Genomic DNA, 50,167 nt, shown 5'->3' with positions numbered 1-50,167 from the left:
TGGCTACCTGTCGCCCAACGACTATGCCAGGAAGATGAAGCAGGCCGCTTGACCCCGTGCTTCTTGGCGTCCGTTCTCAGGGGACAGGTTCAGTTACAACCTAGTCCTGGTCGCCTTCTCTCTGATCGTCGCCATTCTTGCTTCCTACACGGCTCTCGACATGAGCGGTCGAGTCTTCACTGCCACGGGTCGTTCGGTGAAATGGTGGTTCATCGGTGGTGCCTTCGCCATGGGCCTAGGCATCTGGTCGATGCACTTCATCGGCATGCTCGCTTTCAGCCTCCCGATCCCGCTTGGCTACGCGATCGAACCTACCCTGCTGTCCCTGCTGATCGCCATCGGTGCTTCGGCGTTCGCCCTCTGGCTGGCGTGCCAACAGGAACTCCCCTGGGTGCGCCTGGCCCTGGGTGCGCTCCTGATGGGCCTGGGCATCACCGCCATGCACTATACGGGCATGCAGGCACTGCACATGACGCCCTCCATCGTCTATGACCCGGGCTGGCTTGCCCTGTCGATCCTCATTGCCGTGCTGGCTTCGGGCACAGCCCTGTGGATCGCCTTCCACCTGCGCCAGCATTCGCGCTGGATGATCTACAGCCGCCTCGGTGCCGCCGTGGTGATGGGTTGTGCCATCGCTGGTATGCATTACACCGGCATGGCCGCCGCGCAATTTCCGCTGGGCAGCTTTTGCGGTGCGGCAAACAATGGCATCGATAGCAACTGGCTGGCCTTGCTGGTCATCATCGTAACCCTGGCAGTGATGGCCATTGCGCTGATCATCTCGGTCCTGGATCACCGCCTGGAACAACGTACCGCACACCTGGCCACCTCACTGGAGCAAGCCAACAGCGAGCTCATGCAAATGGCTCTTTACGATCCGCTGACCCATCTGCCCAACCGTATGTTGCTCGGCGACCGACTGGGTCAGGCGATTCAGACTGCGCATCGTGAGCAGCGCACATTCGCTACCCTGTTCCTCGATCTGGACGGCTTCAAAGCCGTCAATGATGCCTACGGTCATCATCATGGCGATCTGCTGCTGGTCGAAGTGGCCAAACGCATCCGCAACACCGTGCGCAGCCAAGACACCATCGCCCGGCTGGGTGGCGACGAATTCGTCCTGCTGGCGGAAGTTGGCGAGCCGACCGATGCGGCGAAGATTGCCGAGAAGCTCATCCACGCCCTGGCCCAGCCCTACAGCATCGCCCGCCATGAAGTAGAGGTGTCGGCCAGTATCGGGATCGCCATCTACCCCGATAACGGCAAGGATGGGCACGAGTTGCTGATCAATGCGGATGCCGCCATGTACCACGCCAAGGATCTGGGGCGAAACGGCTTCTGTTTCTTCGAGCATTCGATGAATACCAACGCCCAGGAGCAACTGCAACTGCTTCAGGATCTGCGCCGCGCACTGGAGCGCAAGGAGTTCCTGCTTTATTACCAACCCAAACTGCATGCTCCCGATGGCCCGATCATCGGTACCGAAGCCTTGTTGCGCTGGCAGCATCAGACCCGTGGATTGATCCCGCCAAACGAGTTTCTGCCACTGGCGGAAAAGACCGGCTTGATCATCCCCATCGGTCAGTGGGTACTGGACGAGGCCTGTGCACAAATGCGCCGCTGGTACGACGACGGCCATACGGACTGGAGCGTCGCCGTGAATCTGTCGACGGTGCAATTCAATCATTCCGGATTGCTGGACTCGGTACGCAATGCCCTAGAAAAACATGCACTGGAACCACACCACCTGATTCTGGAAATCACCGAGTCCACGGCCATGCGCGATGCCGACGCAACCCTGGTAACCCTTGAACAGTTGGCCGGCATGGGCGTACACATTTCTATCGACGACTTCGGCACCGGCTATTCCAGCCTGCTCTATCTCAAGCGCTTGCCGGCCAGCGAACTGAAGATCGACCGTGGCTTCATCAACGATCTGGCCGACAACAACGAGGATGCAGCAATCATCTCAGCGATCATCGCCCTGGGCCGTACCCTGAATCTGAAGGTCGTCGCCGAAGGCGTGGAAACAGCCGAGCAGCAGGAATTCCTTACCCGGCTCGGCTGCAACTCCCTGCAAGGTTTCCGCTTCGGTCGGCCGATGTCGGCGCGGCAGCTGGGCGAGCAACTCTTGCAAGAAGAGCAACCTACGGTCAGTTCATAGAAAACGCCGCTCATCTGGCGGCGAATCGAGCGGACGTAACGGCTCAGGCACGCTGAGCATTGCGCAGGGAAACCTGGTCATTCAGCGTCCAGAAATCGTACAGCACGCCAACGAAGAACAACCCACCGGTACACAGGTAGAGAATTCCGGTCAACCACTTGCCCTGGTACATGCGGTGAATGCCAAATACCCCGAGAAAGGTCAGCAGAATCCAGGCAATGTTGTAGTCGACCGGGCCGGACTGAAAGCGCAGGTCCGCTTCCCGGTCCATCGACGGAATCAGAAACAGGTCGATGATCCAGCCGACGAACAACAGACCTAGCGTGAAGAACCAGATCGTTCCGCTCACCGGCCTGCCATAGTAGAAACGGTGCGCACCGAGAAAGCCGAAAATCCACAGCAGATAGCCGATTACCTTGCTATGGGTATCCTGTTGTTGCATGCGAACTCCTTTATGTACGTGCATACCCGCTGCGTCGAGGCTTTCTCGCCCACAACGGAACTGACCGGTTAGTTGGACTTGCGGATACCGGAATGGATCCTGATGCTGTCTTTAAATACAGCAAAGATCAACGCTCATGGAGTTCATCGACAAGCTCGTTCTCTCGTCCTGCCGGACAGCAAGCGGTTCCCGACGCAGGCCCGACACGGGGGCCAGACTGCGGAACAGGTAAAGAAGCGTCCGAGCGAGCAGCGATCACCCGGAGCGATGCCGAACCGCCTCGTCGTCAGGCTAGAGATCCAGCGTGGCCGACAGGGCCACATTGCGTGGAGATCCAAGCGACAGGGAGCCGCCCGAGGTGGTCCAGTAATCGTGGTCCCACAGGTTGGAGACAGTGAGGCGATAAGTAATGCCTTTGCCAGCCACGCTCATCTTGTAGCGAGCGCCGATATCGCCTGTGAACACTGAGGGGATCGATAGCTTGTTCAGGCTGTCGACGTAGATCTTGCCCGTGTAGGACAACCCTCCGGTCAAAGTCAGGCCGGGTAGCTGGTCCACTGCATATTCGCTATACAGCCGCGCGATCTTTTCCGGTACCCCCTGGGGCGTCTTGTCTTTCAAGGCGTGGTCAGTCGCCTTGTCGATGTAGGCTTTCATCAGCGTAAAGCCGCCAGTCATGGTCAGGTTGCGGGTCAGCTTGCCGGTGGCGACCACTTCCAGACCGTTATGGATTTCCTGACCGTCCATTTTGAAGATATTGGTGACCAGGTCTGTGTAGGCATTGCGTTTCTTGATTCGAAACGCTGCCACATTCAGGTCCATCTCGCCCCAGGTGCTTTTGATCCCCGCCTCCACCTGCCGACTCATATAGGGTGACAAGACTTCATCGGCATTGGCAGCGTTGCTCGGCGCCGTATCGCCCTTCTGCAGGGATTCGATATAGGAGGCGTAGAGACTGAGATTGGACAGGGGCTTGTAGGTCAGGGCCAGGCTGGGCGTCGTGCGCTCTTTGTCATTTTTTGGCCGCCGGGTGAAGGTACCGGTCTTCAGGTAGTTGCTGTAGCTCTTGTTGCGATCGACGATGGTGATGTGGCTGATACCGATGATCGCCGACCACTGCTCGTTGAAGGTGATCCGATCAGCCAGTGTGGTGGACGTCATGCGCAATTTTTCGGTATTCCGCTTAGCATGGCCACGGGTATCGTCAGGTACATCGACAGGATAAGGGTCTTGATGATACAGGTTGTTGATGCCTGGAAACGTGATGTTCTTGTTGGCGTAGGGATAGGCGTACTTGGTGTTGGTGTCTTCCCCCGAGAACCCCAGGGTAAACACATGGGCAATGAGTCCTGTGTCGATATTTGCGTCCAGGAAGATATTGCCCGCCCGATTGAACTTCATACTTTCATAATAATTGCGCGACATGGTGTAGTCGCCATCGTTAGAGATAATCCCGTTCTCGGCGCGATGCCGGTAGGTATTGATGCGGTTGTAGATCAGTTTGCTGCGGATGGAAAAGATGTCGTTGAGCCGGGAATCGAACGCCATGCCGTAGCGTCGATAGCCATCCCTGTTGACAGAATAGGACGGTACGTAATTCTTGCTGGCATCCGGAGCATGGGGGATGCTGGTCACTGTATTGCGTACGGCGAAGGTATCGTCGCCATGGTCGATATCGGCCTGGAAACGCGAATAATCAAACGACCAGCGTGTGTCGGGGGAGATATTCCAGTCCAGGGCGCCACTGAGCAGGTAGCGGCCATGATGCTGTTTATTGACAGCGGTTTCTCCGTTACTGACCTTGACGACGTTGAGGCGGTAGCCAAAGGTGTTTTCCGAATCGATGGGCCCACCGAAGTCGCCATGGACATAGGCCTGCCTGCCGCCATAAACGCCCGTGGTCAGGCTGGCGAGCGGTTGCGCGGTCGGCCGCTTGAGGGTGTAGTTGACGATCCCGGCAGGGTTGGCAAAGCCATACAGAAAGCTGCTGGAGCCATTCAGCACCTCGATCCGTTCCTTGTCCTCCAACGGCGCGCGGGAGTACACGCGAACACCATCGATAAAGGACTCGTTGTTTTCGCTGATGAAGCCACGGATCTGAAAAGCGCCGCCGCCGCCGATGGTATTGCCGCCATAGCCCGAGTTCACCGTCGGGTTGTACTTCAGGGCCTCCGAAACGGACTGGGCCTGGATATTCTTCATCAGACTGCTGGAGGTGACGTTGACCGAATAAGGCGTATCCTTCAGCGGTAGCTTGCCCAGCACTCCCGCACTGGCACTGCCAGCGCGATAGCCCTGCTCTTCCGTTCCTGACAAGGTCTCCTGAAAGTCTTCTTCGATAGAAAGAGAAGGCAGTTCGATTTCCGTCTCATCGGCCAGGGCGGCCTGTTCGCACACTAGGAGCAAAGGGGCAAGCAATAAGTGCGACACCTTCCTGTTGATCATATATTCCAGCGCTCAATCGATTCGTTAGGGAAACCACTGGCGATTGAACAAAGACCTTGATCCAAGGAGGTGCTCGATTCATCTGCACAATGGCGATAGCGTCGTGATCCGTATCGATATGCATCACCGAGGAGCCAGGCGTCCGGTATCGGCTGAAGGCGTTTCCACACTCACCTTCTTCCGATTCCACCCAAACGCAACGACCCTGATATCACCGGCTATCCGATAATCGGTCTACACGTTTTGAAATGTTTAATTGCCACTTGCCACGCCCACATGGCTTGACACAATTGAGAGCAAGTGGTGATCGCTATTATTGAGAATAATAATCAAATGAAAATGAGGTATTCTCGTAATAGCCTTACGGAAATTCCGGATAATCCATGCACGACATCAGCACCATGGCTATCTTTGTCGAAGTCGCCAGATACGGAGGCCTTTCCGCCGCCTCCCGCCGTCTGGGCCTTGCGACCTCAGTGATCAGTGATCGCATTGCCGGCCTGGAACGTCGCCTGGGCGTCAAGTTGCTCAACCGCACCACGCGCAGCCAGACGCTGACCGAGGCCGGTGCGGTCTACCTGGAACGGGTGATCCAAATTCTCGACGACATCGCGGCCATGGAAGCCTGCGTGATGGAAGAAAGCGCAATACCGCGCGGCACCTTGCGGGTTACCGCCCCCACGCCACTCGGACGGCATCACATCGCGCCTTTCGTGGGCGATTTCAGCCAGCAGCATCCGCAGATTCGCATCCACCTGACGCTTGAGGATCGCTTCGCCAATGTGGTTGGCGAAGGATTCGACGTGGCCATTCGCGGTGGTCCGGTCATCGACAGCAACCTGGTCGGCTGCCGGTTGTTCGATATGCGCCGCGTGGTAGTTGCCAGCCCGGCATACCTGGACCGGCACGGCGTACCGGAGCGGCCTGAGAATCTTCGCGAGCATGCCTGTCTGATCTTCAACAACGAACCGCATCTGTATGCGCAATGGCACTTTGCCCATGCCGGCCGGGCCGACATGCTGCGGGTGGAAGGCGCGCTGGCTTCGACCAACTCGGAACTCCCCGTAGCGTGGGCGCTCAGGGGGCTGGGGCTGGCCCAGAAATCCTGGTGGGAAGTCGCCGAGCATCTCGAAGCCGGTCGCCTCGTCCGCGTGCTCGCAGCCTATGAGCCGGAGCCGGTATCCTTCTTTGCCATTCACCCGGTCCGCAGCGTGCAATCACGCAAGACCGCCCTGTTCATCGAAGCGCTGAGCGCCTATTTCAGAAAACCGCCATTCGGCCTTCACGGTTAACTTAGTCTAGAGATCCAGCGTAGCTGACAGGGCGACATTACGCGGGGTTCCCAGTGACATGGTGCCGCCCACGGTAGTCCAGTAGTCGTGGCCCCATAGATTGGAAACATTGAGGCGATAGGTGATTCCCTTGCCGAACACGTCCATCTTGTAGCGGGCGCCGATATCCCCGGTGAACACTGAGGGGATCGGTAGCTTGTTCAGGCTATCGACATAAATTTTACCGGTGTAGGAAAGCCCGCCAGTCAGAGTCAAACCCGGCACTTGATCCAGTGCATATTCGCCATACAGCCGGGCAATCTTTTCCGGGACGCCCTGGGGCGTCTTGTCCTTCAAGGCGTGGTCAGTCGCCTTGTCGATGTAGGCTTTCATCAGCGTAAAGCCGCCAGTCATGGTCAGGTTGCGGGTCACCTTGCCGGTGGCGACGACCTCCAGGCCGTTATGGATTTCCTGACCGTCCATTTTGAACATATTGGTGACCAGGTCTGTGTAGGCATTGCGTTTCTTGATTCGAAACGCTGCCACATTCAGGTCCATCTCGCCCCAAGTGCTTTTGATCCCCGCCTCCACCTGCCGACTCATATAGGGCGACATGACTTCATCGGCATTGGTGGCAGTGCTTGGTGCCGTATCGCCTTTTTGCAAGGATTCTATATAGGAGGCATAGAGGCTAAGGTTGGACAGCGGCTTGTAGGTCAAGGCAAAACTGGGAGTCGTGCGTTCTTTGTCATTTTTGGGCTGACGGCTGAAAGTGCCGGTCTTCAGGTAGTTGCTGTAGCTCTTGTTGCGATCGACGATGGTGATGTGACTGGCCCCGATGATCGCCGACCACTGCTCGTTGAAGGTGATCCGGTCAGCGAGAGTGGTGGAGGTCATGCGCAGCTTTTCAACGTTACGATTGGCGCGGCCACGGGTATCACCGACTACATCGTCAGGGTAGGGATCTTGATGGTAGAGGTTGTTGATGCCCGGAAAGGAAATTTTCTTGCTGGCATAGGGATAGGCGTTCTTGGTGTTGCCATCTTCTGCCGAGAAACCCAAGGTAACCACATGGGCAATAGGTCCCGTGTTGATATTGGCATCTAGAAAAATATTACCCGCCCGCCCGAACCTGATACTTTCCCGGTAACTGCGCGACATGGTGTAGTCGCCATCGTTGGTGATGATGTTGTTAGCCGCCCGCCGCCGGTAGGTTAGGATGCGGGTGTAGTTGAATTTGCTACGAATGGTAAAAATGTCATTCAGCCGTGAATCGAACTCTATACCGTAGCGCCGATAGCCATCTCTGGAAATGCTGTAGGCTGGTGAGTAGTTCTTGGTGGCATCCGGGGCATGGGGAATGCTGGTGACTTTGTTGCCGACGGTGAAGGTATCGTCACCATGTTCAACATCGGCGTAAAAGTGCGAGTAATCCAGCGCCAAACGGGTGTCTGGAGAGATATTCCAGTCCAACGCACCGCTGAGCAGGTAGCGACCATGATGCTGCTCATTAACCGCCGTTTCGCCCTTGCCAACTTTTACCACGTTAAGGCGATAGCCAAATCTATTTTGCGAGTCAATCGGCCCGCCTAAATCGACATGGCCATAAACCTGCTTGCCGCCATAAAGGCCGGTGGTGAAGGTGGCAAGCCGTTGTGCCGTTGGGCGCTTGAGAGTGTAGTTAACCAAGCCCGCCGGATTGGCAAAGCCATAGAGAAAACTGGCCGAGCCATTGAGCACTTCGATCCGCTCTTTGTCCTCCATCGGCGCGCGAGCATACATGCGCACACCGTCGATAAAGGATTCGTTGTTTTCACTGACAAAGCCACGAATCTGAAAGGCTCCGCCGCCGCCCACCGAATCGCCACCACTGGCTGAGTTCACCGTTGGGTTGTACTTCAGGGCATCGGCCACGGACTGCGCCTGAAGGTTTTTGATCAGCGCAGCAGAGGTCGCGTTGATCGAGTAAGGCGTATCCTTCAGCGGCAGCTTGCCCAGCACCCCCGCATTGGCGCTGCCGACGCGATAACCCTGCTCTTCCGTTCCCTCCAGGGTCTCCGCTTGAGGGTCCTGAAATTCCTCTTCGATAGAAAGAGAAGGCAGTTCGATTTCCGTCTCCTCGGCCAGGGCGGCCTGCTCGCACACAAGGAGCAAAGGGGCAAGCAATAAGCACGATACCTTCCTGGTGGTCATATCTATTCCAGCGCTCAATCGATTCGTTATGAAAACCACTGGCGATTGAACAAAAGGCCTCGATGGCAAGGAGGTACTCGATTCATCTGCGCAATGGAGATAGCGCCGTGATCCGTATTGCCATGCCCTCATGGCTTGACATAATCGGGGACAAGCGGCGCGCGCCAGTATCGAGAATAATAATCAAATGAAAAATTAGATATTTTCGTAATAACTTTGCGGAAATTCCGAATAATCCATGCACGATATCAGCGATCGCATGGCCGACCGGGAACGTCGCCTGGGCGTCAAGTTGCTCAACCGCACCACGCGCAGCCAGACGCTGACCGAGGCCGGTGCGGTCTACCTGGAACGGGTGATTCAAATTCTCGACGACCTCGCAGCCATGGAAACCTGCGTGATGGAAGAAAGCGCGATACCACGCAGCACCTTGCGGGTTACCATCCCCATGCCACTCGGACGGCATCACGAGGATCGCTTCGCCAACGTCGTTGGCGAAGGAAACGAGGGAGTGCACAGGATAGCCGTCGAGGTTCCCGGCAGCTTGAGCGAGCAGCCCGACAGCAGAATCCAGTCATCCACCGGTTCCACCCGCCTATCGAACGCCCGAGCCATCAGCGTTAACATGAACGCATGACTCAGAAAAATCATGCATTCTCGACAAACCACGAGCACCTGCTCGATTCTCTCGGCGCAACTGACAACCTGCTGGTTATCCAGGATCTGGATGGCGTTTGCATGGAGCTGGTGCGCGATCCACTCACCCGTACCATCGACCGTTGCTATGTCGAGGCAACGCAGCAGCTGGCTGGGCACTTCTATGTACTGACCAACGGCGAGCACATCGGCAGCCGCGGTGTGAACACCATCATCGAAAGCGTGTTCGACACACCGGCGCAAGTGCGCGAGCAAGGCTTCTACCTGCCTGGGCTGGGTGCCGGCGGCGTGCAATTGCAGGATCGCTACGGTGCCGTGTCGCATCCGGGCGTGACCGAGGCGGAGCTTGCCTTTCTCCAGTCCGTACCGGACAGGGCCAGGCGCTTTCTCCATACCTACCTCAGCCTACCGCCACAACACCTGGACCAGGCTGACCTCGACAGGCTGGTAGCCTCTGCGGTACTGGACAACCTGGCCTCGCCAACCATCAATATCAATGGTTTCTACCAGCACTTCCATGACCGGCCGGCGCAGTATCAACACCTGCAACAGGCACTCGAGCGTTTCATGCGCGCGTTGCAGCAGGAAGCAGCGCGTATCCAGCTGCAAGATTCCTTCTTCGTGCATTACGCACCGAACCTTGGGCATGATCCACAAGGCCATGAAAGACTCAAATACAGCGATGGCGACAATGCCGGCACCACCGATTTCCAGTTCATGCTCAAAGGCGCCATCAAGGAAGTTGGCGTACTGGTGATCCTCAATCACTACTACCATCAGCACACGGGTGAATACCCGCTGGGCGAACACTTCAATGCGCGCCAGGCGCCCCATAAACACAGCGCGCTGTTACAGCTGGCCCGGGATCGTTTCGACCCTGCCCACATGCCCCGCATCGTCGGCGTGGGCGACACGGTAACCTCCTATACACAAACGCAGGATGGCCAAACACAGCAACTACGCGGCGGCAGCGACCGCGGCTTCCTCACGCTGGTACAAGCGCTGGGCGCAACCTTCGGCATGGACAATACCGTGCTCTACATCGACAGCAGCGGTGGCGAAGTACGCCGCCCCGGTATCGATGCTGCGTACTTGGAGCAAACACCACAGGCTCCCTGGCCTGCGCTCGCAGGCATCAGCGACCCAGCCGATCCGCTGCGGCTGGACGTCATTTTCACCGGCGGCCACCGGCAATATGTGGCATTTTTCTGTGCACTGGCCGAACGCCGCGCGAGACGTGCCCTGTAGGTAGAGAGCAGCAGGCACAGACACTCAGTGCGCCGAGGCCTTGGAAAACAGGTTCAGCACCAGCACTCCCGAGACGATCAGAAACATCCCCAGGAGTGCCGGTGCATCGAGTCGCTGACCGAACAGCAGCCAGCCGGCAAGACTGATCAGCACCACGCCAGCACCGGACCAGATCGCATAGGCAATGCCGACAGGGATCGTGCGCAGCGTCAGGGACAGGAAGAAAAAGGCCGTTATGTAGCCGGCGATGACCAGCAATGATGGCCACAACCGGGTAAAACCATCACTGGACTTCAACGCCGAAGTCGCCATGACCTCGGCGACAATGGCGACGGCGAGATACAGCCAGTTCTTCATCGCTCCGGCACCTCGTTCGCGCCTGCCTCCTGCAGCGCCAGGCGCCTGGAGCGCTCGGTGCGGCGGGCGATGTACCAGGCGATAAACGTCGCCAGGGACACGGCCAGCAGGATCAGGCTGGCCACGGCGTTGATCTCGGGCTTCACGCCCAGGCGCACGGCGGAGAAGATTTCCATCGGCAGGGTGGTTGCGCCAGGGCCGGAGACGAAACTGGCCAGCACCAGATCATCCAGCGACAGAGCAAAGGACATCATGGCTCCCGCCACCAGGGAAGGCGCGATCATGGGGACGGTGATCAGGAAAAATACCTTCCAGGGCCGGGCGCCAAGATCCATCGCGGCCTCTTCGATGGACAGGTCCAGCTCGCGCAGACGCGCTGATACCACCACGGCGACATAAGCTGAGCAGAAGGTGGTGTGGGCGATCCAGATGGTGGTCAAGCCGCGCTCTGCGGGCCAGCCGAGCAATTGCCCCATGGCGACGAACAGCAGCAGCAGCGATAAGCCGGTGATGACTTCCGGCATGACCAGCGGCGCGGTGACCAGGCCACCGAACAGAGTCCGACCACGAAAGCGCGGGATGCGCGTCAGCACGAACGCCGCCAGGGTACCGAGCATGACGGCCGCAAGCGCCGTGAAGAAAGCAACCTGCAGCGAGCGCAGCACCGCGCTCATCAGTTGAGTATTGTCGGCCAGCCCGCCGTACCAGCGCAGCGACCAGCCGCCCCAGACCGTTACCAGTTGCGAGGCATTGAACGAGTAGATGACCAGAATCACCATCGGCAGGTAGATGAACAGCAGGCCGAGCACCAGCATCAGGTTGGAAAAGCCGAAGCGCTTCACAGCTTGCCCTCCAGCGCTTTCGCCTGATTACGGTTGAACAGGATGATCGGCACAATCAGTAATGCCAGCATCACCACCGCCAGTGCCGAAGCCACCGGCCAGTCGCGGTTGCTGAAGAATTCCTGCCACATCACCTTGCCGATCATCAGGGTTTCCGGCCCGCCAAGCAGTTCAGGAATGACGAACTCGCCGACGACCGGGATGAAGACCAGCATGCAGCCGGCGACGATGCCGTTTTTGGACAGCGGCACGGTGACTTTCCAGAAGCTGGTCAAGCCGTGCGCGCCGAGGTCGGCAGCCGCTTCCAACAGGCTGGGGTCATGCTTGACCAGGTTGGCATAGAGCGGCAGGACCATGAACGGCAGGTAGGAATAGACCACGCCGATATACACCGCCGTGTCGGTGTTGAGGATCTGCAGCGGGGTGTCGATCAAACCAATGCCCAGCAGGATATTGTTGAGAATGCCGTTATTGCCGAGGATGCCCATCCAGGCGTAGACGCGAATCAGGATCGCCGTCCAGGTGGGCATCATGATCAGCAGCAGCAGGACGGTCTGCAGATCCTTGCGCGCCCGGGCGATGGCATAGGCCATGGGGTAGCCGATCAGCAGACACAGCAGCGTGCTGATCAGGGCAATTTTCAGCGAGCCCAGGTAGGCGGCTAAATACAGCTCGTCTTCGGCCAGGAAGAGGTAATTACTCAGGTTGAACAGTATTTGTAGCTGTTCGTTGGCGTAGCTGAAAACTTCCGTGTAGGGCGGAATGGCCACGGCCGCCATGGAGAGGCTGATCTTCACCACAATGATGAACGGCAGCAGAAAGAACAGCGTCAGCCAGAGAAACGGCACGCCGATGACCAGCCGGCGTCCGGAATTCGTGCTCGAAACCTTCATGAATGCAGCACCACGCCACTGTCGGCCTGCCAGGAGAGATGGACCACATCGCCCAGGCCGGGGCGCTCCGTCTGACGCGAGGTGTTGGTAAAAAGTGCCTGCACGATCTGGCCGGAGGCGAGTTGAACGTGGTACAGCGAGTGGCCCCCCAAATAGGCGATATCGTGCACGGTGCCGCCGGTCCAGTTGTAAGTCGGATTTTCCATCTCGGGCGGCACCACATTCATGCGGATCTTTTCCGGGCGCAGCGCATAGGCCAGGCGTCGTTCGCCACTGTGCGCTTCGATGCCATGGCCGAAGTAGATAGGCCGTTCCAGGTGCGGACAGGCAATCACCGCATGATCGTCGGCATCCTCGATCAATTCGCCTTCGAACAGGTTGACGCTGCCGATGAACTCGCAGACCAGGCGATTGGCGGGCCGTTCATAGACATCCGCCGGGCTGCCAACCTGTTCGATAGCACCGTGGTGCATGACGGCGAGGCGCCCGGCCATGGTCATGGCCTCTTCCTGATCATGGGTCACCATCACGCAGGTCACACCCACGCGCTGGAGAATCTGCACCAGCTCCAGTTGCATCTGCGAACGCAGCTTCTTGTCCAGCGCGCCCATCGGTTCGTCCAGCAGCAGCAGCTTGGGCCGCTTGGCCAGCGAACGGGCCAGCGCCACACGTTGGCGTTGCCCACCGGAAAGTTGGTGCGGCTTGCGCCTGGCGTATTTTTCCATCTGCACCAGCCTGAGCATTTCCGCAACCCGTTCGGCGATCTCCGCCCTGGGCAAGTTGTCCTGTTTGAGGCCGAAGGCGATGTTCTGCTCCACCGTCATGTGCGGGAACAACGCGTAAGACTGGAACATCATATTGATCGGCCGCTCGTAGGGCGGCAATTCGGTAATGTCCTGGCCATCGAGGAGAATGCGCCCTGCTGTCGGTCGTTCGAATCCAGCGAGCATGCGCAGCAATGTCGACTTGCCGGAACCCGAGCCGCCGAGCAGCGCGAAAATTTCACCCTGGTTGATCGTGAGCGAGACACTGTCGACTGCCAGGGTCTCGTCGAACTTCTTGGTAACGCGGTCGATGGTAAGCAGCACCTGCCCGTTACCGCTCTCGCCGGTCGGGACCTGCTGGTAGGCGCTGGAAACGACGGCCATGCGCGAACTCCCAATGAAAATGAATGGATCTGGCCCGATGGCAGGACGGCTGGCTCATGCAAGCAGGCAACCGTCCTTGACCAGCGACGTTCAACGGCCGGACTTGATCCGGGTCCAGCTGTGGGTCATGGTCCGCAGGGTCACGGGGTCCAGATCCGGAAAGGTGTAGAGCTTCTGGCGCAATTCCGGGCCCGGATAGACGCCCGGATCGTTGCGGATCGCCTCGTCCACCATTGGCGTGGCAGCAGCGTTGCCATTGGGGAAATGTATCTGGTTGGTGATGGCCGCGATCACCTCGGGCTTCAGCAGAAAATCGATGAAGGCATGTGCCCCGGCGACATCCTTGGCATCGGTGGGCACGGCAAGCATATCGAAGAAGCTGCCCGCCCCTTCTTTGGGCAGGCTGTAGGCGAGCTTCACGCCGTTCCCGGCTTCCTCGGCACGCGCCTTGGCCTGGTAGATGTCGCCGGAATAACCGATGGCCACGCAGACATCGCCGTTGGCCAGGTCGGTGATGTATTTGGCGGATTGGAAATAGGCCACCGAGGGGCGGATCGACATCATCAGCGCTTCAGCCTTCTTCAGATCCTCGGGCTTGGTGGTATCGGTTGGCAGCTTCAGATAATGCAGGGCGGCCGGCAGAATTTCCGTGGCGGAATCAAGGAAAGCCACCCCACAGGATTTGAGTTTCGCCAGGTTTTCCGGTTTAAACACCAGATCCCAGGAATCCACCGGCGCCTGGTCGCCCAGGGCAGCCTTGATCTTGTCCGGGTTGTAACCGATCCCGACCGTGCCCCACATATAAGGCACCGCGTACTGATTACCGGGATCGCTCTGTTCCAGCGCCTTGAGCAAGTCTTTGTCGAGGTTACCCCAGTTCGGCAACTTGGCCTTGTCCAGTTTCTGGAACACACCGGCCTTGATTTGCCGGGCCAGAAAGGCATTCGACGGCACCACGATATCGTAGCCGGAAGCGCCAGCCAGCAACTTGGCTTCCAGCACCTCGTTGCTGTCGAACACGTCGTAGACGACCTGGATGCCACTGGCTCTAGTGAAATCAGCCAGGGTGCGCTCGCCGATATAGTCGGACCAGTTATAGACATGCAATGTCCGTTCTGCGGCAGGCGCTGGGGTGGCACTGCCGGCCTGTTCCGGCTTGCCGGTATTTTCTGCGGGCTTGTCGCAGGCAGCGAGCAGGCCCACGGACAAGGCTAGAAGGGTTCCACCGATTTTTTTCATGCGTATGGCTCGTTTCGTTCTGGAAGTTCTGCGCAGCGACCCAGTGCGGGCAGACGCCGCTTGCCGATCGGCAAGGAAAAGCTGACGGCGCGCAGTCTGGCAAGGCTTGGGGCCGCTTTACAAGCCTTGCGCGGGAGGAATCTCGACGGTGGATGCCCGCTCCGTTCAGGCTCGCGCATCCCTGGCGGTCAAATCCAGGCAGAGACGTGCCTTGGTGACCAGTTCATCGATCTCCTCTTCGTTGATCACCAGGGGCGGCGAGATGATCATGGTGTCACCCACGGCGCGCATTACCAGGCCGTTGTCCAGGCAATGTTCGCGGCAACGCATGCCGATGGCGCCGGGGAAACGTTCCCGGGTCTGTTTGTCCTTCACCAGTTCCAGCGCTCCGAGCATACCCAGGCCACGCACTTCGCCGACCAGCGGGTGGTCGGCCAGTTCGCGCCAGCGCTTTTGCAGGTAGGGTGAGGTCTTGGCCTTGACTCGTTCGAGAATGTTTTCTTCCTTGAGGATGCGCAGGTTCTCCAGCGCCACCGCTGCCGCCACGGGATGCCCGGAATAAGTGAAGCCGTGGTAGAACTCGCCGCCTTCGTTGAGTACCTGCACCACTTTGTCGCGCACGATTACTCCACCCATGGGCAGATAACCGGAAGTCAGGCCCTTGGCGATGGGCATCAAGTCCGGCGCGTTACCGTAGTAATCGCTGCCGAACCACTCGCCGGTACGCCCGAAACCGCAGATCACTTCGTCGGCAATGAACAGAATGTCGTAGCGGGCAAGGATTTCGCGGATCTTCGGCCAGTAGCTGTCCGGCGGGATGATCACGCCACCTGCACCCTGGATCGGTTCGGCGATGAAGGCGGCGACTTTGTCCTCGCCGACTTCGAGAATTTTCTGCTCCAACTGTTCGGCAACGCGGATGCCGAACTCGTCCGGGTCGAGATCGTCGCCTTCACCGTACCAGTAGGGCTGGTCGATGTGCTCGATGCCGGAAATCAACAGGCCCGCCTGCTCGTGCATCGCCTTCATCCCGCCCAGACTGGCACCGGCGACGGTGGAACCGTGGTAACCATTCCAGCGACCGATGATGACTTGCTTCTGTGGCTGGCCCTTGGTCATCCAGTAATGCCGGACCATGCGCAGCACAGTGTCGTTGGATTCGGAGCCAGAACCGGTAAAGAACACGTGATCCATGCCAATCGGCGCAATGCCGGCGATGGCATTGGCCAGCTCCAGCGCCGGGGTGTGCGCCGTCTGGAAGAACAGGTTGTAGTACGGCAGTTCGCGCATCTGCCGGGCCGCAGCTTCCACCAGTTCCTCGCGGCCATAGCCGATGTTGACGCACCAGAGCCCGGCCATACCATCGAGAATACGGTTGCCCTTGCTGTCCCATAGATACACGCCCGATGCGCGGGTGATGATGCGCGCACCCTTGGCGTTGAGTTCCCTGTAGTCGCTGAATGGCGGCAGCAGGTGTTCGCGGCTCAGGTTCTGCCAGTGCAGGGTGTTCGATTCGCTCATTGTTCCCTCCGAATCTCAAGACCGAAAAGCCGGCCAAAGTGCTGAAGGTTGGATGGCATCACTTGCTTCATCCAGCCTGCAGCGTGCTTATCGGCCTCTCGCCGTGTTCATACCGACAGCATCAGAAACTCCCGTTCCCAGGAGCTGATGATGCGATTGTAGTTTTCCTGCTCGGCACGCTTGACCGCGATGTAACCGGCAATGAATCGCGGGCTCAAGTAGGCTTCGAGATCGCGACAGCTTTCCATGCGCTCCAGCGCCGCATGCAACGACAGCGGCAGGCGTAGATTGCGCCGCTCATGACTGCGGCCCTTGACCGGCGGGCTCGGTTCCAGTCCCTCGACCATGCCGATGTAGCCACACAGCAGGCTCGCGGCGATGGCCAGATAAGGGTTAGCATCGGCACCCGGCAGACGGTTTTCGACGCGGCGGTTCTGCGGATCGGATTCCGGCACACGCAAGCCGACGGTGCGGTTCTCCTCGCCCCATTCGACGTTCACCGGTGCCGAGGTACCCGGCTGGAAACGCCGGAAGGAATTGACGTTGGGCGCGAACAGCGGCAACAGCTCGGGAATGTATTTCTGCAGGCCGCCGACATGCTGCAGAAACAGCTCGCTCATGGAGCCGTCGGGATTGGAGAAGATATTGCGCCCGTCCTGATCCATCACGCTCTGGTGCAAATGCATGGCGCTGCCCGGCTCACCGGTCATCGGCTTGGCCATGAAGGTGGCGGCAACGTTGTGCTTGAGCGCCGCCTCGCGCATGGTGCGCTTGAACACCAGGATCTGGTCGGCCAGGTGCAGAGCATCACCATGGCGGAAGTTGATCTCCATCTGCGCGGTGCCTTCCTCATGGATCAGAGTGTCCAGATCCAGACCCTGAGCCTCGCACCAGTCGTACATGTCCTCGAACAGCGGATCGAACTCGTTGGCCGCATCGATGGAAAAGGATTGCCGCCCGGTCTCCTGCCGCCCGGAGCGGCCAATCGGTGCCTGAAACGGCAGATCCGGGTCTTCGCAGCGCTTGGTCAGGTAAAACTCCATCTCCGGCGCAACAATCGGCTGCCAGCCGCGGTCAGCGTAGAGCTTGAGGACCTTCTTGAGAATGTTGCGCGGCGACAGTTCGATGGGGTTGCCCTGCTTGTCGTAGGTATCGTGGATTACCTGCGCGGTGGGTTCGATAGCCCAGGGCACCAGAAATACCGCGCTCGGGTCCGGGCGGCAGAACATGTCGATATCGGCTGGATCGAGCAGCCGATAATAGATGTCCGGCTCCACCGAATCACCGGTCACCGTCTGTAGCAGCACGCTTTCGGGCAGGCGCATGCCCTGCTCGACGATAAACTTGCTGGTTGGGGAAATCTTGCCGCGGGCGATGCCGGTCAGATCACAGATCAGGCATTCCACTTCAGTGATCTTGCGTTCCTTCAGCCAACTGGTGAGCTGGTCGAAACTGGTCGTCATAAAGGCCTCTGGAGGTCTGATCCGACTTGTTTAGCGCCGTTGGGCGCGTTCCCGACAAGCCCTGGCAAATTCCTGGAAAATCGCCAGGTAATGGGGGTTGCTTTGCACCTGCCACTCGGGATGCCACTGCACGCCGAGGGCAAAAGTATCGGCAGCTTCGACACTGAAGGCCTCGACCAGGCCGTCCGGGGCCGACGCTTCGATTCGCAGGCCGCTACCCAGGGTTTCCACACCCTGACCATGCAGGGAATTGACCTGGATTTTGGGTGGCAAACCCAGCATCTCCAGCAAGCCACCAGGCTGCACAGTCAAGGAATGGCGCTGCCCGTACTGCATGTCGAGCGGCTCGAGCGGGTCTTCACGGTGATCCTGGTAAGGCGACGTCTCATGCACCTTCTGGTGCAGGGTGCCACCAAAGGCCACGTTCATCTCCTGGAAGCCACGACAGATGCCGAGTATCGGAATGCCAGCACGCACAGCCGCGCGGATCAGCGGCAGTGTAGTGTCGTCGCGGGCCAGGTCATGCTGCGTACCGGCCGCACTCGCCGGGCCGTTGTAATGCTGTGGCGCGACATTTGAAGGCGAACCGGTAAACAGCAGACCGTCTACACTTTCCAGCAGAGCATCGCGGTCGATCAGATTGCCCAGGGCCGGAATCACCAGCGGCAGTCCGGCGATGGCCGCAGCGCAGATGTATTTGTCACCGGCAATATGGAAGACATGATGACCGATCAGGCTGGTACAGGCGGAAACGCCGATCAACGGCATGCGAGCCATGGCTGAATCCATTATCTGTGCGATTGATGGGAACGAGGTTAGCCTTGTTCATTTTTTCTTACAATAGAGCCGCATGGCCTGCCCATGGATAGCTCGGGTAAAGTACCCGACATGCGCGCAACTGCCCCGAAAACGGCCACAAGCGCGCCATTACAGGGCATTGGACAGTCCTATTGACACACTAATAGCTTTCAGATTGACTGCCCTTAAGACAAGGATTGATTGAAATTTTTAACAAAATTAAAATTAAATTATAGGTATGCACCATGTCGTCCCCGCCTCGTGTCGTTCAACTCAATGAAGCGAACGCCTTCCTCAAGGAACATCCGGAAGTCCAGTTCGTCGACCTTCTGATTGCCGATATGAACGGTGTGGTGCGTGGCAAACGCATCGAATGCGCCAGCCTGCACAAGGTGTATGAAAAAGGCATCAACCTGCCCGCCTCGCTGTTCGCCCTCGACATCAATGGCATCACCGTGGAACGCTCCGGCCTGGGCCTGGATATCGGCGATGCGGACCGCATCTGCCTGCCCATCCCCAATACCCTGAGCAAGGAGCCCTGGCAGAAACGCCCCACCGCGCAGTTGCTGATGACCATGCACGAGCGCGACGGCACGCCCTTTTTCGCCGATCCGCGCGAAGTCCTGCGGCAAGTGGTGGACAAGTTCGAGAAATTGGAACTGACAGTGTGCGCCGCGTTCGAGCTGGAGTTCTACCTGATCGACCAGGAGAACGTGAATGGTCGCCCACAACCGCCCCGCTCACCGATTTCCGGCAAGCGGCCGGTTTCGACGCAGGTCTATCTGATCGATGATCTCGATGAGTATGTCGATTGCCTGCAGGACATCCTCGAAGGTGCCAAGGAACAGGGCATTCCGGCCGATGCCATCGTCAAGGAAAGCGCACCGGCGCAATTCGAAGTCAACCTGCACCATGTCGCCGACCCGATCAAGGCCTGCGACTACGCCGTACTGCTCAAGCGACTGATCAAGAACATCGCCTACGACCACGAGATGGACACGACCTTCATGGCCAAGCCCTATCCGGGGCAGGCTGGCAATGGGCTGCACCTGCACATATCCATTCTCGACCGCGACGGCAATAACATCTTCGCCAGCGAAGACCCGTTGCAGAACGAGGCGTTGCGCCACGCCATCGGCGGCCTGCAAGAAACCATGGCCGCCTCGATGGCCTTCCTTTGCCCCAACGTCAATTCCTACCGCCGCTTCGGCGCACAGTTCTACGTGCCCAATGCCCCCTGCTGGGGCCTAGACAACCGTACCGTAGCCTTGCGCATCCCCACCGAAAGCGCCGACGCGCTACGCATCGAGCACCGGGTCGCCGGTGCCGATGCCAATCCGTACCTGATGATGGCGGCAGTGCTGGCCGGGATTCACCACGGCCTGACCAACCGGATCGAAGCGGACGAGCCGATCAAGGGCAATTCCTACGAGCAGGTGGAAGCCAGCCTGCCAACCAACCTGCGCGACGCGCTGCGAACACTGGACGACAGCCAGATCATGGCGCGCTATATCAACTCGGACTACATCGATATCTTCGTCGCCTGCAAGGAAAGCGAGCTGGCGGAATTCGAGCATTCGATCTCAGACCTTGAGTACAACTGGTATCTGCATACGGTCTGAATGCCAAAGGGCAGCAAGACAGTAATCCATTCCCCAGGAAAACGAATCAGCATCTCCCTACGACGTTCCAACCCCATGACATGAAAAGGACCATGGCATGCCCCCACAAAACAGTTCAGCGGATAGTGTCCCGATCGCCCCTGACCGCACCGAGCGGAAAACGTGGAAATGGGTGATTCTCGTGCTGGTGGGCATAGCATCCATTCCCGGTGGTTTACTGCTGGGAGCAGCCCTGCTGGGACTATTCCTGCGCAAGGGATTTGACCTTGAAAGACTGTTCTCCATATTCCTCGAGCCGATTGAGTTGAGGATTCTGTTGATCGGCTTCACCTTGTGCGCCTGCTGGATGGCCGCCATCCTGTATTTCTACTGCGTCTGGTGGCGAGAGTCGGCCGAGGGCTACAGTTACTGGAAGGCTGTGCTGTTCAGCGCGTTGAGCTATCTGATGTTCACCCTGACGCTGGCCACGACCGATATCCTGGGCGATGTCTACAGCGGCAATCCCAATGACTGGTCCTATCTGCACAACTTTCTCTGGACGCTGACCCTTTCGGTATTTTTCGGGGGTTTCAATTTGATCAATCTGCTTATCGTAATACCTCTGGTTTTCAGATTTTGCTGGCTGATCGACAAGGGACGAACCGCATGAAGGGAGCCAGCGTCGGCTCGCCACACCAACTGCTGAACCTCGTGCCGGCAAGGGCAAGGCATACCTGCCCACCGCTTCGAGGCTGGACAGCAGCGAGGCAGCCGCTATCTTGAACAGTCCCTGGTCCGTACCTTTTCCGTTACCCCAGCGATACACCAGCCGCCAGCGAGGTTTCCCATGTCCCGAGTCGTCACCGTCGCCGCCACTCAGATGAACTGCTCCTGGGATCGCCAGGCCAATATCGACAAAGCCGAGCGGCTGGTACGCCAGGCTGCCGGACAAGGCGCACAAATCATCCTGCTCCAGGAACTGTTCGAGACGCCGTACTTCTGCCAGAAGCCCAACCCGGACTATCTGCAACTGGCCACGCCGGTGGAGGAAAACCCGGCCGTGCGGCATTTCCAGGCGATCGCCGCCGAGCTGCAGGTGGTGCTGCCGATCAGCTTCTTCGAACGGCGCGGTCGTGCACGCTTCAACAGCGTGGCGATCCTCGACGCCGACGGGAAGAACCTCGGTATCTACCGCAAGAGCCATATCCCGGACGGCCCCGGCTACCACGAGAAGTACTATTTCAACCCCGGCGATACCGGCTTCAAGGTCTGGAACACTCGCTACGCGCGGATCGGCGTGGGCATCTGCTGGGATCAGTGGTTCCCCGAGACGGCCCGCAGCATGGCCCTGCTGGACGCCGAGTTGTTGTTCTACCCGACCGCCATCGGCAGCGAACCGCAGGACCCGAGTATTCAGTCGCGTGATCACTGGCAGCGGGTCCAGCAGGGCCACGCCGGCGCCAACCTGATGCCGCTGATCGCCAGCAACCGGGTCGGCCGTGAGGAGCAGGATGGCTACGCGATCACCTTCTACGGCTCTTCCTTCATCGCCGACCAGACCGGCGCCAAGCTGGTGGAGCTGGGCGAAACCGAGGAAGGCGTGCTGATCCAAGGCTTCGATCTGGACGAGCTGGAACGCATCCGCAGCGCCTGGGGTGTGTTCCGCGACCGCCGGCCGAACCTCTATACGCCGATCAAGACCCTGGACGGCTCGCTGGATTCCTGAATCTGTGCTGGCACATGCGTTAGTGCGTCTCGCCATGCAAACCGAATCTTGATGTCAGGTGCCAGAAAACATGAAGCGCCTATTGAAAAAGTTGTTGATCGGAGTCTTCACGTGCGTCACGGTTCTGCTGGCACTGCCCATTCTATTTCCAGCCTCGACGTCGCCCCTGGAAACCTCATGGGAATCGCCGCAGACGGGAGCGAAAATAACCATCCAGTTGACGCAGACCCATCCGTTCCTGGCGGAATACGAGAGAAAACTGGTGTTTCGTACTCCGGACGGAGTGAAGATCGAGCAGTTGCTGTTCCCGGACCCGGGTGGATATGTGCGAACCCAGTTATACCGCGCCTCAGACGAGGTTCTCTATCTGAAGGGCTATTTCGACCTCGCACGCCTTTCCGCCGTCGACAAGAACGTCTCAAGAGCCGGACAAAAGCTACCCGAAGATGCGGTATATCTCGGTGCCTTTGATTTTGACAAGAATGCATCCCGCCAATGGCGCTTCCTGCCATCCTCGGAAAGCCCTGAACAGCCACTCGTACCCCAAGGCGGTTGAGGATGATCCGAACACTGTCGGCTACCAGCCGGGCAAGATCCGCGCCTGCACCATCAGGGTACGGCTCCAACCCCGGACTCCGAGCATGGCGCGAGTAGTTTTCAACGGGTGATTCGATGCTCAATTTATCCAGTACGCACCATTTATCCGGGTCCCCCCGCCAGGACGGCTTCCACATGCCTGCCGAATGGGAATCCCATAGCCAGACCTGGATGCTCTGGCCGGAGCGGCCAGACAACTGGCGCCTCGGCGGTAAACCGGCACAGGCGGCATTCATCGAGGTGGCCAGGGCCATCGCCCGCTTCGAACCAGTGAGCGTCGGCGTTTGCGCCGGACAATACGAGAACGCCTGCGCCCGGCTCGAACATCCGGCCATTCGCGTGCTGGAAATCAGCAGCGATGATGCCTGGGCACGCGATACCGGCCCGACGTTCGTGATCGATGATAAAGGTGAGGTGCGCGGTGTGGACTGGACGTTCAATGCCTGGGGCGGCCTTGAGGGCGGGTTGTACTGGCCCTGGCAGCGCGATGACCAGGTTGCCCGCAAGATTCTGCAGATCGAGCGGTGCGTGCGCTATCGCACTGAAGGGTTCGTACTCGAAGGCGGCGCTATTCATGTGGATGGCGAAGGAAGTCTGCTCACCACAGAGGAATGCCTGCTCAACGCCAACCGCAACCCTCAGCTTTCCCGTGCGCAGATCGAAAATGTGTTGTACGAACAGCTGGCAGTAGAGCGGGTAATCTGGCTGCCGCTGGGGCTGTACAACGACGAGACTGATGGCCACGTCGATAATTTCTGCTGTTTCGTGCGGCCAGGTGAAGTGCTGTTGGCATGGACTGACGACCCGTACGATCTCAACCATGCACGCTGCCGGGCCGCGCTCGAAGTACTGAAACATACCCGCGATGCGCGAGGCCGTGCGCTCAAGGTACACAAGATGCCGATCCCCGGCCCCCTCTACGCGACAGCAGAAGAATGTGCCGGAGTCGACCGGGCGGTCGGCAGCCAGCCGCGCGATCCATCGATCCGTCTGGCCGGGTCCTACATCAACTTTCTCATCGTCAATGGCGGCATCATCGCGCCCGCATTCGATGTGCCACAGGATCGCGAGGCCCAGGCCATCCTCCAGCGGCTGTTCCCGGAGCGGGAAGTCGTCATGCTGCCGGGACGGGAAATCCTGCTGGGTGGCGGCAATATCCACTGCATCACCCAGCAGCAGCCGGCAGGCCAGCCGTGCTGACGCGTCGTCAGAAACCGCTCAATGGAATCTTCAGGTAGTGCCGGCCATTGTCTTCGGCCGGCGGCAGCTTGCCAGCACGCATATTGACCTGGATCGAAGGCAGCAGCAGGTTCGGCATGGAAAGCTTGGCGTCGCGCGCCGTGCGCATGGCAACGAAATCATCTTCGCTCACCCCATCGTGAACATGTACGTTGCCGGCGCGCTGCTCGGCGATAGTCGTCTGGTTGAGGAACTCCTCGCGCCCGGGCGCCTTGTAGTCATGACACATGAACAGGCGGGTCGCACCAGGCAGCTCGAACAGCTTGCGGATCGAGCGATACAGTGACCGGGCATCGCCGCCGGGAAAGTCGCAGCGCGCCGTACCATAGTCCGGCATGAACAGCGTATCGCCGACGAAGCCGGTATTGCTGATCAGGTAGGTCACACAAGCTGGCGTATGTCCGGGTGTGTGGATGACCTGCGCCGTCAACGAGCCAATCTGGAACTGCTCGCCATCGTGGAACAACCGGCCGAACTGGTGCCCATCCGTGGCAAAGCCGCTGCCGGCATTGAATAATTGGCCGAATATCTGCTGGACCTCGGTGATCCGCGCCCCGATAGCCAGCTCGCCGCCCAGTTCGCGCTTGATATAGACCGCGGCCGACAGGTGATCGGCATGCACATGGGTCTCCAGCAGCCACTGGAGCCGTAGGCCATGTTCGCGGACATGGGCAATCAAACGGTCGGCCCCGGCATGCGAGATACGCCCGGCGGCGGCATCGTAGTCGAGCACCGGATCGATGATCGCGCACTGACGCGTAGCCGGATCAGTAACGATATAGCTGTAGGTGTGGGTAACGGTATCGAAAAAACTGTCTACTTGGGGCTGCATGGCGATGTCGTCCTTTGCTTGCCTGAAGACTTTGCAGGGTCTGGTACCTGTAACAGGGCATATAAAGTGGACCGGCATGGCCCTCCAGAATTTCCCGGCGAATGCGGCGCAAGGCCCATAACACCGTACGCGCTGCATGCCGTATGGATAACGCGATCCAGCCAGGAGGGAAAGTCATCGGAGCCGCCATGGCGAAAGAAATTCACCGTCAGGTGGTGATGATCCGGTTATTGCCCGCCTGCCTGGCCTGCTGCATGGCCGAGTCGGCACGGGCAATAAGACTGCTCAGGCAGGAATCGTCGGCACAAAGGGCAGCTAGGCCGAGACTGATAGTGACCTCGCAGGACTGCTCACGAATCCTGAGCGGCAGCCGCTGGATTTCCACTTGCAAACGCATGGCGATCTGCGCGGCAAGCTCGGGTGAGCAGCCCGGAAGCATCAGCGCGAACTCCTCGTGACCAATACGACCGAAGTGATCGCCGCGACGCAGGACCGAGCGACAACACTGGGCAACCATCCGCAGGACTTCATCGCAGACGGCATGCCCGAAGGCATCGCTGATTCGCTTCAGGTCATCGACGTCCAGCAACAGAAAGGCTAGCGGTGTCGCGTATTGCCGAGCATGATCGAATTCCCGCTGAGCGCGCTCGAGAAAATGCCAGCGATTGCCGCCTTGAGTGAATTCGTCGATATGGGCAAGACGTTGCAGCTCGCTTTCATGCTGCTTTCTGTCGGTGATGTCTTCGACGATCCCAACGATAATCGAGCCCGGCTCCAGCTCCAGCCCCGCCGAACGGGCAATGAAGCATTTGTCGCTGATCCAGCGCAACTGACCATCGCCACGGATGATGCGGTATTCGCGGTTTTCCACGGCACCGCGCTCCAGCACCGCCAGAAGACTGCGCTGGGCATATTCGAGGTCGTCCGGGTAGATGCAATTGCGCCATTCGCTGTAGTTGGCCAGCAACAGGGCCACCGAACGGCCAAAAATACGCTCGTAGGCAGGGCTGATATAAATCATCCGCTGTCCTTTCCAATCGAGCGCCCAGAGCACTACGTTGAGATTATCGAGCAGGTTACTGAAAAGTCGTTCCCGCTCGCCCAGGCGCTCTACTTCCGAGCGGGCGTGAATCAATGCAAGCAGGGTTTCGGCCTGTTCTTCGGGCAGTAAGCCCGCGTCGAGACGACTATTCTGGATGGCCTGCAAAATACTCTCTCCTAGAATTAAGGTTTCCGTATCCCACCCTGACCCGCAACCACTCATAACTCTGAAAATCAGCGATTGATTAAGTTTCAAAACCCAGTCAAACAAAACCCGACAAATGAATGGATGAGCTGCAATTTTTCGTCAAAGCTCCAATCAACGCAGCATCTGCATCAATTGGATCTACGCTGAATGAAGGTATAAGAACCGTTGCAAAGGCTGCTGCGTGTCGGCCACACGGCGTTAAGAATGGCCTGGACGCCAGCCCGGTCGGAATGCTTATTTACAACTCGTAAACTCGCGGGCGGGCCCAGCCCACTTCCTCAGCCATGCTTGCCTTGTCTGGCTCTAACTCGCGACGTTGAACAGGCCTAAGAATCCGACACAAGGCAAATCCGCCGGCAGTCTGGAGCACCCAGCAAAACGGCCAAAGACCCGGAGTAAAAATAGAAATGCGAGGGCTCAAGCGCATCTTGCATGTTGAAGATGTACCATCGATCCAACTGATTACCAGGATAGCCCTGGAAAAGGTAGGTGGCTTCGAGGTGCTCAGTTGCAAATCCGGCCAGCAGGCACTGGAACAGGTACAGCAATTCAATCCAGATCTGATCCTGCTGGATGTCATGCTGCCGGAAATGGACGGAGTCGAGACCCTGCGCAAGCTCGGTACACGCGTGAATCTTCGCGAAGTGCCGGTGGTATTTCTGACCGGCTACCTCGCCCCCGAGCGTTTCGAGGAACTGCGCCAGCTAGGTGCCCGCGCGGTCATCAACAAGCCGTTCGATGCTCTGCAGCTACCCATGCGCCTGCAGGAAATCTGGAAGACGGCCACCAACCGGTGCACTCAGAGCTGAATCCAGGTCGCCTTCAGCTCGGTGTACTTGTCGAATGCATGCAGCGACTTGTCCCGTCCATTGCCGGATTGCTTGTAGCCGCCGAACGGCGCTGTCATGTCGCCACCATCGTACTGATTGATCCAGACGCTGCCGGCGCGCAGCGCGCGGGCTGTTCGGTGTGCCTTGGACAGATCCGCGGTCCAGAGCGCCGCCGCCAGGCCATATGGGGTATCGTTGGCGATAGCGATGGCTTCTTCCGGCGTCTCGAACTCGATCACTGACAGCACTGGACCGAAAATTTCCTCGCGGGCGATCTTCATCGCATTGCTCACCCCATCGAAGATGGTCGGCTCGACATAAATCCCGCCGGTATCCTCCAGCACACGCTGGCCACCCAGCATCAGGGAGGCGCCCTCTTCATGTCCCACCTGGATATACGACAGCACGGTAGCCAGTTGCTGAGCGTCCACCAGTGCGCCGACATTGGTTGCCGGATCGAGCGGATTGCCCGGTCTCCACTCCTTGAGCGCCTCGACCACCAGCGGCAGGAAGCGCTCTTTGATCGAGCGCTCCACCAACAATCGCGAGCCGGCAGTGCAAACCTCGCCCTGGTTGAAGGCAATGGCACCAGCCGCCGCCCGTGCCGCCGCTTGCAGATCTGGAGCATCGGCGAACACGATATTCGGGCTCTTGCCACCCGCTTCCAACCAGACGCGCTTCATATTCGATTCGCCGGCGTAAACCATCAGTTGCCTGGCTACCCTGGTCGAACCGGTAAACACCAGAGTATCCACATCCAGATGCAAGCCCAGTGCCTTGCCTACCGTATGCCCGTATCCCGGCAAGACATTCAATACGCCTGCCGGAATCCCGGCTTCCAGCGCCAGGCCAGCCACGCGAATGGCGGTCAGCGGCGATTTCTCGGAAGGCTTGAGCACCACGGAATTACCGGCGGACAGGGCCGGACCCAATTTCCAGCACGCCATCAGCAGCGGAAAATTCCACGGCACGATAGCCGCGACCACCCCCACCGGCTCGCGTGTGACCAGCCCCAACTGATCATGGGGGGTCGTGGCGACTTCATCGTAGAGCTTGTCGATCGCCTCGCCGCTCCAGCGCAGCGAACGCGCCGCGGCAGGCACGTCCACCAACAGCGAATCACTGATCGGTTTGCCCATATCCAGCGTTTCCAGCAACGCCAGCTCTTCCCGGTTCGCCTCGATCAGCTCGGCGAAACGGATCATCACGGCCTTGCGTTTTGCTGGGGCCAGCTTCGACCAGACACCTGATTCGAAGCTGGTCCGCGCGCTGGCCACGGCTCGTTCGGCGTCCGCTGCATCGCAGCTGGCAATCGTGGCCAAGGTACGACCATCGATCGGGCTGACGCAATCAAAGCGCCCGCCACCGATTGCGTCGACATATTCGCCCTGGATGAAGGCACGGCCTTCGATACGTAATTCGCGGGTACGCTGCTGCCAGTCGGCTAAAGTCAAGGTAGGCATGCGGATCTCCTGTCAAATGGCCGAGGGGAACAAAAACCCTAAACCAGGGAAATGACGCTATCAATATTTTTTACGCAAGAGGCCTTTCAGCCTTGTTTTGTTCATTTTCTTAAACATAGACTCCAATCCTCGCTCTCAATCCCGGCGGAGCCCGACATGACCTCAGTGTTGCCCGATCAATTCTGGATGCCCTTCACCGCCAACCGCCAGTTCAAGGCCGATCCACGCATGCTGGAAAGCGCCGAAGGCATGTACTACACCGACCGTGACGGCCATCGAATCCTCGACGGAACCGCCGGGCTCTGGTGCTGCAATGCCGGCCACGGCCGCCGCGAAATCACCGAGGCGGTAAGCCGACAGATCGCCCGGCTGGACTTCGCACCGACCTTTCAGATGGGGCATTCGTTACCCTTCGAGTTGGCTGAGCGGCTGAGCGAAATCGGCCCCAAGGGGCTGAACCGAGTGTTCTTCACCAACTCAGGCTCGGAATCGGTGGACACGGCCCTGAAGATCGCCCTGGCCTACCAGCGTGCCATCGGCCAAGCCACACGGACCCGCCTGATTGGTCGCGAACTGGCTTACCATGGCGTCGGTTTCGGCGGTATCTCGGTCGGCGGCCTGGTCAACAATCGGCGCGCCTTCGGCCCGCTGCTGCCTGGTGTTGACCACCTGGCCCATACGCTGGATATCGAGCGCAACGCTTTCAGCAAAGGGTTGCCGGAATTCGGCGCGGAAAAAGCCGAGGAGCTGGAACGGCTGATTGCACTGCATGGCGCGGAAAACATCGCCGCACTGATTGTCGAGCCGATGTCTGGCTCCGCCGGCGTGATCCTGCCACCCAAGGGTTATCTGCAACGCTTGCGGGAAATCACGACAAAGCACGGCATCCTGCTGATTTTCGATGAAGTCATCACCGGGTTCGGCCGTGTTGGCGAGGCCTTCGCCGCTCAGCGCTGGGGCGTCACGCCGGACATTCTCACTTGCGCCAAAGGACTGACCAACGGCAGTATTCCAATGGGGGCAGTGTTCGTTGCGCAAACCATCCACGACGCCTTCATGACTGGCCCGCAAAGTGCCATCGAATTCTTCCATGGCTACACCTATTCCGGACACCCGGTAGCCTGCGCCGCCGCGCTCGCTACCCAGGAAATCTATGTACGGGAAAACCTGTTCCAGAAAGGCATCGAACTGGAAGGCTATTGGCAGAAGGCACTGGGCAGTCTCGCAGGCCTGCCCGGGATCATCGATATCCGTACCGTCGGCCTGGTCGCTGGCGTACAGCTCGCACCCGATGCTGCCGGGCCTGGCAAGCGCGGCTACGACGTGTTCCGTCACTGCTTCGAAAATGGACTGTTGGTACGCCCCAGCGGAGATACCATCGCCCTGTCGCCGCCCCTGATCATCGAAAAAGAACACATCGACACACTGTTCGAACGCCTGGCCGAAGCCATTCGTAAAACGGCTTGAGGCCATCGGAACATTTGTCAGAAAACTGAAACGACTGAAACGAAAAACCCGCCGAATGGCGGGTTTTCCAACAAGGGAGAAAGACCGTTACTTGATCTTGGCTTCCTTGTAGATCACGTGCTTGCGTACGACCGGATCGAATTTCTTGATTTCAATCTTGTCCGGCGTAGTGCGCTTGTTCTTGTCGGTGGTGTAGAAGTGGCCGGTACCGGCGCTGGACACCAAACGAATCAGATCACGCATGCTTGCTCTCCTTAAACCTTCTCGCCACGGCCACGAATTTCGGCCAGAACGACATCTATACCACGCTTGTCGATGATGCGCATGCCCTTGGCGGAAATACGCAGACGCACGAAGCGCTTCTCGGATTCGACCCAGAAACGATGATGCTGCAGGTTAGGCAGGAAACGACGGCGGGTTTTGTTATGTGCGTGGGAAATGTTGTTCCCCGTCACCGGACCCTTACCGGTAACTTGACAGACTCTAGACATGCCTCAGCCCTCTAAACCACATGCCCAACCCGGCATGGGTTGGCCGCTTGAACGTCGGCGCTTCGCGCCGCATCTTGATCGAGGCATTGCCAGCCATGTAAAAGCCTGGCGGCCGCCCCGAAAAAACAGCGGTGCTTTATATCAGAAAGCCTACAGTGCAACAAGCATGGAACCTGGATAACGCCACTCGCTTTTCCCCAATCACTGGATCGCTTTCAGCCCTTGCAGGGTGATCGCAGCCAAGGTTTACGCGTCATTTCCCTGCTGATCGCAGTTGCAACGGATTATCTGAACGACAGCCTGTTCCCGGCGCTGACATAACTACCGTCAAGGTCTCTATAATACGGCGACTCCACGTCCTCAGCTAACAGACAAGGTTTCCGATGAAGCGTCCAAGTGGCCGTACTGCTGACCAAATGCGTCCGATTCGCATCACCCGCCATTACACCAAGCATGCCGAAGGTTCGGTACTGGTGGAATTTGGCGATACCCGGGTGATCTGCACCGCCAGTGTCGAAAGTGGCGTACCGCGCTTTCTCAAGGGCCAGGGCCAAGGCTGGCTGACCGCCGAATACGGCATGCTGCCGCGCTCGACCGGCGAACGTAACCAGCGCGAAGCCAGTCGCGGCAAACAGGGTGGGCGTACGCTTGAGATCCAGCGCCTGATCGGTCGCTCGCTACGCGCCGCCCTGGATATGTCCAAGCTGGGCGAAAACACTATTTTTATCGATTGCGACGTAATCCAGGCCGATGGTGGCACCCGTACCGCCTCCATCAGTGGTGCCATGGTTGCTCTGATCGATGCCCTGCGCCTTTTGAAAAAGCGCGGAGCGCTGAAAGGCGAGCCACTCAAACAAATGGTCGCAGCAGTCTCGGTCGGTATCTACCAGGGCCAACCCGTGCTGGATCTGGACTATCTTGAGGATTCCACGGCGGAAACGGACCTGAATGTCGTGATGACCGATACCGGTGGCTTCATCGAAGTACAGGGAACCGCCGAAGGCACGCCCTTCCAACCCGAAGAGTTCAATGCCATGCTGGCCCTGGCTCAGACCGGGATGCGCGAGATTTTCGAGTTGCAACGCGTGGCACTGGCGGACTGAGCTGGAAACACGGCATGAATGATCGGAATTTATTACCGCCCGCATTGGACCGCGAAACCCGGCAATGGGCGATGCTGTGCCATTACGCGGCCTTTTTCGGCCTTATGGTGCCGATGATCGGCAATGTGATCGGCCCGCTGATTCTCTGGCAACTCAAGCGGGAAGCACACTCGTTTATCGACCAACAAGGCAAGGAAGCGCTGAATTTCCAGATCACCTACAGCATCTTGATGATGATCTGTGGTGTCCTGGCCTGGTTCATCATCGGCTTCCCGCTGATGGCACTGATCAGCCTCATTGCTTTCGTGCTGGTAGTGATTGCCGGCATCCGCGCCAACGAAGGCAAGTCTTATCGCTACCCGTTCTGCTGGCGATTGGTAAAATAAAGGCTTACGGCAACTCGCCTCCCCAAAGGAGGCGTGCAGCTCGCGGATGGCAGCTACACACTCAGCATCCAGTCATAGTCGACGATCAATGGCGCATGCCGGGAAAACCGCGGTTGACGTGACAAGCGCGCATTGCGGACGAAGCGCCGCAGGCCGGACGTCAGAATCTGATAGTCGAAGCGCCAGCCGAGATTGAGCATTTCGCCCTGCTCGGTATCCGGCCACCAGCTATACAGATCCCCTTCCCGGTTCACTTCGCGCAAGGCATCCACGTAACCCAGATTGCCGAAGACTTCATCCAGCCAGGCGCGCTCGGGAGCCAGGAATCCCGGACTTTGCTGGCAATCTCGCCAGTTCTTCACATCCAGCTTCTGGTGCGCTACGTACAGCGAGCCACAGTAGATGTATTCCCGGCGCTTGCGACGCTGCTTGTCGAGGTAATGGGTGAAGTCGTCCATGAACTTGAATTTCTGGTTCAGGCTTTCGTCCCCATCCTGCCCGGAAGGCATGAGCAAGGTCGCGATGCTGAGCTTATCGAAGTCCGCCTGCAGGTAACGCCCATAACGATCGGCCGACTCGAACCCGAGCCCCATGATCACGGCCTTCGGCTGAAGCCGGGAATAAATGGCGACACCGCCCTGCTCAGGTATCTCACCATCGCAGGCATAAAGGAAATAACCGTCCAGCTGATAGGCCGGATCGTCGAGTTCCACGGCGGAGGCACGAGTATCCTGCAGGCAGATGACATCGGCATTCTGTGCTTGCAGCCAGCTGAGCAATCCTCGCTGTACCGCCGCATGAATGCCATTCACATTGACACTGATGATCCGCATAAATGGTCCCTGAAAAAATCAGCGTGTATCATAACCGACACAGTATATATCGCTAGATCCGTGAATTTCGGAGCTATTTTCATGCAGGAATATCAACGCGAGTTCATCCGCTTCGCCATCGAGCGCGGCGTCTTGCGCTTCGGCGAGTTCACCCTTAAATCGGGCCGCACCAGTCCTTACTTTTTCAATGCCGGATTGTTCAACACCGGCTCGGCGCTGGCACGGCTCGGGCGCTTCTATGCGGCCGCGCTGGCAGACAGCAATCTGCAATTCGATGTGTTGTTCGGCCCTGCCTACAAAGGTATTCCACTGGCGGCAGCGGTTGCCATCGCCATGGATGAACAACATGGGCGCGACCTCCCCTGGTGTTTCAATCGCAAGGAAGCCAAGGCTCATGGCGAAGGTGGAACCCTGGTTGGAGCGCCTTTGGCCGGGCGAGTCCTGATCGTTGACGATGTCATTACGGCTGGTACGGCCATCCGTGAAGTCATGCAGATCATCAAGGCGCAGAATGCCCGGCCGGCCGGTGTGCTGATTGCGCTCAACCGCGAAGAGCGCGGCCAGAGCGAATTGTCTGCCATACAGGAAGTAGAGCGCGATTTCGGTATACCGGTAGTTAGCATCGTATCCTTGCCCCAAGTGCTCGAGTACTTGGCGTCGGATGTGCAACTCAAGCAATATCTGCCAAAGGTAGAAGCTTACCGCGCGCAGTACGGGATTCGATAACGGCAAAAGCGCCTGCAGAAACGAGCAAGAAAGAAACAGCCTGGCTACACTGGGGTAGCCAGGCTGTTTCATTCAGGAACTGCTGCGGTTGGTGATCAGTGTGCCGACGCCTGTATCGGTGAAAATTTCCAGCATCACGGCATGCGGCACACGACCATCGATGATATGCGCGCTGGTCACACCACCCTGGACGGCTTCCAGGGCGCAACGGATCTTCGGCAGCATACCGCCGTAGATCGTGCCGTCGGCGATCAGCTCGTCCACCTGGGTAGTGGACAGCCCGGTCAATACCTTGCCCTGCTTGTCCATCAGGCCGGCGATATTGGTCAGCAGCATCAGTTTTTCGGCGCGTAGCGCCTCCGCCACCTTGCCTGCGACCAGATCGGCATTGATGTTGTAGGACTCGCCTGCCTCACCTACACCGATGGGCGCGATGACCGGGATGAAGTCACCACGAACCAGCATATTCAACAATTCGGTATTGACACTCGACACCTCGCCGACCTGACCGATGTCGATGATTTCCGGCTTGGTCATTTCCGGTGTCTGCCGCGTAACCTGCAGTTTGCGGGCACGGATCAGGTGAGCATCCTTGCCGGTCAGGCCAATGGCCTTGCCGCCGTGGTGGTTGATCAGGTTGACGATATCCTTGTTGACCTGTCCCCCGAGAACCATTTCCACCACGTCCATGGTCTGGCTATCAGTCACGCGCATGCCATCGATGAAATTGCTTTCGATGTTCAGGCGCTTGAGCAGGTCACCGATCTGTGGCCCACCGCCATGTACTACCACCGGATTGATGCCCACCGCCTTCATCATCACGATGTCGCGGGCGAAGCCGGTTTTCAGCTCGTCACTCTCCATCGCGTTGCCGCCGTACTTGATCACCAGCGTCTTGCCGACGAACCGGCGAATGTAGGGCAGCGCCTCGGAAAGAATCTGGGCGAATCGGGTGGCAGCTTCATGGCTGAGGGTCATGCAGGGCTCCGCAGGTCAGAACGGCAGTTTGAGATCGGGAGCGACTTTGTGGAGCTGGGCCCGGAACACATCCTGGATACGGCTGACCTCTTGCTGGGTATCGCCTTCGAAGCGCAGCACCAGCACCGGAGTGGTATTGGATGCACGCACCAGGCCCCAGCCTTGTGGATAGTCGACACGCACACCGTCCAGGGTGGTCAGATTGGCGTCACCCCACTGGGCGTCGCGTTGCAAAGCCTCAATGATGGTGAATTTGCTTTCTTCTGTCACCGGGATATTGATCTCGGGCGTGGAGATGTCGAGCGGGAAGTCATCGAATACCTGATCGGCATCGCGTTTTTCCTTGGCGAGGATTTCCAGCAGGCGTACGGCGCTGTAGATACCATCGTCGAAACCGAACCAGCGCTCCTTGAAGAAGACGTGGCCGCTCATTTCACCCGCCAGCAAGGCACCGGATTCCTTCATTTTTTTCTTGATCAGCGAGTGACCGGTTTTCCACATCAAGGGACGGCCACCGTAGCCTTCGATCAGATTGATCAGACGCCGGGTGCATTTCACGTCGAAGATGATTTCAGCATTCGGGTTGCGTGAGACCACATCCCTGGCAAACAGCATCAACAGGCGATCCGGGTAAATGATATTACCTTTGTTGGTCACCACGCCGACACGATCGCCATCGCCATCGAAAGCCAGACCCAGGTCGGCTTTTTCGGCTTCGACCTTGGCGATCAGGTCTTCCAGGTTCTCGGGCTTGCCCGGATCGGGATGGTGGTTGGGGAAGTTGCCATCCACATCGCAGAACAGCGGAATGACCTGGCAGCCCAGGGCTTCGATCAGCTTGGGTGCGATCACCCCGGCGACGCCGTTGCCACAGTCGACCACGACCTTCAACGGGCGCTCCAGTTTGATGTCTTCGAGGATGCGCTGGGTATAGCGGTCGAGCACGTCGACCTGTTCGATCCGGCCCTGGCCCGAAGCCAGATCGTTATGCTCGATACGCTGGCGCAGTGCCTGGATCTGCTCATTGGCCAAGGTGTCGCCGGCGACGACGATCTTGAAGCCGTTGTAATCCGGCGGATTGTGGCTACCGGTAAGCATGACCCCGGATTTGCCAGCCAGAATATTGGCTGCGTAATACAGTACCGGCGTCGGTACCATGCCGATATCGCTGACGGTGCAGCCACAGTCGGCTAGGCCCTGGATCAGGTGTTTGACCAATTCCGGGCCGGACAGACGGCCATCACGGCCGACCGAGACATTGGGCTCACCGCGGGACAGGCTTTCCGAACCGATGGCGCGACCGACCCAGTAGGCGGTTTCCGGGGTAAGGCTGTCGCCGACCACACCACGAATATCGTAGGCGCGGAAGATGCTGGCGGGCAGTTGGGGGGCTTTTGCGCTGGTCATTGCGGTTCTCGCTCCATTTGTATCGAGGCCTGGCAGATTCCGGACCTCGTCGAGAGTGTTGGGTATCCGGGCCCAGGGAAGAGCCCGCTATCGCGGCCGGCTCATTGACCGGGGCTATCGGCTGCCGGCAACGCTCCGCCATCGTTGGCGGAGCAGGTAACTTGCCGGGCTCCAGATCCGATGCTCCAGTGCATCGAAATGCGAGAAAGCCCGAAAACGATGATTGGATAGTGTCTGCCAGTCAGAGTTCCGGGCAAAGCAACAGTCGGCATTGCGAGCAGGGTATTTTCAATGGCTACCGGAGTGGCCAAAACCACCGGCGCCACGCTGGCTGGCGGAAAACGCCTCGACCAGTTCGAATTGTGCCTGCACCACCGGAACCAGCACCAGTTGGGCAATTCGCTCGCCGATGGTGAGGGTGAAAGCATCCTGGCCCCGATTCCAGCAGGACACCATCAATTCGCCCTGATAGTCGGAGTCGATCAGCCCCACCAGATTACCCAGCACGATGCCATGCTTGTGGCCAAGCCCGGAGCGCGGCAACACCAGGGCAGCAAGACTGGAGTCACCGATATGGATCGACAATCCAGTCGGAATCAGGATCGTCTGGCCCGGTTCGAGGCAGGTATCGCTCGGCAACATCGCCCGCAGGTCGAGGCCGGCCGAGCCGGCCGTGGCGTATTCCGGCAGGGGAAAATCGCGGCCGAGACGAGGATCGAGAATTTTGGCTTGAAGTTTATGCATGTTTAGGCCTACTGGTAACGGTCGGCGATAAAGGCTATCAGTTGACGGGCAATATGCCCCTTGCTGGCCTGGTCGAAACGGGTTTCATGCCGCTGGCGATCGATCACGCTGACTGCATTCTCTTCGCTGTTGAACCCGATATTGGGATTGGCCACATCGTTGGCGATGATCAGGTCGAGATTCTTATCAAGCAACTTGCGGGTTGCGTATTCCAGCAGGTTGTCGGTCTCGGCGGCGAAACCGACGCAGAACGGGCGATCAGGACGTTTCGCCAACGTCGCCAGAATATCCGGGTTGCGCACCAGTTGTAGCAACATGCCTTCGCCATTGGCGGGATTTTTCTTGAGCTTGTGCGGTGCAACCACCTCGGGCCGATAGTCGGCCACTGCCGCGGCAGCAATCAGCAAATCACAGGGCATGGCAGCCTCGCAGGCTGCGAGCATATCGCGAGCACTGACCACGTCGATGCGCTCGACTCGATCCGGGGTCGGCAGATGCACCGGACCGCTGACCAACGTTACCCGCGCCCCAGCCTCGGCAGCCGCTTCGGCCAGAGCAAAGCCCATCTTGCCGGAACTGTGGTTGGTGATGTAGCGCACCGGATCGATATTTTCCTGGGTAGGACCTGCCGTGATCAGCACATGGCGGCCGGTCAGCAAAAGGTTTTCGAAACAGTCGGCGGCAGCCTGGGCCAATGCGTCCGGTTCCAACATGCGACCGAAGCCGACATCGCCGCAAGCCTGGCTACCGGAAGCCGGGCCGAACAGGCGCAGGCCGCGCTCACGCAGCAATGCGACATTGGCCTGGGTTGCCGGATCGCGCCACATCGCCTGGTTCATCGCCGGAGCCAGCGCGACCGGAGCATCGGTGGCCAGTACCAGCGTGGTCAGCAGATCGTCGGCATCGCCTTGCGCCAGGCGTGCCAGCAAATCCGCGGTAGCTGGCGCGATCAGCACTAGATCGGCCCAACGCGCCAGTTCGATATGACCCATGGCCGCTTCAGCCGCCGGATCGAGCAGGTCGAGATGCACCGGATGCCCGGAAAGCGCCTGCAAGGTCAGAGGGGTGATGAATTCGCGCCCCGCCCGCGTCATGACTACGCGAATCTCAGCGCCCTGGTCGCGCAGCCGGCGTACCAGTTCGGCACTTTTGTAGGCAGCGATCCCACCGCCGACACCGAGGAGAATGCGTTTATGGTGCAGCCGCTGCATGAGGCCTGCCTTGTTGTTCAAATCTGCGACATGGGTCCGCTTGTGCGCAATCCCCTGCCGATTAAGCTGGCTAAGATAGCACAGCGCCCCGATACGGAGCAGGGCGCCCACTCGACTAAGGAATGGTGAATCATGAGCATACGCGACTGGCCGGAGGCTGAACGGCCGCGAGAAAAACTTCTGGCTCAAGGGCCTGCCGCGCTTTCCGACGCCGAACTGCTGGCAATCTTCCTGCGTACCGGCGTTTCCGGACTCAGCGCCGTGGATCTTGCCCGGCGCTTGCTCAATGATTTCGGCAGCCTGAGAAGCCTTCTGGAGGCCGATCAAATCCGCTTCAGCCAGCATCTGGGGCTGGGGCCGGCCAAATTCGCCCAGTTGCAGGCAGTGTTGGAAATGGGCCGGCGGCACCTGGCCGAACGCCTGCGGCGCGATTCGGCACTGGAAAGCCCGCAGGCGGTGCGCGATTACCTCAAAGCCCAACTGCGGCACGAACCGCACGAGCTGTTCGGCTGCCTGTTTCTCGATGCCAAGCACCGGGTGCTGGCCTTCGAGGTGCTTTTCCGTGGCACCATCGATGGCGCCAGCGTCTACCCGCGCCAAGTAGTCAAGCGCGCCCTGGCGCATAATTCAGCAGCGCTGATTCTGACCCACAATCATCCCTCCGGCGTTACCGAACCCAGCCAGGCCGACCGCCACCTGACCCAACGCCTGAAAGACGCGCTGGCGCTGATCGATGTACGTGTGCTCGATCACTTCATCGTTGGCGATGGCGAACCACTGTCCATGGCAGAACGAGGCTGGATGTAAAATCCGCAACGGAATTCTCCCCTCAGCGCAAGATGACCGGCCATCACCAACGCTCGCCATAAAGAATCAGTGGAGCTCAGGCAGGTTCCCGACGACCAATCCGGCCAGTCTCACTGGCACGATCATTGACAAGCCGTTTTCCGTTACAATCACCCATTTTATCGACCACCTGCAGAGGTAAACCTGATGGTCCACAGCATGACGGCTTTTGCCCGCGCCGAACTCGCCGGTGCCCATGGCACCCTCGGCTGGGAGATCCGTTCGGTCAATCATCGCTACCTCGAACCCCACCTGCGCCTGCCGGATACCTTTCGCGACCTGGAAGCGCCGGTCCGCGAGATGCTGCGCAAGGGACTGTCGCGAGGCAAAGTGGAATGTACGCTGCATTTCACCGAGGCGGCTGGTAGCCGTGCGCTGCAAGTGAATCACGAGCATGCGCGCCAGGTCATCGGGGCAGCCGAGAGCCTGGCGGAGCTGATCGGCCAACCAGCTCCGCTGAACCCTCTGGAAGTTCTCGGCTGGCCCGGTGTCCTGGTCGCCAGCTCGACCGACAGGCAAGCGTTGAACCAAACCGCACTGGAGCTCTTCCAGATGTCCCTCGACGAGCTCAAGGAAGGCCGTGAGCGTGAAGGAATGGAGCTGGCCAAAGTGATCGATGAACGCCTTGCCACCGCGCTCGAACAGGTAACGGCCCTAAGGGAAATACTGCCAGACATGCTCGAAGCACAACGCCAGAAGATCCATGATCGCTGCGCTGAACTGCAGGTCGCCCTCGACCCACTTCGACTGGAACAGGAAATAACGCTACTGGCCCAGAAAAGCGACGTGGCCGAAGAGCTGGATCGCCTGACTACCCATGTAGCGGAAGTCGGCCGAGTATTGCGCAGCGACGGCGCAACCGGACGCCGGCTGGACTTCCTCATGCAGGAACTCAACCGAGAGGCCAACACTCTCGGTTCCAAGGCCTTCGATACGCGCAGCACCCAGGCTGCAATCAATCTCAAGGTCCTCATCGAACAGATGCGGGAACAGGTTCAGAACATCGAATAATCCACAGCGCACGCCCAGGTGATCATCATGTCTGCCTACACCGGCACGCTCTACATCGTTTCAGCCCCATCCGGGGCCGGCAAGACCAGCTTGGTCAAGGCGCTGGTCGAGGCGTTGCCGCAGATCCGTGTCTCGGTCTCGCATACCACGCGCGCCATGCGCCCGGGCGAGGTCGATGGCATCAACTATCACTTCGTCGAACACGCCGAGTTTCGAGAACGCCTCGAACGCCATGAATTTCTCGAGCACGCCGAAGTATTCGGCAACCTCTATGGAACGTCCCAACTGTGGCTGGAAGAGATTCTCGCAGAAGGTTGCGACCTGATCCTCGAAATCGATTGGCAAGGCGCGCAGCAGGTACGCCGTCTGCTGCCGGAAGCCCGTTCCATCTTCATCCTGCCGCCGACCCAGGAAGCCCTGCGCCAGCGCTTGACCAACCGTGGCCAGGATGGCGACGACATCATCGAGCGACGCATGCGTGAAGCGGTCAGCGAAATGAGCCACTACACCGAGTACGACTATCTGGTCATCAACGATGACTTCGCCCATGCGCTGGAAGACCTCAAGGCAATCTTCCGGGCCAACCGGCTCAGACAGACAAGCCAGCAACAGCGCTTCAGCGGACTCCTGAAACAATTGTTGGCATAGCTGCAAACCAGAATACTCTGTGCAGGGCCGATTCGACTTTTTCGGTTAAAGAGCGCCGAAGGCTGGACGAAAGCGCATGGCTCGTTCAGTCATTAAGCGCTTTTATCGATCAAAGGGCTTGCCACTTGCAGCTCTTGCATAAAGCTGCTTCCCTTAGAGCTGGCGATTTTTTAGACTAATCAGTCCTGCCGCCCGTTCGGGCATGCCACTACCGATCACGAGGAATCCCCATGGCTCGCGTCACTGTTGAAGACTGCCTGGACAACGTCGATAACCGCTTCGAACTGGTCATGCTCGCGACCAAGCGTTCGCGCCAGCTTGCGACCGGCGGCAAGGAGCCGAGAGTGGCCTGGGAAAATGACAAGCCGACCGTCGTAGCCCTGCGCGAAATCGCCGCCGGCCTGGTGGACAAAGCGATCATTGCCCACGACGACATCACCCACGAAGAGCCGCTGTTCGTTCAGTACAGCGAGGACGAGCCCAGCGAGGCACTGTAAATCATGCCGGGTCGAAGTCGTATCGTTCGAACAGGACCGGGCTGCCGAGGAGTCCGCTCTTGCCAGCCCTAGACAGCCTTGTCGCCCGTCTGTCGACCTACCTGAGCGACGATCAGGTCAATCTGGTCCGTCGAGCCTATTTCTATGCCGAGCAGGCCCACGACGGCCAGCGACGGCGTAGTGGCGAAGCCTATGTCACGCATCCACTGGCAGTAGCCGGAATCCTCGCCGACATGCACATGGACCATCAGAGTCTGATGGCCGCCATGCTGCACGATGTGATCGAAGATACCGGCATTCCCAAGGATGCCCTCATCGCCCAGTTCGGCGAGACCGTTGCAGAGCTGGTGGATGGAGTCAGCAAGCTGACCCAGATGAAGTTCGAGACCAAGGCCGAAGCTCAGGCCGAGAACTTCCAGAAAATGGCCATGGCCATGGCCCGCGATATCCGGGTAATCCTGGTCAAGCTGGCCGACCGCCTGCATAACATGCGCACCCTGGAAGTACTCACCGGCGAAAAACGCCGGCGCATCGCCAAGGAAACCCTGGAAATCTACGCGCCCATTGCCAATCGGCTGGGCATGCACAACATGCGCGTGGAATTCGAGGACCTTGGCTTCAAGGCCATGCATCCGATGCGAGCCGAACGCATATACGCGGCGGTCCGGCGCGCTCGTGGCAACCGCAAGGAAATCGTCAACAAGATCGAGCAATCGCTGATTCACTGCCTGCAGCGGGAAGGACTGGGAGGCGAAGTGATGGGGCGTGAAAAACACCTCTACAGCATCTACAAGAAGATGCGCAGCAAACGCCGCTCGTTCAGCGAAATCATGGATGTCTACGCGTTCCGCATTGTCGTGGACAAGGTGGATACCTGTTATCGGGTGCTTGGCGCGGTACACAACCTCTACAAGCCGCTGCCCGGTCGCTTCAAGGACTACATCGCCATTCCCAAGGCCAACGGTTACCAGTCCCTGCACACCACACTGTTCGGCATGCATGGCGTCCCCATCGAGATCCAGATCCGCACGCGCGAGATGGAAGAAATGGCCAACAACGGCATCGCCGCCCATTGGCTGTACAAATCCGATGAAGAAACCCTCAAAGGCACTCATGCCCGTGCCCGCCAGTGGGTCAAGGGTGTACTGGAAATGCAGCAGCGGGCCGGCAACTCGCTGGAGTTCATCGAAAGCGTGAAGATCGACCTCTTCCCCGACGAGGTTTACGTCTTCACCCCCAAGGGCAGCATCATGGAGCTACCCAAGGGTTCGACGGCCGTGGATTTCGCTTATGCCGTGCATACGGATGTCGGCAATACCTGCATCGCCTGCCGAATCAATCGTCGACTGGCCCCCCTGTCGCAGGCGCTGGAAAGCGGCGCCACGGTGGAAATCATCACGGCTCCCGCTGCACGGCCCAACCCGGCCTGGCTGAACTTCGTCGTCACCGGCAAGGCACGCACGCACATTCGCCACGCTCTCAAGCAGCAGCGTCGCTCGGAATCCGTCAGTCTTGGCGAGCGCTTGTTGAACAAGGCCCTGACCGGCTTCGGAAGCAGCCTCGACAAAATTCCCGAGGAACGTCTGCGCCAGGTTCTGGGCGAATATCGGATGACTGTCTGGGAAGATCTGCTGGAAGATATCGGTCTCGGCAACCGCATGGCCTATGTCATCGCCCGCCGCCTGCTGGCCAGCGATGGCGAACTGGCGCCCAGCCTGGAGGGCCCGCTGGACATTCGCGGCACCGAAGGGTTGGTCCTGAGCTACGCAAAATGCTGCTCGCCGATTCCGGGCGACCCCATCGTCGGCTACCTTTCCGCCGGCAAGGGCATGGTGGTGCACCTGGATACCTGTCGCAACATCAGTGAATTCCGTCATAACCCGGACAAATGCATTCCGCTTTCCTGGTCCAAGGATGTGACCGGGGAATTCAGTGTCGAACTGCGTATCGAGCTGGAGCACCAGCGCGGGCTGATCGCACTGCTTGCCGGTAGCGTGAGTGCCGCCGATGCTAATATCGAAAAAATCGGCATGAGCGAGCGTGACAGTCGGACCTGCGTGGTGCAACTGGTGGTCAGCGTCCATGACCGAACCCATCTGGCCCGGGCAATCAAGAAGCTGCGCACCATCAGCGGTATCACCCGCATCACCCGTCTGCGGGCATAGGCAGGTTCGCCGGTTTCATCCTCTCCTTTTCCCGAAACAAGGAGCTTCCCATGAGCAAGACCGTTATCCACACCGACAAGGCCCCTGCTGCCATCGGTACCTATTCCCAGGCGATCAAGAGCGGCAATACCGTCTACCTGTCCGGGCAGATCCCGCTGGACCCCGCACGCATGGAGCTGGTCGAGGGCTTCGAAGCCCAGGCCGTGCAAGTCTTCGAAAACCTCAAGGCGGTGGCCGAAGCCGCCGGCGGTTCGCTACAGGACATCGTCAAGCTGAACATTTTCCTCATCGATCTGGGTAACTTTGCCACCGTCAACGAAGTGATGAGCCGCTATTTCCAGCAACCGTACCCAGCCCGTGCCGCTATTGGCGTGGCCTCGCTGCCCAAGGCCGCCCAAGTGGAAATGGACGGCATCATGGTGCTTGGCTGACCCCGCCGGCCCTGTACGCTCCAACCATGCGTCAATAGATGCAGATTTCGACCCGCCGGTTGCGTGGCTCGCGAGTTCCATCCGGCGTGGGTACCAGCGGGTTGAATTCGGAATGGGACGTCACGTTCAAATAGCGGATTTCGACTTTTTCGGCTTTTACCCATTCGGCGACCCGCTGCGCACGAACCAGACCGATTCGCTCATTCACCTTGGCATCGCCCAACGTATCGGTGTGTCCGATGACCGAAACGATGGCCGGCTCACGCTGGTGCAAGCTTTCCTTCATACGGGCCAGCAGCCGCTCGGATTCCGGTGTCAGGCGTTTCCCATCGTCGAGAAAATACAGATAGAAACGCAAAGGTGCCGGAGGCTGCACCCGCAGGACCGCCGCGAAGGTTTTTTCGAGCTGCTGGCGATCCACCGCAAAAACCTGCCCGGAATCCAGTAATGCAACCTGGCCATTGCGCTCAAGCTGCAATGGTTCGCCCGCACCGGGAACGACCTCGACGGAACCACCGCGCTGAGCACCCTCGAGCAGCGCAACATAATTATTGGTACACCCGGTCAGAACCAGAAGAAATAGCGCAAGCTGTAACCCGATGAGTTCATGCACGCTCACTGCACAGCCTTGATCAGCACATGCGCACCATCGGTCACACGGATGGTGCCATGCGGTGTCTGCAACCTCATCGCCTGGGGATCGAGCTTGGCAATCTCACCAGCCAGCAGGCTCAGCATGCCGCGTTCGAACCTGGCTTGCAGAAGCAGACTCTTGCGTGCGGGATCGAACCGGACATCCTCCAGCCGCATTTCACTCTCAGCCCCCAAAGCGATGATCGTCCCATCGATCAGGATCACCCCCAGCGCGCCTTGCGGTCCGGTTTCCAGCTTGCTGCCGCTCAGGACAACCTGGCCACTCATCGCCACCAACGTATTACCACGAATGGAAACGTACGCCGGGCCTTCCACCCGCACTACATAGCCAATGGGTTGTGGCAAGGGCGCTGCCGCGACAAAACTGGCGCCCAATGGCAGGACAGCCAGCAAACCGACCCAGGCCATTGTTTTGCCATGCTTGATCCAGCCTCTCATCAATTTCTCCCACCGCACCACTCACTCCCTGCGTTACGTCCGGCAGAGGGCGCCGGACAACGGAAATGCTACGCAAAGCCCCTTTATTCGTCGATATCAGGCGCGCAGCGATATTCGTCGGAAGCACACTGAACAGCGAAACGGTGAACCAAATATCGATTGGCCAGAGCGACAGAGGGTTCCTTGGGCAGACTGTCTCTCATCGAAAAAAGCCATCCATTCGTCGCTTTAGCGTGCAAAGCCGAGCCTTTGCCTTATTCTCGAAGCCAGCCGAGAGTACGTTCCTATCGAATAGGTTGATACAAGCACCGGGTCGGGTTGTTCCCGGCCCTCACGTATGGTCGACAGACATCGACACGGACGTTCGCGTAAACCTGTTCACCGCATGCCCTAAGCGCTCGGGAAACCAGACTTGCGAATACCGGCAAGCAGCATGGCCTCGGCGAGCCATCAAGGTTCAGAGCAAACGGAATCGGCAACAGATTCCCCGGCCAGGACCTGCCACGAAAAGCAGTGGTCCGTCCCGACGGGACGGTTGTTTTAGACACGTCGGGCGCCTACGCCCTGGATGATCGATGAAAAAACCAACTTTCCTCGGCCGCCGTGGCCTCTTGCCATTCGCTATCCTGCTGCTGGCAATCGCGGCAGCCATCGCTCTTTGGCGCTTTTGGCCCGCTACTGCGACCACGCCTCCCGAACCCGGCAGCATTGCCGCCATGGTTGCCCGGCTGAAAGACTCCGACAGTGACTGGAAAGCCCACCGCGCCGATATTTCGCGCCTGCTCGGCGACCTCGACAGCCGCGCCATCGCCGGTGCCGCCATCAGCGACGAGGCGATCTACATCAGCACCCGCGAAAGCCAGCACTACTGGCTTGCCGACCAGCACGGACGTATCGCCGACCTGCTGCTTGGCCGCTACAGCACCAATCAGGCCGAGTTCCCGGTCACCTTGATCGATACTGCTGGCGAAGCGCCCTGGTATCACGTCCTGCTGCCCTACCTGCCGTTCGCCATCCTGGCTGTAGTGGCGCTGAGCATTGCCCTGCCCAAGCTGCATCCCTACCGTACCCGCCACAAAAAGGGCACCGACATAGGCTTCAGCGACGTGATCGGTGCCCGCGAAGCCAAGCAGGCGCTGCAAGATATCAGTGCGTATCTGCGCAACCCGACTGCCTATGCCGCCCTGGGCGCACGGCCACCCAAGGGCGTGCTGCTCACCGGCGAGCCGGGCACCGGCAAGACCCAACTGGCCAAGGCATTGGCCAGCGAGGCCCAGGCCAGTTTCATCCAGGTGACCGGCAGCGATTTTTCCTCCATGTACTTCGGGGTCGGCATCCAGAAGGTCAAGTCGCTGTTTCGCGCGGCGCGCAAACAGGCGCCCTGCATCATCTTCATCGACGAGATCGATGGCATTGGCAAGCGTGCCGAGCAGACTCGCTCCAGCGATGCGGAAGCCAATCGCATCATCAACCAGATTCTTACCGAGCTGGACGGCTTCGACGGTTCCAGCGGTGTGCTGGTACTGGGAGCGACCAACTTCCCTAACTCCCTCGATCCGGCACTGGTGCGCGAAGGCCGTTTTGATCGCAGCGTCGCAGTTGGGTTGCCGGCACTGGAAGATCGCGAGGCATTGTTCCGCCACTATGCCGCCAAAATTCGCCTGGGCAGTGCCCCGGATTACGCCGCGCTAGCCCGCAACAGCGTCGGCCTGACTCCGGCGGCCATCGCCGCGATCGTCAACCAGGCCGCGCTACTGGCGGCACGCGCCAGCTCCGAGCGGGTCGAGATGCACCACTTCACCGACGCCATCGAGACCTGCCGCATCGGCGAGCAGGTTTCGGGAATCACGCCACTCTCGAAAACCGACCGTAAGCGGATCGCAGTACATGAGGCCGGTCATGCGCTGGTGGCAGCAGCGCTCAAGGTCGGCCGGGTAGAAAAGGTCACCATCCTGCCGCGCGGCCAGGCGCTGGGTGTCACACTGGTTACGCCAGTGGAAGACAAGCGGCTGCATATGGAATCCGAACTGCGCAATCGCATCCAAATGCTGCTGGCCGGACGCGGTGCCGAACAGCTCTATTTCCATGAAGTCTCCTCCGGTGCAGGCCAGGATCTGCAGGAAGCCTCGCGTATCGCCCTGTCGATGGTCGGCGCGCTGGGCATGAGTCCGCGTGGTTCGCTATTGAGCCTGCAAGCGGTCCGCGAGGCGCATATCGAATTCGACTCGGGCGAGTCGATCCAGGCCGCTGATGCTCTGCTGCGCCAGCTCGAACACGAATGCCAGGTACTGCTGCAGCGCCTGAAGCCGGCCCTCGACGACATATCCCGGCGCCTGCTGATCGAGGAAACCATACCCGGCGAAGACGTGCTCGCGGCTATCGCCCGACTGCCGCAGCATCTGCGCGATACCCACCTCGACCGGGCGCTTATGCCGACACTGGAAGTCATCGACCGGGTCGCCGCCAGCACCCTGGAAACCCCCGATCAATTCGAACTGGGTCTGTCCGCCCGGGAAAGGGAAAATGCGGACGACGATGGCCCTGGGATGGCTTGACCGGTACAGAGCGGATCGATCCGCCCTTTATCATCCATGCCATGTCCACAGAGTCTGCCGCGCTCCGGCAACCACCACGGCCCGAGCTTCGAAGCAGTCGCAGCGGCAAATGGCCATTGCTGAAGCAAAACTGCTAGGGTTGCGGGCCGCGTATACACAGAGGAAAACACTATGACCAAGCACGCCGCCATCGGCCTGCTCTGCCTGGTTACATTTGTCGCCGGCTGCAGTTCTACTAACTCTACGAACTCGTCCGACACCAAACAAACTACTGCCGCATCGGGCAAGCACGATACCTGTACGGCTGCCGCCGTGGAAAAGCTGATCGGCCGCACCATTACTGTAGAACTGGCCGATGAAGCCCGCGTGCAGTCAGGCGCCAGCCTCATCCAGGTCATGGGCCCCGAAGACGGGCTGAGCATGGATTACGATCCCCAGCGCCTGAACGTGGATGTGGACGACAATGGCAAGATCCAGCGGATCAACTGCGGCTGAGCGGTGCCGGAAGAATCGAAATCATTGCCCGAATCCGGGAGGCATCTTTAAATCGGAGACACCGACCTCCCCGTGAAAATCGACAGGCCGGCGTATGCCTGACAACACAAGGAATCGAGCACTGGTGACGGGCGTCAGGGAGTCTGCGCGTGGCTCTCTCCAGTTGCCCGACGCGAACGCGTGCGATTGCCGGATTTTACCGGCTTGGGTTCAGGCTGCTCCTGGACAATAGCCTCGCGCAGTGCCTTACCCGGCTTGAAGGAAACGGTGTTGCTGGCGCCGATGATGACCGGCTCGCCGGTTTGCGGATTCTTGCCGGCACGGGCACCGCGATGGCGCTGGAGGAAGGTGCCGAAACCAACCAGGGTCACGTGGTCCTTACGGCCTACCGCCATGGCGATCTGCTCCAGAATATCGCTCAGCACACGGTTGGCCTGGTCTTTGGGAATATCGGCCTTGGCGGCCATGGCAGTGACGAGATCCGATTTACGCATAAATAGCCTCTTGCTCGGTTATTGTTGTCTCGCCGGCACGCACTACCGGCAACTGCTTTCGCTAGTGGCCTGTGTGGTCAAATGGGTTAACTCGAATTCGGCTGACCGAGGTTTCGGGACCAAGCGTTGCGACGAGCTATGGCAAGCCGTGGCAACACCGTCTCGAAGCCTTGAGCGCCGGCATTGACTAATCGAATCAACCAAACAGGCCACTAGGCAGTTTCAGGAGAATGGCACGCGAATCCGGACTCTGCCACCTCAGTGTGCCAGTGTCTCGCTGAACGGCGGGATACCCGTGCTAGACTCGCCGGCCAAATCCATCACCCTTTCATCCCCATGCACGATACTCTCGACTGGCTGAAAGCCGAGTGCCTGCCTGCATCCTTGGGTGCCGGAAAACGTGCCTGGCTGTTCGACCAAGGTTCACTGACCCGCAGGCTGCAGGCACTGGCACAGGGACAGCTCGAAGTCCGCATCCTGGCCGAAGGCTGGCAGCACCTGCGCGACGACGAATGCACCGCGCTTGCCGCAGCACCGGCAAGTATGGGCTGGGTGCGCGAAATCTACCTGTGTGGCCGGAGCGAGCCCTGGATATTCGCGCGCAGCGTGGCCCGGCGCGATGCCTTGCAGGCGGCCGGGCTGGATCTACAAAACCAGGGCGCGCGCCCTCTGGGCGAGCTGCTGTTCAGTGCGCAGGGTTTTACCCGGGGCGAGCTGCAAACCTGTCGCTATCCGGCTGACTGGCTACCGCAAGCGGTGCGCGAGACGGGACACTGGGCGCGTCGTTCCTGCTTTACCCGGGGCGAGCTCGGCGTGCTGGTTGCGGAGGTATTCCTGCCGGCATTCTGGCAGGCGGCCGGAATCGACCCGCACCGCCGCTGAAGCCGGCAACGAATCCACTCTCGCTCGCCACCAGGCGGGCAACCATGCCCCCGTAGAGACCCACCGAGGTACCCGAACTTGCAGAATATCCTTCATCGCCTGCACCCACGCGCCTGGGACTTCGTCCAGTTGACCCGCCTGGACCGGCCGATCGGTATCTACCTGCTGCTGTGGCCAACCCTGATGGCTGTCTGGATCGCCGCAGCCGGCCGACCCAGCGTGAAAAATGTGCTGATTTTCACCCTGGGCGTCATCCTGATGCGCTCGGCCGGCTGCGTTATCAACGACTTCGCCGACCGCAAGTTCGACGGTCATGTACAACGTACGCGTGAACGCCCGCTGGCCAGCGGCAGGGTTACGTCCCGCGAAGCCCTGGCTCTCTTCGCAAGCCTGATCGTGCTCAGTTTCCTGCTGGTATTGCTGACCAACCTGCCGACCATCTTGCTGTCTTTCGGCGCGTTGGCGATTGCCTCGCTCTACCCTTTCATGAAGCGCTACACCCACCTTCCCCAGGCAGTGCTGGGCGCCGCCTTCTCCTGGGGCATCCCGATGGCCTTCAGCGCCGCGACTGGCAGCGTGCCAGCTGTAGCCTGGCTGCTCTTCCTGTTCAATGTGCTCTGGACGGTGGCCTACGACACCTACTACGCCATGACTGACCGCGAGGACGATCTGAAGATCGGCGTGAAATCCACCGCCATCCTGTTCGGTCGTCTGGACCGGCCGATCATCCTGGCCTTGCAGGCACTGGCCCTGCTCTGCCTGCTGATAGCGGGCGCACTGATCGACCTGGGCGGGCTGTTCCAGTTGGGCCTCGTTGTAGCGGCAGCCTGCTTTGCCTGGGAGTTCTACCGCACGCGCACGCTCGATCCGCAACGCTGTTTCGAGGCCTTTCTGCACAACCACTGGGCCGGCCTGGCGATGTTCGTCGGTACGCTTCTGGATTACGCCCTGCGTGGTTGAATAGGACCGCTATAATGCCCGGCCTTTTTCCGGAGTTGCCCGATGTCCCTGCCCAGCCTGCGCCTCAAAGCCAATGCCGACCGCCGCCTGCGCGCCGGCCACCTGTGGATCTACAGTAACGAGGTGGATGTCGTCGCCACGCCGTTGACCGGTTTCGCCCCTGGCGACCAGGCCATCCTCGAGGCGGCTGGCGGTAAACCGCTGGGCATCGTCGGGCTCTCGCCGAACAATCTGATCTGCGCTCGCCTGCTGTCACGTGACCTCAAGTATCCGCTGGACAAATCGCTGCTGGTACACCGCCTGAACGTCGCCCTGTCCTTGCGTGAACGGCTGTTCGATACGCCCTGCTATCGCCTGGTTTATGGCGATGCCGACCTGCTGCCGGGGCTGGTGGTCGACCGCTTCTTCGACATCCTCGTCGTGCAAATCGCCTCGGCGACCATGGAGCGCCATAAGGACAGCGTGCTCGAAGCCCTGCTGCAGGTCTGCAAGCCAAGCGGCGTGTTGTGGAAGAACGACGCCAGCGC

The 50,167-nt window shown here is 59.3% G+C and carries 48 protein-coding genes and 1 pseudogene (1 of these 49 cut by a window edge); 25 read left to right on the top strand and 24 right to left on the bottom strand.

The features are described from left to right. The first annotated feature begins 106 nt into the window (after positions 1 to 106). Positions 107 to 2,164 (top strand): putative bifunctional diguanylate cyclase/phosphodiesterase, encoded by a 2,058-nt coding sequence (locus FHR87_RS09385; RefSeq protein WP_246335945.1) that lies wholly within the window; start codon positions 107 to 109, stop codon positions 2,162 to 2,164. 43 nt (positions 2,165 to 2,207) lie between these two features. On the opposite strand, the gene FHR87_RS09380 is transcribed toward FHR87_RS09385, so the two are convergent. Together FHR87_RS09380 and FHR87_RS09375 are read right to left on the bottom strand one after the other, a co-directional pair. Then, a complete protein-coding gene (locus tag FHR87_RS09380; protein WP_183166463.1) occupies positions 2,208 to 2,606 on the bottom strand; it encodes an NINE protein in 399 nt (132 codons plus the stop codon). 291 nt (positions 2,607 to 2,897) lie between these two features. Next, a complete protein-coding gene (locus tag FHR87_RS09375; RefSeq protein WP_221189791.1) occupies positions 2,898 to 5,051 on the bottom strand; it encodes a TonB-dependent siderophore receptor in 2,154 nt (717 codons plus the stop codon). Positions 5,052 to 5,434: 383 nt separating this feature from the next. Between FHR87_RS09375 and FHR87_RS09370 the strand changes: the two genes are divergently transcribed. After that, positions 5,435 to 6,343, top strand: a complete 909-nt coding sequence (locus tag FHR87_RS09370) for a LysR family transcriptional regulator (RefSeq protein WP_183166461.1) — start codon at positions 5,435 to 5,437, stop codon at positions 6,341 to 6,343. Positions 6,344 to 6,349: 6 nt separating this feature from the next. Here the strand turns inward: FHR87_RS09370 and FHR87_RS09365 are convergent, their stop codons facing one another. Continuing rightward, complete coding sequence (locus tag FHR87_RS09365) at positions 6,350 to 8,515, bottom strand: TonB-dependent siderophore receptor (RefSeq protein WP_183166460.1); 2,166 nt, start codon at positions 8,513 to 8,515, stop codon at positions 6,350 to 6,352. 238 nt (positions 8,516 to 8,753) lie between these two features. Between FHR87_RS09365 and FHR87_RS09360 the strand changes: the two genes are divergently transcribed. Together FHR87_RS09360 and stpA are read left to right on the top strand one after the other, a co-directional pair. After that, positions 8,754 to 9,152 carry a LysR family transcriptional regulator gene (locus tag FHR87_RS09360; protein WP_183166459.1) on the top strand — a complete coding sequence of 133 codons (399 nt, stop codon included), beginning with the start codon at positions 8,754 to 8,756 and terminating at the stop codon, positions 9,150 to 9,152. Next, positions 9,149 to 10,420: a glucosylglycerol 3-phosphatase gene (gene stpA / locus FHR87_RS09355; protein ID WP_183166458.1), complete on the top strand. Its 1,272-nt coding sequence runs from the start codon at positions 9,149 to 9,151 to the stop codon at positions 10,418 to 10,420. Before FHR87_RS09360 ends, stpA begins: the two co-directional genes overlap by 4 nt. Before the next feature lie 24 nt (positions 10,421 to 10,444). On the opposite strand, the gene FHR87_RS09350 is transcribed toward stpA, so the two are convergent. From FHR87_RS09350 to FHR87_RS09315, 8 genes are all read right to left on the bottom strand, one after another. Beyond that, positions 10,445 to 10,777, bottom strand: a complete 333-nt coding sequence (locus FHR87_RS09350) for an SMR family transporter (protein ID WP_183166457.1) — start codon at positions 10,775 to 10,777, stop codon at positions 10,445 to 10,447. Beyond that, positions 10,774 to 11,619, bottom strand: a complete 846-nt coding sequence (locus tag FHR87_RS09345) for an ABC transporter permease subunit (RefSeq protein WP_183166456.1) — start codon at positions 11,617 to 11,619, stop codon at positions 10,774 to 10,776. The genes FHR87_RS09350 and FHR87_RS09345 overlap by 4 nt, the downstream gene beginning before the upstream one ends. Beyond that, positions 11,616 to 12,512, bottom strand: a complete 897-nt coding sequence (locus tag FHR87_RS09340; protein ID WP_183166455.1) for an ABC transporter permease subunit — start codon at positions 12,510 to 12,512, stop codon at positions 11,616 to 11,618. Before FHR87_RS09340 ends, FHR87_RS09345 begins: the two co-directional genes overlap by 4 nt. Continuing rightward, positions 12,509 to 13,660, bottom strand: coding sequence for an ABC transporter ATP-binding protein (locus FHR87_RS09335; RefSeq protein ID WP_183166454.1), 1,152 nt, complete (start codon positions 13,658 to 13,660; stop codon positions 12,509 to 12,511). The genes FHR87_RS09340 and FHR87_RS09335 overlap by 4 nt, the downstream gene beginning before the upstream one ends. Before the next feature lie 90 nt (positions 13,661 to 13,750). Further along, the gene (locus tag FHR87_RS09330) at positions 13,751 to 14,899 is read right to left on the bottom strand and encodes a polyamine ABC transporter substrate-binding protein (protein ID WP_183166453.1); all 1,149 of its coding nucleotides are present in this window, start codon (positions 14,897 to 14,899) and stop codon (positions 13,751 to 13,753) included. A 165-nt stretch (positions 14,900 to 15,064) separates the two neighbouring features. Then, a complete protein-coding gene (locus tag FHR87_RS09325; RefSeq protein WP_183166452.1) occupies positions 15,065 to 16,420 on the bottom strand; it encodes an aspartate aminotransferase family protein in 1,356 nt (451 codons plus the stop codon). Positions 16,421 to 16,527: 107 nt separating this feature from the next. Next, complete coding sequence (locus FHR87_RS09320) at positions 16,528 to 17,883, bottom strand: glutamine synthetase family protein (RefSeq protein ID WP_183166451.1); 1,356 nt, start codon at positions 17,881 to 17,883, stop codon at positions 16,528 to 16,530. Between the two features lie 30 nt (positions 17,884 to 17,913). Next, positions 17,914 to 18,660 (bottom strand): gamma-glutamyl-gamma-aminobutyrate hydrolase family protein, encoded by a 747-nt coding sequence (locus tag FHR87_RS09315; RefSeq protein WP_183166450.1) that lies wholly within the window; start codon positions 18,658 to 18,660, stop codon positions 17,914 to 17,916. 266 nt (positions 18,661 to 18,926) lie between these two features. Here FHR87_RS09315 and FHR87_RS09310 point away from each other — a divergent pair, with 266 nt between their 5' ends. From FHR87_RS09310 to aguA, 5 genes are all read left to right on the top strand, one after another. Continuing rightward, positions 18,927 to 20,303, top strand: coding sequence for a glutamine synthetase family protein (locus FHR87_RS09310; protein WP_183166449.1), 1,377 nt, complete (start codon positions 18,927 to 18,929; stop codon positions 20,301 to 20,303). Positions 20,304 to 20,400: 97 nt separating this feature from the next. Further along, entirely contained in the window at positions 20,401 to 20,952 is a 552-nt protein-coding gene (locus FHR87_RS09305; protein ID WP_183166448.1) for a hypothetical protein, read from the top strand. A 177-nt stretch (positions 20,953 to 21,129) separates the two neighbouring features. Next, positions 21,130 to 22,008, top strand: a complete 879-nt coding sequence (gene aguB / locus FHR87_RS09300; RefSeq protein WP_183166447.1) for an N-carbamoylputrescine amidase — start codon at positions 21,130 to 21,132, stop codon at positions 22,006 to 22,008. A gap of 70 nt (positions 22,009 to 22,078) precedes the next feature. Then, entirely contained in the window at positions 22,079 to 22,564 is a 486-nt protein-coding gene (locus tag FHR87_RS09295) for a hypothetical protein (protein ID WP_183166446.1), read from the top strand. 116 nt (positions 22,565 to 22,680) lie between these two features. Further along, a complete protein-coding gene (gene aguA, locus FHR87_RS09290) occupies positions 22,681 to 23,805 on the top strand; it encodes an agmatine deiminase (protein WP_183166445.1) in 1,125 nt (374 codons plus the stop codon). Positions 23,806 to 23,812: 7 nt separating this feature from the next. Here the strand turns inward: aguA and FHR87_RS09285 are convergent, their stop codons facing one another. Both FHR87_RS09285 and FHR87_RS09280 read right to left on the bottom strand, forming a co-directional pair. After that, the gene (locus FHR87_RS09285) at positions 23,813 to 24,676 is read right to left on the bottom strand and encodes an MBL fold metallo-hydrolase (RefSeq protein WP_183166444.1); all 864 of its coding nucleotides are present in this window, start codon (positions 24,674 to 24,676) and stop codon (positions 23,813 to 23,815) included. Between the two features lie 208 nt (positions 24,677 to 24,884). Next, a complete protein-coding gene (locus FHR87_RS09280) occupies positions 24,885 to 25,883 on the bottom strand; it encodes a GGDEF domain-containing protein (protein WP_246335931.1) in 999 nt (332 codons plus the stop codon). Between the two features lie 449 nt (positions 25,884 to 26,332). Between FHR87_RS09280 and FHR87_RS09275 the strand changes: the two genes are divergently transcribed. Continuing rightward, positions 26,333 to 26,734 (top strand): response regulator, encoded by a 402-nt coding sequence (locus FHR87_RS09275; protein ID WP_183166442.1) that lies wholly within the window; start codon positions 26,333 to 26,335, stop codon positions 26,732 to 26,734. On the opposite strand, the gene FHR87_RS09270 is transcribed toward FHR87_RS09275, so the two are convergent. Then, the gene (locus FHR87_RS09270) at positions 26,725 to 28,218 is read right to left on the bottom strand and encodes an aldehyde dehydrogenase (protein ID WP_183166441.1); all 1,494 of its coding nucleotides are present in this window, start codon (positions 28,216 to 28,218) and stop codon (positions 26,725 to 26,727) included. The genes FHR87_RS09275 and FHR87_RS09270 overlap by 10 nt on opposite strands. Positions 28,219 to 28,374: 156 nt before the next feature. Between FHR87_RS09270 and aptA the strand changes: the two genes are divergently transcribed. Beyond that, complete coding sequence (aptA, locus tag FHR87_RS09265) at positions 28,375 to 29,685, top strand: omega-aminotransferase AptA (RefSeq protein ID WP_183166440.1); 1,311 nt, start codon at positions 28,375 to 28,377, stop codon at positions 29,683 to 29,685. A gap of 87 nt (positions 29,686 to 29,772) precedes the next feature. Here aptA and rpmG read toward each other — a convergent pair whose 3' ends face one another. Beyond that, the gene (rpmG, locus tag FHR87_RS09260; RefSeq protein ID WP_003284185.1) at positions 29,773 to 29,928 is read right to left on the bottom strand and encodes a 50S ribosomal protein L33; all 156 of its coding nucleotides are present in this window, start codon (positions 29,926 to 29,928) and stop codon (positions 29,773 to 29,775) included. An 11-nt stretch (positions 29,929 to 29,939) separates the two neighbouring features. Next, a complete protein-coding gene (gene rpmB, locus FHR87_RS09255) occupies positions 29,940 to 30,176 on the bottom strand; it encodes a 50S ribosomal protein L28 (RefSeq protein WP_183166439.1) in 237 nt (78 codons plus the stop codon). Positions 30,177 to 30,559: 383 nt separating this feature from the next. Between rpmB and rph the strand changes: the two genes are divergently transcribed. Both rph and FHR87_RS09245 read left to right on the top strand, forming a co-directional pair. Beyond that, complete coding sequence (gene rph, locus FHR87_RS09250) at positions 30,560 to 31,279, top strand: ribonuclease PH (protein ID WP_183166438.1); 720 nt, start codon at positions 30,560 to 30,562, stop codon at positions 31,277 to 31,279. A gap of 14 nt (positions 31,280 to 31,293) precedes the next feature. Next, positions 31,294 to 31,665 carry a DUF4870 domain-containing protein gene (locus FHR87_RS09245; protein ID WP_183166437.1) on the top strand — a complete coding sequence of 124 codons (372 nt, stop codon included), beginning with the start codon at positions 31,294 to 31,296 and terminating at the stop codon, positions 31,663 to 31,665. A gap of 53 nt (positions 31,666 to 31,718) precedes the next feature. Here the strand turns inward: FHR87_RS09245 and FHR87_RS09240 are convergent, their stop codons facing one another. After that, positions 31,719 to 32,498, bottom strand: coding sequence for an exodeoxyribonuclease III (locus FHR87_RS09240; RefSeq protein ID WP_183166436.1), 780 nt, complete (start codon positions 32,496 to 32,498; stop codon positions 31,719 to 31,721). Positions 32,499 to 32,579: 81 nt separating this feature from the next. Here FHR87_RS09240 and pyrE point away from each other — a divergent pair, with 81 nt between their 5' ends. Continuing rightward, positions 32,580 to 33,224, top strand: a complete 645-nt coding sequence (gene pyrE, locus FHR87_RS09235; RefSeq protein WP_183166435.1) for an orotate phosphoribosyltransferase — start codon at positions 32,580 to 32,582, stop codon at positions 33,222 to 33,224. Positions 33,225 to 33,296: 72 nt separating this feature from the next. Here the strand turns inward: pyrE and argB are convergent, their stop codons facing one another. The 4 genes and pseudogenes from argB to coaBC all read right to left on the bottom strand — a co-directional run bounded on the left by argB (position 33,297) and on the right by coaBC (position 37,564). After that, positions 33,297 to 34,202 carry an acetylglutamate kinase gene (argB, locus tag FHR87_RS09230; protein WP_183166434.1) on the bottom strand — a complete coding sequence of 302 codons (906 nt, stop codon included), beginning with the start codon at positions 34,200 to 34,202 and terminating at the stop codon, positions 33,297 to 33,299. Between the two features lie 15 nt (positions 34,203 to 34,217). Further along, positions 34,218 to 35,663 (bottom strand): annotated as a pseudogene (locus FHR87_RS09225) (phosphomannomutase/phosphoglucomutase); the annotation flags it as partial. Positions 35,664 to 35,897: 234 nt separating this feature from the next. After that, positions 35,898 to 36,353, bottom strand: coding sequence for a dUTP diphosphatase (gene dut, locus FHR87_RS09220; protein WP_183166433.1), 456 nt, complete (start codon positions 36,351 to 36,353; stop codon positions 35,898 to 35,900). Positions 36,354 to 36,361: 8 nt separating this feature from the next. Then, positions 36,362 to 37,564, bottom strand: a complete 1,203-nt coding sequence (gene coaBC, locus FHR87_RS09215; RefSeq protein ID WP_183166432.1) for a bifunctional phosphopantothenoylcysteine decarboxylase/phosphopantothenate--cysteine ligase CoaBC — start codon at positions 37,562 to 37,564, stop codon at positions 36,362 to 36,364. A gap of 132 nt (positions 37,565 to 37,696) precedes the next feature. On the opposite strand from coaBC, the gene radC reads away from it, so the two are divergent. The 6 genes from radC to FHR87_RS09185 all read left to right on the top strand — a co-directional run bounded on the left by radC (position 37,697) and on the right by FHR87_RS09185 (position 43,162). Further along, entirely contained in the window at positions 37,697 to 38,371 is a 675-nt protein-coding gene (gene radC, locus FHR87_RS09210) for a RadC family protein (RefSeq protein ID WP_183166431.1), read from the top strand. A 186-nt stretch (positions 38,372 to 38,557) separates the two neighbouring features. After that, positions 38,558 to 39,421 (top strand): YicC/YloC family endoribonuclease, encoded by an 864-nt coding sequence (locus FHR87_RS09205; protein ID WP_183166430.1) that lies wholly within the window; start codon positions 38,558 to 38,560, stop codon positions 39,419 to 39,421. Between the two features lie 27 nt (positions 39,422 to 39,448). Beyond that, positions 39,449 to 40,069: a guanylate kinase gene (gmk, locus tag FHR87_RS09200; RefSeq protein WP_183166429.1), complete on the top strand. Its 621-nt coding sequence runs from the start codon at positions 39,449 to 39,451 to the stop codon at positions 40,067 to 40,069. A 230-nt stretch (positions 40,070 to 40,299) separates the two neighbouring features. Then, positions 40,300 to 40,566, top strand: coding sequence for a DNA-directed RNA polymerase subunit omega (gene rpoZ / locus FHR87_RS09195; RefSeq protein WP_183166428.1), 267 nt, complete (start codon positions 40,300 to 40,302; stop codon positions 40,564 to 40,566). A 59-nt stretch (positions 40,567 to 40,625) separates the two neighbouring features. Beyond that, a complete protein-coding gene (spoT, locus tag FHR87_RS09190; protein ID WP_183166427.1) occupies positions 40,626 to 42,731 on the top strand; it encodes a bifunctional GTP diphosphokinase/guanosine-3',5'-bis pyrophosphate 3'-pyrophosphohydrolase in 2,106 nt (701 codons plus the stop codon). 50 nt (positions 42,732 to 42,781) lie between these two features. Beyond that, entirely contained in the window at positions 42,782 to 43,162 is a 381-nt protein-coding gene (locus tag FHR87_RS09185) for a RidA family protein (protein WP_183166426.1), read from the top strand. Positions 43,163 to 43,193: 31 nt separating this feature from the next. Here the strand turns inward: FHR87_RS09185 and FHR87_RS19555 are convergent, their stop codons facing one another. Continuing rightward, positions 43,194 to 43,775, bottom strand: coding sequence for an OmpA family protein (locus FHR87_RS19555; RefSeq protein WP_183166425.1), 582 nt, complete (start codon positions 43,773 to 43,775; stop codon positions 43,194 to 43,196). Between the two features lie 2 nt (positions 43,776 to 43,777). Further along, positions 43,778 to 44,254 carry a FecR family protein gene (locus tag FHR87_RS09175; protein ID WP_246335929.1) on the bottom strand — a complete coding sequence of 159 codons (477 nt, stop codon included), beginning with the start codon at positions 44,252 to 44,254 and terminating at the stop codon, positions 43,778 to 43,780. A gap of 575 nt (positions 44,255 to 44,829) precedes the next feature. On the opposite strand from FHR87_RS09175, the gene FHR87_RS09170 reads away from it, so the two are divergent. After that, a complete protein-coding gene (locus FHR87_RS09170; RefSeq protein WP_183166424.1) occupies positions 44,830 to 46,809 on the top strand; it encodes an AAA family ATPase in 1,980 nt (659 codons plus the stop codon). 171 nt (positions 46,810 to 46,980) lie between these two features. Then, the gene (locus FHR87_RS09165; protein ID WP_183166423.1) at positions 46,981 to 47,304 is read left to right on the top strand and encodes an I78 family peptidase inhibitor; all 324 of its coding nucleotides are present in this window, start codon (positions 46,981 to 46,983) and stop codon (positions 47,302 to 47,304) included. A 134-nt stretch (positions 47,305 to 47,438) separates the two neighbouring features. Here FHR87_RS09165 and FHR87_RS09160 read toward each other — a convergent pair whose 3' ends face one another. Further along, positions 47,439 to 47,798, bottom strand: coding sequence for an HU family DNA-binding protein (locus FHR87_RS09160; protein WP_183166422.1), 360 nt, complete (start codon positions 47,796 to 47,798; stop codon positions 47,439 to 47,441). A 336-nt stretch (positions 47,799 to 48,134) separates the two neighbouring features. Between FHR87_RS09160 and FHR87_RS09155 the strand changes: the two genes are divergently transcribed. The 3 genes from FHR87_RS09155 to FHR87_RS09145 all read left to right on the top strand — a co-directional run. Beyond that, positions 48,135 to 48,680, top strand: coding sequence for a chorismate--pyruvate lyase family protein (locus FHR87_RS09155; protein WP_183166421.1), 546 nt, complete (start codon positions 48,135 to 48,137; stop codon positions 48,678 to 48,680). Positions 48,681 to 48,758: 78 nt separating this feature from the next. Continuing rightward, positions 48,759 to 49,640 carry a 4-hydroxybenzoate octaprenyltransferase gene (ubiA, locus tag FHR87_RS09150; protein WP_183166420.1) on the top strand — a complete coding sequence of 294 codons (882 nt, stop codon included), beginning with the start codon at positions 48,759 to 48,761 and terminating at the stop codon, positions 49,638 to 49,640. A 42-nt stretch (positions 49,641 to 49,682) separates the two neighbouring features. Continuing rightward, a protein-coding gene (locus FHR87_RS09145; protein ID WP_183166419.1) for a class I SAM-dependent rRNA methyltransferase crosses the window boundary here: on the top strand, positions 49,683 to 50,167 show its beginning. Its footprint extends 709 nt past the window's final position; the window shows 485 of its 1,194 coding nt (coding positions 1-485); it begins with the start codon at positions 49,683 to 49,685; the stop codon falls past the right edge of the window.

This window comes from Azomonas macrocytogenes (assembly GCF_014191985.1).
Taxonomy (GTDB): domain Bacteria; phylum Pseudomonadota; class Gammaproteobacteria; order Pseudomonadales; family Pseudomonadaceae; genus Azomonas; species Azomonas macrocytogenes.
The sequence above is the reverse complement of the archived record's forward strand: the minus strand, read 5'-3'. Positions and strand labels throughout refer to the sequence as shown.

What these genes read in the sequence shown, in the direction of transcription:
- FHR87_RS09380 (WP_183166463.1), bottom strand. Translation starts at nt 2,606, where the DNA reads ATGCAACAACAGGATACCCATAGCAAGGTAATCGGCTATCTGCTGTGG.
- FHR87_RS09375 (WP_221189791.1), bottom strand. Translation starts at nt 5,051, where the DNA reads ATGATCAACAGGAAGGTGTCGCACTTATTGCTTGCCCCTTTGCTCCTA.
- FHR87_RS09370 (WP_183166461.1), top strand. Translation starts at nt 5,435, where the DNA reads ATGCACGACATCAGCACCATGGCTATCTTTGTCGAAGTCGCCAGATAC.
- FHR87_RS09365 (WP_183166460.1), bottom strand. Translation starts at nt 8,515, where the DNA reads ATGACCACCAGGAAGGTATCGTGCTTATTGCTTGCCCCTTTGCTCCTT.
- FHR87_RS09360 (WP_183166459.1), top strand. Translation starts at nt 8,754, where the DNA reads ATGCACGATATCAGCGATCGCATGGCCGACCGGGAACGTCGCCTGGGC.
- stpA (WP_183166458.1), top strand. Translation starts at nt 9,149, where the DNA reads ATGACTCAGAAAAATCATGCATTCTCGACAAACCACGAGCACCTGCTC.
- FHR87_RS09350 (WP_183166457.1), bottom strand. Translation starts at nt 10,777, where the DNA reads ATGAAGAACTGGCTGTATCTCGCCGTCGCCATTGTCGCCGAGGTCATG.
- FHR87_RS09340 (WP_183166455.1), bottom strand. Translation starts at nt 12,512, where the DNA reads ATGAAGGTTTCGAGCACGAATTCCGGACGCCGGCTGGTCATCGGCGTG.
- FHR87_RS09335 (WP_183166454.1), bottom strand. Translation starts at nt 13,660, where the DNA reads ATGGCCGTCGTTTCCAGCGCCTACCAGCAGGTCCCGACCGGCGAGAGC.
- FHR87_RS09330 (WP_183166453.1), bottom strand. Translation starts at nt 14,899, where the DNA reads ATGAAAAAAATCGGTGGAACCCTTCTAGCCTTGTCCGTGGGCCTGCTC.
- FHR87_RS09325 (WP_183166452.1), bottom strand. Translation starts at nt 16,420, where the DNA reads ATGAGCGAATCGAACACCCTGCACTGGCAGAACCTGAGCCGCGAACAC.
- FHR87_RS09320 (WP_183166451.1), bottom strand. Translation starts at nt 17,883, where the DNA reads ATGACGACCAGTTTCGACCAGCTCACCAGTTGGCTGAAGGAACGCAAG.
- FHR87_RS09315 (WP_183166450.1), bottom strand. Translation starts at nt 18,660, where the DNA reads ATGGCTCGCATGCCGTTGATCGGCGTTTCCGCCTGTACCAGCCTGATC.
- FHR87_RS09310 (WP_183166449.1), top strand. Translation starts at nt 18,927, where the DNA reads ATGTCGTCCCCGCCTCGTGTCGTTCAACTCAATGAAGCGAACGCCTTC.
- FHR87_RS09305 (WP_183166448.1), top strand. Translation starts at nt 20,401, where the DNA reads ATGCCCCCACAAAACAGTTCAGCGGATAGTGTCCCGATCGCCCCTGAC.
- aguB (WP_183166447.1), top strand. Translation starts at nt 21,130, where the DNA reads ATGTCCCGAGTCGTCACCGTCGCCGCCACTCAGATGAACTGCTCCTGG.
- FHR87_RS09295 (WP_183166446.1), top strand. Translation starts at nt 22,079, where the DNA reads ATGAAGCGCCTATTGAAAAAGTTGTTGATCGGAGTCTTCACGTGCGTC.
- aguA (WP_183166445.1), top strand. Translation starts at nt 22,681, where the DNA reads ATGCTCAATTTATCCAGTACGCACCATTTATCCGGGTCCCCCCGCCAG.
- FHR87_RS09285 (WP_183166444.1), bottom strand. Translation starts at nt 24,676, where the DNA reads ATGCAGCCCCAAGTAGACAGTTTTTTCGATACCGTTACCCACACCTAC.
- FHR87_RS09275 (WP_183166442.1), top strand. Translation starts at nt 26,333, where the DNA reads ATGCGAGGGCTCAAGCGCATCTTGCATGTTGAAGATGTACCATCGATC.
- FHR87_RS09270 (WP_183166441.1), bottom strand. Translation starts at nt 28,218, where the DNA reads ATGCCTACCTTGACTTTAGCCGACTGGCAGCAGCGTACCCGCGAATTA.
- aptA (WP_183166440.1), top strand. Translation starts at nt 28,375, where the DNA reads ATGACCTCAGTGTTGCCCGATCAATTCTGGATGCCCTTCACCGCCAAC.
- rpmG (WP_003284185.1), bottom strand. Translation starts at nt 29,928, where the DNA reads ATGCGTGATCTGATTCGTTTGGTGTCCAGCGCCGGTACCGGCCACTTC.
- rpmB (WP_183166439.1), bottom strand. Translation starts at nt 30,176, where the DNA reads ATGTCTAGAGTCTGTCAAGTTACCGGTAAGGGTCCGGTGACGGGGAAC.
- rph (WP_183166438.1), top strand. Translation starts at nt 30,560, where the DNA reads ATGAAGCGTCCAAGTGGCCGTACTGCTGACCAAATGCGTCCGATTCGC.
- FHR87_RS09245 (WP_183166437.1), top strand. Translation starts at nt 31,294, where the DNA reads ATGAATGATCGGAATTTATTACCGCCCGCATTGGACCGCGAAACCCGG.
- FHR87_RS09240 (WP_183166436.1), bottom strand. Translation starts at nt 32,498, where the DNA reads ATGCGGATCATCAGTGTCAATGTGAATGGCATTCATGCGGCGGTACAG.
- pyrE (WP_183166435.1), top strand. Translation starts at nt 32,580, where the DNA reads ATGCAGGAATATCAACGCGAGTTCATCCGCTTCGCCATCGAGCGCGGC.
- argB (WP_183166434.1), bottom strand. Translation starts at nt 34,202, where the DNA reads ATGACCCTCAGCCATGAAGCTGCCACCCGATTCGCCCAGATTCTTTCC.
- dut (WP_183166433.1), bottom strand. Translation starts at nt 36,353, where the DNA reads ATGCATAAACTTCAAGCCAAAATTCTCGATCCTCGTCTCGGCCGCGAT.
- coaBC (WP_183166432.1), bottom strand. Translation starts at nt 37,564, where the DNA reads ATGCAGCGGCTGCACCATAAACGCATTCTCCTCGGTGTCGGCGGTGGG.
- radC (WP_183166431.1), top strand. Translation starts at nt 37,697, where the DNA reads ATGAGCATACGCGACTGGCCGGAGGCTGAACGGCCGCGAGAAAAACTT.
- FHR87_RS09205 (WP_183166430.1), top strand. Translation starts at nt 38,558, where the DNA reads ATGGTCCACAGCATGACGGCTTTTGCCCGCGCCGAACTCGCCGGTGCC.
- gmk (WP_183166429.1), top strand. Translation starts at nt 39,449, where the DNA reads ATGTCTGCCTACACCGGCACGCTCTACATCGTTTCAGCCCCATCCGGG.
- rpoZ (WP_183166428.1), top strand. Translation starts at nt 40,300, where the DNA reads ATGGCTCGCGTCACTGTTGAAGACTGCCTGGACAACGTCGATAACCGC.
- FHR87_RS09185 (WP_183166426.1), top strand. Translation starts at nt 42,782, where the DNA reads ATGAGCAAGACCGTTATCCACACCGACAAGGCCCCTGCTGCCATCGGT.
- FHR87_RS09175 (WP_246335929.1), bottom strand. Translation starts at nt 44,254, where the DNA reads ATGAGAGGCTGGATCAAGCATGGCAAAACAATGGCCTGGGTCGGTTTG.
- FHR87_RS09170 (WP_183166424.1), top strand. Translation starts at nt 44,830, where the DNA reads ATGAAAAAACCAACTTTCCTCGGCCGCCGTGGCCTCTTGCCATTCGCT.
- FHR87_RS09165 (WP_183166423.1), top strand. Translation starts at nt 46,981, where the DNA reads ATGACCAAGCACGCCGCCATCGGCCTGCTCTGCCTGGTTACATTTGTC.
- FHR87_RS09160 (WP_183166422.1), bottom strand. Translation starts at nt 47,798, where the DNA reads ATGCGTAAATCGGATCTCGTCACTGCCATGGCCGCCAAGGCCGATATT.
- FHR87_RS09155 (WP_183166421.1), top strand. Translation starts at nt 48,135, where the DNA reads ATGCACGATACTCTCGACTGGCTGAAAGCCGAGTGCCTGCCTGCATCC.